The following is a 56,037-nucleotide window of genomic DNA, read 5'->3' on the forward strand; positions in this document are numbered from 1 at the left end:
AAGAACGCGCAGCGCAAGCTGGCCCGTGAGTACGCCGACGGCTGCGCCGAGCGCACCGGCCGCACCATGCTCGCGCAGATGACCACGCCGAACACCGCGCGCGACCTCGACGTCATCCGCGCCGCCCTCGGCGAGAAGAAGCTCAACTACCTGGGCGTCTCCTACGGCACCTACCTCGGCGCCGTCTACGGCACCCTGTTCCCGAGCCACCTCCGCCGCATGATCGTCGACAGCGTCGTCAACCCGGCGCAGGACAACATCTGGTACGAGGCCAACCTGGGTCAGGACGTCGCCTTCGAGGGCCGCTGGAAGGACTGGGAGGACTGGGTCGCCAAGAACGACGCGGCCTTCCACCTCGGCACCACGCGCGCCGCCGTCCAGGCCAAGTGGCTCGAGCTGCGCGCCACCGCCAAGAAGAGCCCGCTCGGCGGGGTCGTCGGTCCGGCCGAGCTGCTCGGCTTCTTCCAGGGCGCCCCGTACTACGACTCCTCGTGGGTGCCGGTCGCCACCGCGTTCAGCAAGTACGTCGCCGGTGACCCCCAGCCGCTGATCGACGCGGCCTCGCCCGATCTGTCGGACACCGCGGGCAACATCTCCTCGGAGAACGGCAACGCCGTCTACACGGCCGTCGAGTGCACCGACGCCAAGTGGCCCACCAGCTGGGCGAAGTGGGACAAGGACAACACGGCGCTCAACAAGAAGTACCCGTTCTTGACCTGGTCCAACGCCTGGATGAACCTGCCGTGCGCCACCTGGCCCGTCAAGCAGCAGTCCCCGGTCAAGGTCAAGACCGGCAAGGGTCTGCCGCCCGTCCTCATCGTGCAGTCGCAGCGCGACGCCGCCACGCCGTACGAGGGCGCGGTCGTCCTGCACAAGAGCTTCAAGGGCTCCCGGCTCATCACCGAGAAGGACGCCGGTTCGCACGGTGTGACCGGTCTGGTCAACCCGTGCATCAACTCCCGTGTCGACGCCTACCTGTTGACCGGCAAGCTCGACAAGGCCGACTTCACGTGCACCCCGCACGCGACGCCGGTGCCGTAAGCGGCACGTCGTAAGCAGCAAGTCGTAGGCGGTAGTTGTACGTGGTGAGGGGCGGCCGGTTCTGAACCGGCCGCCCCTCACTCACATCGACTCAGAGTTCTCGGGGTGTCAACTCAGCGGCAGGCGCGGGAACTTGCGTTCCTTCGCCGCGGCCGCCTCCTCCGCCTTGGCAACGGCCGCGTACTGGTCGACGTACTCCTGCTCGGAGAGCATGAGGATCGCGTACATGATCTCGTCGGTGACGGCGCGCAGGATGGCCTTCTCGTTCTCCATGCCTTCGTAGCGGGAGAAGTCGAGGGGCTTGCCGAAGCGGATCGTCACGGGGTGGATCTTGGGGATGACCTTGCCGGGCGGCTGGGCCTCGAAGGTGCCGATCATCGCGCAGGGGATGACGGGGACCTTGGCCGTCAGGGCCATGACCGCGACGCCGACCTTGCCCTTGTAGAGGCGGCCGTCGTGCGAGCGGGTGCCCTCGGGGTAGATGCCGAGCAGCTCGTCCTTGCTCAGGACGCCGAGGCCCTCGCGGATCGCGGCCTGGCCCGCCTCCTTGCCGGAGCGGTCGACCGGGATCTGGCCCGCGCTGCGGAAGAACGTCGCGGTGAGGCGGCCGCGGATGCCGGGGCCGGTGAAGTACTCGGCCTTGGCGAGGAAGGTGATGCGGCGCTTGAGGACCGCCGGCATCAGGAAGTGGTCGGCGAACGACAGGTGGTTGCCGGCGACGATCGCCGGGCCCTCCTCCGGTATGTGCTCCAGGCCCTCGATCCGGGGGCGGAAGACCAGTCTGAGCAAAGGCCCCAGAATGACGTATTTCAGGAGGTAGTAGAACAAGGGGGGTCGCTCCTCACTCCGGCGGGTCGGCTCGACCGACCTGTTCTCGCAGGTCACCCGGTACCTCGTGAGCTGCCAGTGTAGGGGCAGGTGCCGCTGGGTGGAACCGGTGGCGATCAGGCCGCCGCCGGGTACGACGGAGGGCGGCGAGATCTCCTCGCCGCCCCCCAACGCTCAACGAAACAGGGTCACATGGACGCCGTCACGCCCTGGCGCGCGACCGGCGCCGGTACAGCGCGAACGCGGTGGTCGCGCCGACCGCCGTGACCAGACCGGCTCCTACGGCGACCGGCAGGGCCGTGGAGGACGTCGTACTGCTGTCCGCGACGTTCTGCGCCTTCAGGTCCTGGACGTACGCCGGGTACGGGGCCTTCGTGGCCGTCGACGACGTCTGCGTGTAGTGCGGGATCCGCTTCACCGACTTCACGGAACCGTTCGCGTTCAGCAGCACCTGCTTGTCGTTGGGGTGCCGGAAGTCGAACATGTTGGCCAGGCTGCCCGCCCGCTGGTCGAAGGACGCGTCACCGATCCGGCCCGTGTGCCAGTTGTCCTCGATGAACTGCGTGATCGACGCCTGCTCGGTCGCGGTGTGGTCGATCTTGTCGACCTTGCTGTACGGCGAGATGACCAGCAGCGGCTGCCGGGTACCGGGACCGCAGCGGTCCGCGTAACCGCCCTTCGCGGCCGGACCGGACTGGCAGGCCGGGCTGTCCGTGGCCTTGCTGTTGGAGCCGACGGTCGAGTCCTTGGAGCCGTTCAGCACCTTCGAGGAGACGTGGTCGTACCAGCCGTCGGAGTCGTCGTAGGCGAGCACGACCGCCGTCGACTTCCACTCGGGGGACTTCTGAAGGGCGTTGATCTCCTTGATCAGGAAGTTCTGCTCGTCGGTCGGGTCGGAGTAACCGGCGTGCCCGTCCTGGTACTCGGCCGCCTTCAGGAAGCTCACCGCCGGAAGGTTGTCGGCCTTCAGCGCGGCGTCGAAGTCGGTCAGGTCGTAGTTGTGGTTGGCACGGCCGTTGTGGCCGATCTCGGCGACGGACTTCGGTGCCAGGTGGTGCGGGTTGGACGTCGACTTGTAGTACTCGAACGGCGAGTGGTGCGGGCTGTAGTCCTCGGAGGCCGCGCCGCCGACGTTGGTGTGGGTGGTGCCGGCGCACTTGGCGTAGTCGCCGCTCTTGCCGTCCCACGCGGTGCTCGGCCGGAAGCCGCCCTGGAACCAACCCCAGCTCACGTTCTTGGAGTTGAGCAGATCGCCGATGTTCTTGCCCTGCATCTCCGCGAGCGCGCTGGTCGCGGTGTGGTCCTTGTCCGAGCAGTCGTCGAAGGCCGGGTCGGGGTCGTTGATGACCGTGCCGACACCCTTGGCGTTCGGGGAGACCACTGCGTACGAGTCCGGGGTCGTCGTCTGCTTCGGGTTCTCGGTGCCGGAGGCCGGGTCGACGGAGACCACACCGTGCGTCTGACCCGATATCAGGTTCAGCGCGCCGGGCGTCGAGGGACCGTAATTCGAGCTGAACGAACGGTCGTTGAGGGCGTACTGCTGGGCGTAGTTCCACATGCCCGTGACGGTGTTGCCGTCGTAGTAGTCCATCACCAGGCCGGGCTCACCGAAGAGGCCGGTGCACTTGTTGACCTCGGTGTTCTCGACGTACTTGTCGGCCTTGCCGCCGTCGGCCGCGTACTGCTCGGGGCCGTAGGAGTGGTTCTGGTCGCAGGTCATCACCTGCGAACTGCTCAGCCGTGTGGGCGTGTAGAGGTTCGGGTTCTTCTTCAGCAGCCCGGCGTTGAGCAGGTTGTCGGCCTTCGGCGTGTGCGCGGCGGCCTTGAACTTCGTGCCGTCGGTGTTCGCGGCCTTCGGGTAGGTGGCGAAGTAGTGGTCGAACGAGATGTTCTCGTCGTAGATCACGACCACGTGCTTGATCGGCGTCGACGTGTGCGTGCCGCCCGAGGGCTGGTGGCCGTTCGAGGCCGCCGACGCGGGGACGGCCCCGCCCGCGGTGGCCAGGGCCGCGGCGCCGAGCAGGGCGCCCACGCGCGTCAACCGGCGTCGTGCACCGGGGTTTCTTCCTTTGCCGATCATGCTGTCTCGCCTTCCGGGAGCAGTGGTTCTGCTGCCACACCGTCCATGGCCGTGGCACCTACGGCCGTAGCCTGCGCAATGGTGACGGCGGGGCGGGGGAGCGGCAATGACGTGAGAGCGAACGACGGGTCAGGAAATTCTCATGGTCTGTTGGCCTGTTCTTGACCCGTGCCTCAGACCGGCGGTCTCTCAGGTCAGCAGGGTGCGGCCCAGCCAGTCGGACGCGTCGCGCACACCGGGCAGCGCGAAGAAGTAACCGCCGCCGTACGGCGAGACGTAGTCGACCAGCGGTTCACCGGCCAGCCGTTTCTGCACGGTCTCGAACTGCCGGGCCAGGTCCTGCTGGTAGCAGCAGAACAGCAGGCCCATGTCGAGGTTGCCGTTGCTGTCCATGCCCCGGTCGTAGTTGTAGCCGCGACGCAGGATGCGCTGATCGGCGCTCTGCGTGGTGCGCGGGTTGGCGAGCCGGATGTGGCTGTCGAGGGGGATCACATCGCCCTGCGGGTCCTGCGCGAAGTTGGGCGTGTCCTTCTCGTGGCGCCCGTCCAGCGGGGCGCCGGTGTCCCGGGCGCGGCCGAACATCCGCTCCTGCTCGGTGATGGAGACGCGGTCCCAGAACTCCACCAACATCCTTATCAGGCGGACGACTTGATAGCTGCCGCCGGTCGCCCAGTCCGGTTCGCCGCTGCTACTCCCCACCCACACAAGGTCGTTCATCGCGCGGGCGTCGGTCACCTCCGGGTTGGCGATGCCGTCCTTGAATCCGAGGTGGTTGCGCGGGGTGCCCGAGGGGCGCGGCGGACTGATGAACCCGTCCGTCCGCCACCGCACTTGGAGCCCACCGCGCGTGTGCCGGGTGACATCGCGCAGCGCGTGCAGGACGGTGTCCGCGCTGTCGGCGCAGAACTGCACACTCAGATCGCCGTGACACCAGTCGGCGTTCAGATCGTCGTCCGGGAACGGCGGCATCGCGGTCAGCCGGCGGGGCGCGAGCTTCGCCAGCCCGTAGCGGTCGTCGAAGAGCGAGGCCCCGACGCCGACGGTGACGCTCAGCCGGTCGGCGGGGAGGTCCGGGCCGAGCGTGCCCGAGTCGGCGGGCGGGGCCGTGATGCCCAGGTCCTCCGGGCTGCCGCCGGTGGTGAGGAAGCGGGCCCGGTCGGTCAACGTCCGGAGCAGGTCGGTGAGTTCGGACTTGCTCTCGGCGGTGGTGTCGAAGGAGACGAACGCCGTGGCGCGCTGTGCCGGGGTGACGATCCCGGCCTGATGGACCCCGTGGAAGGGCACGGTCGCGGCCGACGTCCGCACGGCAGCCGCGGCGGCACCACGATCGGCGGCGACAAGACCGCCACCGGCCACGGCCGCCGCACTCGCCAGGAAACCCCGGCGGCCCACCTCGTTCACGCGCTTCACGCGGTCCTCCGTACGTCCGTGAGGGCGGCCACGTCGGCCAGCCGCTCCACCAGTCCACCGAGGTCGGCGTCGACCTTCTCCCTTTGCGGACGGGTGAGTTGAGCGAGGGGCGTCCACTTCCCGGAGTGGTCGAGGCCGTCCAGGGTGTGCTGAGCCCGGTCCATCCAGTCGCCCAGTTCGGCGAACCCCGCGTCCCGGGTCTTCAACAGCGGGCCCAGATAGCCGAGCAGCACGCGGGTGCCGTCGAGGTTGGCGCGGGCGGTGGCGAGATTGGTGCCGCTGCCGTAGTCGGTGCGGCCGGTCAGCTCGAACTGCACGGTGTTCTCCAGGATCTCGTGCGCCCGCAGACCGGTGTCGGCCGGATCCATCCGCTGGGTGGGCCAACTTCCCTCCAACGCGTGGACGTCCTTGCCGAGTTGATCGGCGGGACCACGCAGCCCGCTCGCCGACTCGCCGTGCCACAGCCCGTACTCGACCCGGTGGAACCCGGTGAACCCGGCGTCGTGCACTCCGTCCGCGAGCCCGGCCGTGGTGCCGTTGATCGCCCCGTCGGAGTCGCCGAACGTGCCGTAGGCGGCGCCCATCCGCTCGTAGACGAGATGCGCGGGAAGCCACGCCTTGCGGGCCGCCGCGAGGTCACCTCGGTCGACGGCGGCACGCAACACGTCGGTCTTCCGGGCGAGTTCGACGGTCCGGGCCTGAATCCACTTCTGGTAGGCGAGGGTCGGCGGGATGAGTTCCTGCTGGGTGATGGGCAGGGCGGCCGGTCCGCTCCTCACCTTCGATCCGCTGATCCGCACGGTCGGTCCGGTCACGGCGTCCGCGTCGTCGGGCAGACACTTGAAGGCGTACGAACCGTTCCCGAGGGTCACGCCGAGCGGCCGGACGGTACCCGGCGACAGCCCCTCGACCTCGCCGTAGACCGCACCGGTCTTCGCGTCGGTGAGATACACCTCGGCGGCCGTGCTGGACGTGTTGTGCAGCTCGAAGACTTGGTGCCCCGCCTGCGGATGCGTCCAGCCACTTCCGCACCCGGCGGTCGCGACCACGACGGTGGTGTGCGGTAGCCCGTCGGCGGCAGCGGGGGCTTTTCCGCCCGAGCCGGAGCCGGAGCCGCGGGCCGTGAGTACTCCGGCTCCTACGGCCGCTACGGCGACCAGGGCACCGGCCGCGAGCAGCACGGTGCGGCGGCGGGCGGTACGGGGCTGGTCGGTAGCGGGCTGGTCGGTACGGGGCTCGGGCGTGGGCGAGGTCAGCTCCGTGGCCGGTATCGGAGCCGGCTCGGCTTCGTCTTCGGCGCCGCGCGCGGATTCGGGCACGCCGGGCCTCCAGGGGGAGTCGTACGAAAGGTGGCGGTGCCAGCGATCTTATGAGGGCGGTACGGCCCCCACCGCGTCCCTTGACCCTGTTCTGACCGGAGGGCGGGCGAGAATTCGCCCGGGGTTCACCCGGGGGTCGGTGAGCAACACGGTGCGATGGGTGGGGGTGCACGGTGGGCTACGACTGGGTGGTGTGGGTCGACAGGTATCGACGGGCGGTGCGGGGTTCCGGTGAAGGTGAGAGGAGGCGACGCGGGCGAAGCCTCATCGGCTGCGCCGGGCGCCGGGGCGGTGGGCCAGGCATCGCGATGACCGAGGCTGGTGCTGGTGCGGTAAGGGCGCGGGCATGCGGCTCGCTGGGGTGCCCCTCGCTCCGAAGGCGCCCGGAGTCAGGAACATGGCCGTCGGGACGCGGCAGCGCCCGGAGAAACGGCGGCACGACCGCACCCTGCCCTCCGCCCGGACGGGTGGCGGCGCCGATGCCCGGGAACAACCCGGGCCCGCTCGGCGCTGCTCCTGATACCTCGCCGGGTACTCAGGGAAGGTCGTGGAGGAGATGAATCGGTCAGGGCAGGAGTCGCTCCCGCCGTCAGGTGAAGCACCGTTGGTGACCACCTGCGGCCGACAGGTCGCGGTGAAGCGGCTGTTGCTGGCGATCCCGGAACGGCCGATCAGCCGGGTCACCCTGGACGTGGGCCCCGTCGTGCGCGGCGAGCCCGGCCTCTGGGCCTCCCTCACCGTGTCCGAGGCCCGCGACCTGGCCCGCCGCCTCCTGGCCCAGGCCGCCCTGGCGGACACCGGCACCGGAACAGGCACTCCTGCGGAGCGCAACGCGGTCGGTAAGTAGCCTCTGTCGACCGGGAGTTGCGTGTAGCAGTGCGAGTCTGGCTGGATCGCCTCTCCATGCGTCGATCCAGCCGACTGCCACGGCTCACGTCTCGTGCGTCAGCAGTTCCTGCGGAACGGAGTGCGGCGGGCAAGTAGCCGCTGCCGCAGGGGGAGTTGCGCGTATTCCTGGGCGTCTGGCTGGACCGGCCCCCTTGCGCCGATCCAGCCGTCCACACGCACCTCACGCTTCGTGGGAGTTGCCCGTATCCCCGCGGGCCCAGCTGGACCGGACACCGCCCCCGTCCGCCGATCCAGCCGGCCCCCGCAACTCACGCAGGATTACGCCCCCTGCGTCAGCACCTTCTCCAACGTGCCCACCGCCGACCGGAGTTCATCAGCCGTAATGGTCAGCGGCGGCGCCAGTCGAATCGTCGAGCCATGCGTGTCCTTGGCCAACACGCCCTCCCTCATGAGCCGTTCGCTGATCTCGCGCCCCGTGCCGATCGCCGGGTCGACGTCGACGCCCGCCCAGAGGCCGCGGGCGCGGAAGCCGACGACGCCCCTGCCGACCAGCTCGGTCAGGCCGTCTCGCAGCACCACGCCCAACTCCGTAGCCCTGCGCTGGAATTCGCCGGTCTCCAGCAGTTCGACGACCGCCGTGCCGACCGCCGCGGCGAGCGGGTTGCCGCCGAACGTCGACCCGTGCTCGCCCGGGTGCAGTACCCCCAGCACCTCCCGGCGCGCGACGACCGCAGACACCGGCACGATCCCGCCGCCCAGCGCCTTGCCGAGCAGCAGGACGTCCGGGACGACGGCCTCGTGCTCGACCGCGAGGGTGCGACCGGTGCGACCGAGGCCCGACTGGATCTCGTCCGCGATGAACAAGCAGCCCTTGCGGCGGGTGAGTTCACGCACGCCGGCCAGATAGCCGGCGTCCGGGATGATCACCCCGGCCTCGCCCTGGATGGGCTCGATCAGTACCGCCGCCGTCGTCTCGTCGACCGCCGCCTCCAGCGCGGCGAGGTCGTTGTACGGCACGATCCGGAAGCCGGGAGTGAAGGGACCGAAGCCCGCCCGCGCCGTCTCGTCCGTGGAGAAGCTGACGATCGTCGTCGTACGGCCGTGGAAGTTCTCCGCCGCGACGACGATGGTGGCCTGGTCGGCGGGGACGCCCTTCACGTCGTAGGCCCACTTGCGGGCCACCTTGATGCCGCTCTCGACCGCCTCCGCGCCCGTGTTCATCGGCAGGACCATGTCGAGGCCGGTCAACTCCGCGAGCCGCTCGGCGAATTCGGCGAGCTTGTCGTTGTGGAAGGCGCGGGAGGTGAGCGTCAGCTGGTCGAGCTGGCGGTGGGCGGCCTCGATCAACACCGGGTGGCGGTGGCCGAAGTTGAGGGCGGAGTAGCCCGCGAGCATGTCGAGGTAGCGGCGGCCCTCGACGTCCTCCACCCACGTGCCCTCGGCGCGGGCGACGACCACCGGCAGCGGGTGGTAGTTGTGCGCGAGGACCGGCCCCTCGGCGCGGATGAGGTCGGCGGACGTACGGGCACTGGCGGGTGCGGTCATGAGCGGATCTCCTGGGTGCAGCACTTGATGCCGCCGCCGGCCTTGTGGAACTCCGACAGGTCGACGGGGACGGGGATGTAACCGTGGTCGGCGAGGCGCGCGGCCAGTGCCTCGGCCTGGGGCGCGATGAAGACGTGCAGGCCGTCCGACACGGAGTTGAGGCCGAACGTCATCGCGTCCTCACGGGTCGCGAGCACCGCGTCGGGGAACAGTCGCGCCAGCACCTCGCGGCTGCCCGGCGAGAACGCCTCCGGGTAGTAGCAGACGTTGTCGTCGTCGAGGACGAACAGCGCCGTGTCCAGGTGGTAGAAGTACGGGTCGACCAGCGTCAGGCTGATCACCGGGACGCCGAAGAACTCCTGCACCTCGCGATGGGCCTCGCGGGTCGTACGGAAACCGGTGCCGGCCAGCACATAGCGGCCGGTCGGGATCAGGTCGCCCTCGCCCTCGCTCACCGACTCGGGGCGGTGGACGTCGTAGCCCGCCGCCTTGAACCACGTGTCGTAGTGGTCGGACTCGGGGCGCCGCTCGGGCGCGTGGAAGAGAGAGCCGAAGACGCGGCCGGCGACGACGACCGCCGAGTTCGCGGCGAAGACCATGTCCGGGAGGCCGGGGGCCGGGGGCACGGTGTCCACGGTGTGGCCGTGGGAACGGTACGTGTCGATCAGTGTTCGCCACTGCTCCTGGGCGAGATCGACGTCCACCTGGGTGTCGGGGTGCATCCAGGGGTTGATCGCGTACTGCACGGCGAAGTGTCTGGGTTCGCAGACGAGAAAGCGCCGCCGGCGCCGCACACGGGTGTCGGGCACAGAGGGGTCCCTCCGCTTCCTGTGATGACGACTGGGGTTGACACCACGGTAGGAAACGACCTATACGCGCGACAAGCGATGAGCGCTGCGTGTCTACGCAGGAACGCTGCGTCTTTCCCGCCCTCAACGCACGTCTGATGCGTCTCCCGGCGCCGGGTGGGTGGCGCCCGCTTCCGGGCTTTCCGGGAGGAGGTGGGACAGCACCATCACGCTGATCGTCTTCCGGATGAACGGCTCCTGCCGGATGCGCTCCAGGACCTCCTCGAAATGGTCCACATCGGTGGCCCGTACGTGCAGCAGCGCGTCCGCGCCGCCCGTCACCGTCATCGCCGCGGTGATCTCCGGATGATTGCGCACCACCTCGGCGAGCCGCCTGGGGGGCGCGGCGCCCTCGCAGTAAACCTCCACGTACGCCTCCGTGCGCCAGCCGAGCGCGGACGGCTGCACGGTCGCCGTGAACCCGGTGATCACACCGGTCTCCCGCAGCCGGTCCACGCGCCGCTTCACCGCCGTCGCGGACAGCCCGACCGCCGCGCCGATCTCGGCGAAACTGGTCCTGGCGTTCGCCATCAACGCGGTGATGATCTTCCGGTCGAGATCGTCGAACGGGGTGGTCCTGCTGTTCATGTCGGCACTGTATCCAGCGCGAACGTCCACGCCCGGTACATGTCCAGGCGTACGAATTACTCCTACACTCCACGTTCATGCTGCGCGCCCTCGCCGTCGACGACGAACGCCCCTCCCTGGAGGAGCTGCTCTACCTGCTCAACGCCGATCCACGCATCGGCAGCGCGGAGGGCGCGGGCGACGCGACCGAGGCGCTGCGCCGTATCAACAGGGCCCTGGAATCAGGCCCGGACGGACCGGAAGCGATCGACGTCGTGTTCCTCGACATCCAGATGCCCGGCCTCGACGGCCTCGACATGGCACGGCTGCTGACGGGTTTCGCGCAGCCGCCGCTCGTCGTGTTCGTCACCGCGCACGAGGACTTCGCCGTACAGGCCTTCGATCTCAAGGCAGTCGACTACGTCCTGAAGCCCGTCCGCAAGGAACGGCTCGCGGAGGCGGTGCGCCGGGCCGCCGAACTCGGCGGCTCCGCACCGCGGATACCCGTGCACGAACCCGACCCCGACCACATCGCCGTCGAACTCGGCGGCGTCACCCGCTTCGTGGCCGTCGACGACATCACCCATGTCGAGGCACAGGGCGACTACGCCCGCCTGCACACCGACCGGGGCAGCCACCTCGTCCGCATCCCGGTGTCCACCCTGGAGGACCGCTGGCGCGCCCGCGGCTTCGTCCGCATCCACCGCCGCCACCTCGTCGCCCTGCGCCACATCGGCGAACTCCGCCTGGACGCGGGGACGGTGAGCGTTCTCGTGGGCGGCGAGGAACTCCAGGTCAGCCGCCGCCACACCCGCGAACTGCGGGACCTGCTGATGCGGAGGCCATGACGATGCCCCAAGACCCCACCGAACGCAGGGTCGTCGTCACCGGCCCGCCCCGCCGCACCCGCCGCGCCTCCGGCTACTCCCGCCCGCGCACCGAGATCGACGAACAGACCACCCTCGGCCACACCTACGTCCGTTCCCTCATGCGCACCCAACTCCGCGCCGCCCTCACGGTGTTCGCGATCCTCGTGCTGCTCGTCGGCCCCCTGCCCCTCGTCTTCGCGGCCACCCCGGACTCCCACCGCCTCGAATGGCTGATCCTCGGCTTCTGCCTCTACGCCCCGCTCGTCCTCCTCGCCCTCTGGTACGTGCGCCGCGCCGAACGCAACGAACGCGACTTCGTCCGCCTCGTCGAGGACCGCTGACCCGGTGAACTCCAGCTACGCGGTGCCGGCGGTCGCCCTCGTCGTCGTGGTGACGGTCCTCGTCGGCGCCTTCGGCCTGCGCATCTCCCGCACCACCTCCGACTTCTACGTCGCCTCCCGCACCGTCGGCCCCCGCCTCAACGCGGCCGCCATCAGCGGCGAATACCTCTCCGCCGCCTCCTTCCTGGGCATCGCGGGACTGGTCCTCGTCCAGGGCCCCGACATGCTCTGGTACCCGGTCGGCTACACGGCCGGATACCTGGTGCTGCTGTTGTTCGTCGCCGCCCCACTGCGCCGCTCCGGCGCCTACACCCTCCCCGACTTCGCCGAGGCCCGCCTCGCCTCGCACGCCGTACGACGCCTCGCGGGAGCCTTCGTCGTGGGGGTCGGCTGGCTGTACCTGCTGCCCCAACTCCAGGGCGCCGGGCTCACGTTGACCGTCCTCACCGGGGCGCCCGACTCGCTCGGCGGACTGATTGTCGCGGTCGTCGTGGTCGCCACCGTCGCGGCCGGCGGCATGCGCAGCATCACCTTCGTCCAGGCCTTCCAGTACTGGCTGAAGCTCACCGCACTGCTCGTCCCCGCCCTCTTCCTGATCCTCGCCTGGCACAGCGACGGAGCACCCCGGCACGCCTTCGAAGAGCCCGCGACGTTCCGCGAACAGCGGGCAGTTCGGGTCGACGAGACACTCGACCTCAGGCTCGACCGACCCCTCACGGTCACGGTGACCGGCAAGGTCGACGGCCACACACACGACGCGGAGAAACTCCGACTCCCCGCCGGCACCCACCACATCGAGCGCGGCACCCGCCTCACCTTCGCCAAGGGCGACCCCGTCCCCGTCGCCGACCGCGGCACCAACGGCGGCATGTCGACCTCGCTGGCCGCGAGCCGCGAGGAACGCCCGCTGTACGCGACGTACGGCCTCATCCTCGCGACCTTCCTCGGCACGATGGGCCTGCCGCACGTCGTCGTCCGCTTCTACACCAGCCCGCACGGCGTCGCCGCCCGCCGCACCACGGTCGCCGTCCTCGGCCTGATCGGCGCCTTCTACCTCCTGCCGCCCGTCTACGGCGCCCTCGGCCGCCTGTACACCCCCGAACTCACCCTCACCGGCGACGCCGACGCGTCCGTACTCCTGCTGCCCGACCGCATGATCGGCGGTGTCGGCGGCGATCTGCTCGGCGCGCTGGTCGCGGGCGGTGCCTTCGCCGCGTTCCTGTCCACCGCGTCGGGGCTGACCATGGCCGTCGCGGGAGTCCTCACCCAGGACGTCCTCCCGTCGCGCGGGGTACGGCACTTCAGGCTCGGCACGGTCCTCGCCATGGCCGTACCGCTGGCGGCGAGCGTCCTGGTCGGCGGGCTGCCCGTCGCCGACGCCGTGGGGCTCGCGTTCGCCGTATCGGCGTCCTCCTTCTGCCCGTTGCTGGTCCTCGGCATCTGGTGGACCCGGCTCACCCCGCCGGGCGCGGCGGCCGGGATGCTGGTGGGCGGCGGGTCGGCGTTCGTCGCCGTGGCCGCGACCATGGCGGGCTTCCCGGGCACGGGCCCGCTGCACGCCCTCCTCGCCTGGCCCGCGCTCTGGTCGGTGCCGCTGGGGTTCCTCACGATGGTGCTGGTGTCCTTGGCGACCCCGGGCCGGGTGCCGACGGGAACGGCGGCGATCCTGGCGCGGTTCCATCTGCCGGAGGAGCTGCGGGCGGAGGTGAAGGCGTGACGGAGTCCGGGCGCGGCTTCGGTGCCGCCGTGGGTGGATCGCCCAACTGCCTTGCGGAGGAGGTCATATGAGCGGGTTCCTGGCCGGCCTCTGCGTCGCCGTACTGCCGCTGCTGGCCGCCGGGTTCTGGCTGGGGCGGCGCACCGCGCGGCCCGAGAGCCTCGGTGGGCTCGGCACCCCCGTCGAGCACGCCACCTTCCAGACCCTGCACACCGCCTCCCTCGCCGCGCCCCCGCTGCGCGCCGGTCTCACCGAGGAGACGGCCCGCCGCTCGGCCCGCAGACTGCGCACGCTGCTGGGCACCGACGCGCTGTGCCTGACCGACCAGAAGCAGGTCCTCGCCTGGGAGGGCGTCGGCGACCATCACCGGGCCGAGATCATGGAACGGCTCGCGGGCCCTCTGGAGACCGGCCGCGGCGAGGCGTTCCGGCTCAACTGCGACGCCCCCGACTGCCCGTTGCGCTGGGCGGTGGTCGCCCCGCTCACCGTCGACGACCGGGTCCACGGTGCGCTGGTCGCCTGCGCGCCGCGCGAGTCGGCCGTCCTGGTCCGGGCCGCCGGGGAGGTCGCCCGCTGGGTCTCCGTACAACTGGAGTTGGCGGATCTGGACCAGTCCCGCACCCGGCTGATCGAGGCCGAGATCAAGGCACTTCGGGCCCAGATCTCCCCGCACTTCATCTTCAACTCGCTCGCGGTGATCGCGTCCTTCGTCCGCACGGACCCCGAGCGCGCCCGCGAACTGCTCCTGGAATTCGCCGACTTCACCCGCTACTCGTTCCGCAGGCACGGCGACTTCACCACCCTCGCCGACGAACTCCACGCCATAGACCACTACTTGGCGCTCGTGAGGGCCCGCTTCGGCGAACGGCTCTCCGTCACCCTTCAGATCGCCCCCGAGGTGCTGCCGGTGGCGCTCCCGTTCCTGTGCCTCCAGCCGCTGGTCGAGAACGCCGTCAAGCACGGCCTGGAGGGCAAGGCCGTGACGGCCGCGGGCAGGAGCCGTATCAGCATCACCGCGCAGGACGCGGGCGCCGAGGCACTCGTCGTCATTGAGGACGACGGCGCCGGCATGGACCCCGACCTGCTCCGCCGCATCCTGGCGGGCGAGGTCAGCCCCTCGGGCGGCATCGGCCTGTCCAACGTCGACGACCGGCTCCGCCAGGTCTACGGCGACGACTACGGCCTCGTCATCGAGACCGCCGTAGGAGCGGGCATGAAGATCACCGCCCGGCTGCCGAAGTACCAGCCGGGCGTGCACTCGGCGAGCCGGCGCAGTGGGGAATAGCGCGCGTCAGGTGCTGCGCGTGGCCACCATCCCGAGGGTGATCAGCCCGAGCACGACCCAGCCGAACCACAGCCAGCCGTTACTCCCGAGCGCCACCGTGTAGGCGGTCACCACTACGAGTCCGCCGACGGTGATCACCCCCATGGTCTTCGTGGAACCGGGCATCGCAACACCCTCCTCATGGTTCGTTCCCCTCCATGGTGCCCCCGTTCTGCTTCCGAACGGCGCACACGACGAAATGTGTGCCCGACTTCCATGGACCGTTACTGGTCCAGGAGGCCGCCTCGTACACCGACGGACCGAAGCCGTAGTCGGCCGGCGGCACGTCCCGGGCGCACGCCGCGTCCGACCGCGTACGGGCCTGGGCCAGCGTGACGCCCGCGCCCAACCGGGTGAACCCGACCACTTCCTGGTCGTGCTCGCCGCCGCAGGGGACCAGGCTCGCGGCCCGGTCGGAGGGCACGTCCAGACAGTCCCGCTTCTGCATCGTCGAGGTGTCCGCGAACGCCGACCCGAGGGCGCGATGGCTGCCGAGCGGTCCGTAGACCGGCCCGTGCGCGCCCAGCACCAGACAGGCGGTCCGGTGTCCGGCGGCCTCGAAACCGGCATCGGTCGGTACGACGGCGAGGCCCCGCACGTCCGCGAGCTTCTCCCGCATCTCCTGCGTCCGCTGCGCACACCGGTCCGCCCCGACCTTGCGCGCCTCGCCCGCCGACGCGGTGGACACGAACGCCATCACCTGCCCGTCCGGCACCGAGTTCCGACAAGTGGGGTCGACGGCGAGCCGTGGCGTCCCCTGGAAGCGCTTCCCACCGGGCCAGTCGGCGGTGACACAGTCGCCGTCCTTGAGCGGCGCGGAAAGGCCGATGGCTGCGCCGTACGGCGGGCTGTCCTTCTTCGCGCTCGTGTTGTCGCCGGGCGGCTGGTGGGCCATCGCGTACCAGACGCCGCCCAGGGCGAGGCCGAGCCCGAGCAGGCCCGCGAGGACGGCCTGGCGGAGCCGGCGGCGCGGGCGGCGGCGCCGACCGGTGGGGGAGGACGAGGGAGACGGCCCCGCGGTGAACGGGGCCGGTATCGGCGCCGCCATCGGCTCCGGCACGGCCTGGCCCTCCCACGGCGACTGCGAGCCGAGGTCGGTCTGGGTCCGGGCGTACGCCCCCGCCCCCGGGTCCGTCTGCGGCGTCACGATCCGGGCGAGCGCCGCCTCGGCCTCCGCCGCCGGAATCCGCAGTAGCGGATCCTTCTCCAGCATCGCGTGGAGCACCGGGGCCAGGGCGCCCGCGCGGACCGGGGGGAGTGGGTCCTCCATGACCACCGCGGTGATCTCCGCGAGCGGTGACTCGCGCACGAAGGGGCCGTGGCCCTCGACGGCGTGGTAGAGCGTGCAGCCCAGCGAGAACAGGTCGGCGGCGGCGGTCGGCGGCCCGCCCGTGGCCCGCTCCGGCGCCAGATAACCGGCCGTCCCGACGAGCACGGACGTCAGCGTGTACCGCGTCTCCCCGGCGTCCGGCTGCACCGAGATGCCGTAGTCGGTGAGCAGGACGCGGGCGTACGGCGAACCCGTGCGGTCCGGCGCGAGCAGGATGTTCGCCGGTTTCACGTCCCGGTGCATCACGCCCCGGTGGTGCCCGGCGGTCAGCGCGTCCAGTACGGCTAGCCCGATGCGGGCGCACTCCGCGGGGGCCAGCGAGCCGTACCGGGCGACCATGTCACGCAGGTCCACGGCGTCCGCCACATACTCCATGACGATCCACGGCAGACCCTCGTGCTCCAGCACGTCGTGCACGGTCACCACATGGGGGTGCCCGCGCAGCCCCGCCGCGTTCCGCGCCTCGGCCCGGGCCCGCGCGACCCGGGCCTCCCGCTCGGCGTCGGCGTAGGCCGGGTTGCTGAACACGATCTCCTTGAGCGCGACTTCACAGGCCAGCCTCTGGTCATGTGCGAGCCACACATGTCCCATACCGCCACTGCCCAGCCGGTTCAGCAGCAGATAGCGGCCGGCGATGACCCGGCCCACTCCCGAGGCCGGCGATCCCTGAGGCATGCGGAGTCCTCCTTCCGGGGCCGCGTCACGTCTGGGTTGTCGTGCTGGTGACCGGGGCGCCGCTCGTCACGGAGGTGCCGGTGGTGACGGGCGCGCCGCTGGTCACGGGAGCACTCGTCATCGGGGCGCTGCTGGTGACCGACGCGCTCGTCGAGGGCGAGTGGGTCACCACCGAGGGCGAACCGGTCGTAGGCGAACTGCTCGACGGCGGCGGGCCGGATGACGGTGGCGGCTCGCTCGTGGGCGAGGACGGTGGCGGTGACGAGGACGTCGAGGGCGGTGCCGTGGACGTCGGCGGACGCAGCGTCGGACCGGAGGTCGTCGGACCCGGGGGAGTGGAAGCCGTGCTCCCGCTCGTCCCGCCGGCCACGCTCAGCAGCACGTACTCCCCGAACCGCAGCTCGGTCCCGGCCGGCGGATCGGACGCCGTGACCTGCGCGTCGTCCGCCGGCACCGCACTCCCGCCGTACCCGACGGCCAGACCACCGCTCACCAGCTGCCGCCGCGCCTCCCCGAACGTCGCCCCCGCGAGGTCGGGTACAGCGTGCCGCATCCAGGTGTCGAAGGCGGTGTCACGCTTGCCGGTCGTACCGACCGGACGCTCGATACCGCGGTCGGGATCGTCGACGTCGACGAGAGCGAGCCCCTCCATCTTCCGCGGCGCCGGACGCACGGCCACGACCGAGGACGCGTGATATCCGTTCCACTTCTTGTTGCCGTCCTCGAACTTGACGGAAATCCGGCTCGCGTCGCCCTTGAAGGGCCGCAGCGGATTTCCGCACGAGCACTTCGCGGCGGGTTCTCCCTGCTCGTCGACGAGAATAGCGATTCCTGCCTGGAGAAGGGAGTTGTAGGGCGTGGCCTTTCCCTTTTTGTAGTCGTGGTTCTGTACGAGAGTGTCGTGACGCAGGAGCACGGGTGTGAGCCGATCCAGATAGGCCGGAATCTCGTCCGTGGTGATACCCGGCACGGACGACCAGGCGACCGCCTTCTGACGGTTCGCGGGATCGGTCAGGAACCTCTTGAGCTTCGCCACGTCACAGACGGTCGGCTTCTTGGTGCCTCCGTACAGACCAGGCGTGTCCCCCTGCTGCAAGCTGCCCCGCACCGGCATCGAACGCACCTCGGCGTCGTTGCCCAGTCCCTTTTTCTCGTCGAAGAAAGGCGCGAGCGACGGAACTCCGGCGGCGACCGCCTGCACGGCGAACGTATGTGCGCCCCCGCCGCATCCGCCCAGTCCACTCACGACCAGGACACACACGAGCAGCACGGCGATCCTGCGGATCACCGGAATTCCGGTCCTTTGCACAACAGTGCGAAATTTCATTACCGCTCCCCCCCCGGTGGCGGTTCCCCCATCGCGCTTATGCTACTGAACGAAATTGCCGCCCAGTTGCCGCATGTGTTCAATTGCCTCGTGTGTTCAATGAGGCCAAATAGGCGTTGTACGCCTCGAGTTCCTTGTCGCCGTCCCGGTCGGCGGCCCGGTCCTGGCGCTTGGCTTGCCGCTGTTCCGAGCTGTACCACTGGAACAGCAGGGCGATCAGCACCAGCACGGACGGGACCTCGCTGAACGCCCAGGCGATGCCGCCGGCCGCGTTCTGATCGGAGAGCGCGTCGATGCCGAGCGAGGCGGGCGGGTTCTTGAACGTCTGAACCATCGGCTCCGACGCCATCATCAACGCGATGCCGAAGAACGCGTGGAACGGCATCCCGGCGAACAGCTCCAGCATCCGCATCAGATAGCCCGGCCGGCTCGGCCCCGGGTCCACGCCCATGATCGGCCAGAAGAACACCACACCCACGGCGAGGAAGTGCACCATCATCGCGATGTGCCCGGTCTTCGACCCCATCAGGAAGTCGAAGATCGGCGTGAAGTACAGCGCGTACAGGCTCGCGATGAACAGCGGGATCGTGAACGCGGGATGCGTGATGATCTTCATGTACCGGCTGTGCAGGAACATCAACAGCAGCTCGCGGGGCCCCTTCTTGCCTCTCGCGGCCGGCGGCAGCGCACGCAGCGCCAGGGTGATCGGTGCGCCGAGCAGGAGCAGGATCGGGGACAACATGCTGATGATCATGTGCTGCACCATGTGCACGCTGAACATGACCATGCCGTAGTCGTTGAGCTTGGTGCACATCACCAGCCCGATGGTCAGCACACCGATGACGTAGGAGATCGTCCGCCCCACCGGCCACGAGTCCCCCCGCCGCCGCAACCGCACGACCCCCCACCCGTACAGCCCGAGCCCGACCAGACAGGCGGTGAGAAAGAACGGGTCGGCCGACCACTCAAGCCCGCGCGCGAACGTAAACGGCGGCAGATCCATGGTCATACCGTGCCCGCCGTGATCCATCGAACGGCTCCTGATTCGTGGGGGTGTGCGTCATCTGTCCGCACCAGACTAGAACTGCCCCCGGTCACTTCTACGACCGGGGGCAAGTGGTCCCACTCAGGGGCGCGGGGAACTGCGCGACCAGCCACGACGAACGCGCACCCGACGAATCACCGAGGCACGCTCAGAGCACGCACTCGGCCTCTTCATACCGATCAGCAGGCACCGTCTTCAGCGTCTCCACCGCATCCGCCAACGGCACCATCACGATGTCGGTCCCCTGAAGCGCGGTCATCTTCCCGAACTCCCCCCGATGCGCGGCCTCCACCGCATGCCACCCAAACCGGGTGGCCAGCACCCGGTCGTACGCGGTCGGAGTACCCCCACGCTGCACATGCCCAAGGATCACCGGCCGCGCTTCCTTGCCGAGCCGCTCCTCCAGCTCGATGGACAGCTGCCGCGCGATCCCCGCGAAGCGCTCATGGCCGTAGACATCCTTCTTGCCCTCGTCGAAGTCCATGGACCCCGCACGCGGCTTCGCCCCCTCGGCCGCCACGACAATCGCGAAGCGCTTGCCCGCCTCGAAGCGTTCGCCGACGCGCGCGGCCAACTCCTCGATGTCGAAGGGACGTTCAGGTACGACGATGGCGTGCGCGCCGGCCGCCATGCCGGAGTGGAGCGCGATCCAGCCGGTGTGGCGGCCCATGACCTCCACGACGAGGACGCGCTGGTGGGACTCGGCGGTGGTCTTGAGCCGGTCGAGCGCCTCGGTCGCGACACCGACCGCCGTGTCGAAGCCGAAGGTGACGTCCGTGACCGCGATGTCGTTGTCGATGGTCTTGGGGACGCCGACGATCGGGAGACCGGCGTCGTACATCAACTTGGCCGCCTTGAGCGTGCCTTCGCCGCCGATCGGGATGATCGCGTCCAGGCCGAGCTCCTCGACATGACCTCGGGCCCGCTCCACGCCGTCCCGGAGCTGGGAGGGCTGGACGCGGGAGGAGCCGAGGATGGTGCCGCCGCGAGCAAGGATGCCGCTCACCGCGTCGAGGTCGAGCTTGAGGTAGTCGCACTCCAGGAGGCCCTTCCAGCCGTCCCGGAAGCCGATGACCTCGTCGCCGTGGTCCACGACGGCGCGGTGCACGACGGACCGTATGACGGCGTTCAGGCCGGGGCAGTCGCCGCCGGACGTGAGGACACCAATGCGCATAGCCCGAAGAACCTTCTCAACGTGGGCCGAAACCGGACCACGTTGTCCGGTACGAACCCCGCCACCCTAACGGCAGGAGGGGGCGGGACCGTAGCGTGCGTCCGCCTGCTGGACGACCCCGCTCACCTGCGCGGACGGGACGTCAGACGGGCTGGTTTCCAGTATCCGAACAGGAGCTGGACACCTGGTTCAGGCAGGCTGCTGAGCTGCGCTGATGCGCTCGGTGCGGAGCGCCTCGTACCAGCGGTCGTCGATCGGCGGCAGCGCGTTGACATCGAGGGCCAGCTTCAGCAGCAGGTCCGCGATCAGCGGGTTGCGGGCGAGCACGGGCCCGTGCATGTACGTACCGAACACCGTGTCGTTGTACGCGCCCTCCGTGCCGTCGCCCGTGCCGTTGCCCTTGCCGAGCCGCACCTGCGCGAACGGGCGGGCGGTGGGGCCGAGGTGGGTGACGCCCTGGTGGTTCTCGAAGCCGGTCAGCTGGGGCAGGCCCAGCCGCGCGTCGATGTCGCCGAGGACGTCGCCCACGCACCGCTCGCCCTCGCCGCGTGTCGACACCACGTCGAGCAGGCCGAGGCCGGGCTCGCGCTGGCCGAGGTCGTTGATGAACTCGTGGCCGAGGATCTGGTAGCCGGCGCACACCGAGAAGACGATCGCGCCGTTGCCGACCGCCCGGTGCAGGCCGCCGTCACGGCGCAGCCGCTCCGCCGCGAGCCGCTGCGGACGGTCCTCGCCGCCACCGATCAGATAGATGTCGCCCGAGGTCGGGATGGGCTGGTCGCTGCGCACGTCCAGCCGGGCCACGTCGAGGCCGCGCTGCCGTGCCCGGCGTTCCACGACAAGGGCGTTGCCCTGGTCGCCGTAGGTGCTCAGCAGGTCCGGGTAGATCCACACCAGACGCAGCTGGTTGTCGCTCATGGTCAATTCGTCCTCTGAGTCTCAGTTGCCGACGCGGCGGCGCAGGTCCTGGAACGCGGTGTAGTTCGCGATGACCTCGATGCGGCCGGGCGGGGCCATCTGCACGGCCTGGTCGAGGTTGTCGCAGACCTGGAAGTGCTGGTTGGCCACTTCCAGACGGACCGCGAGGTCCAGCTTGCGGTCGCCCACGACGAAGATGGGGTGGCCGGTCAGTCGGGTGTAGTCGACGTCCCAGAGCCACGAGGTGTCGGTGCCGTCGGCGCCGCGCGCGTTCACCGAGAGGATCACCGGGGTCGGCGGCGGGTCGATCAGGCTGAACGTCTCTAGCCAGCCCGCCGGGTTCTTCGCCAGCAGCAGGCGCAGGTCGCGCTGCATGAACTGGACGACGTCATAGCGCCCGGCGACGGCCTGTACCCGGTACATGCGCTCCAGGGCGACCTGCGGCGGCACCCCGAAGACGGCGGCGACCGCGGCCGAAGAGGCGGCGTTGGCCTTGTTGGCGCGCCCGGGCAGCTGGAGGTGGATGGGCCAGGCGGAACCGTGCGGGTCGAGGACGTGGTCCCCGGACAGCGCCCAACTGGGAGTGGGCCGCCGGAATCCGCACTCGCCGCAGAACCAGTCGTCGCCCGGCCGCTGCATCACGCCACCGCACGAAGGACACGACCAGGCGTCGTCCTTCCACATCTGCCCGGCGGCGACCCAGATCACGTTGGGCGAGGAGGAAGCGGCCCACACGACCAGCGGGTCGTCGGCGTTGGCGACGACGACGGCCTTCGAACCGGCAAGCCCCTCACGCCAGTTCTCCGCGAGCATGCGGGTCTCGGCCGCGCGGTCGAGCTGGTCGCGGGAGAGGTTGAGCAGGGCGATGCACTTGGGGTCGGTGTCGCGGGCGACGCCGGCGAGGTACTTCTCGTCGACCTCGATGACACCGAACTTGGCGTCCGAGCCGCCGGCCAGCGCCGAGGTGATACCGGCGGGCATGTTGGCACCGAGCGCGTTCGACACGACCTCCCCGGCGGCCCCGAGGGCCTCGGCGATCAATCGCGTCGTCGTGGTCTTGCCGTTGGTGGCCGAGACGAGCGTCACGTCCAGGTTCTGTGCGAGCCGGGCGAGCAGGTCGGGGTCGAGTTTGAGTGCCACTCGGCCGCCGATCACCGATCCGCTGCCCCGCCCCGCGGCACGCGATGCCGCCGCGACCGCCTTGCCCGCCGTCACGGCCAGCTTGGCCCGCGGCGTGAGCGGGTCCGAGTTGCCTGCCATCAGTTCTCGATCCTCCTTGCGTACGCGCCGCGCCTCTGCCTCCGGCAACGTGGTGTGGACCTCAGCCTATCGAGATCCTTATCGGTGCCCGAACCGCGGCACCGCGAACCCCTCGTGGCGGGCGTGCGCCGTAGAGAACCGTACCCTTGCGGCCATGCGATACGGCTCCATCCCGGGCGCCCACGGGCGAGTCCGTCCCCTCACCCTGCTCGGCGACCCCTTCCTGCATGCCCCGTGCGAGGAGGTCACGAACTTCGGCCCCGAACTCGCCCGCCTCGTAGAGGACTTGTTCGCGACGATGTACGCGGCCCAGGGGGTGGGCCTCGCCGCGAACCAAGTAGGCGAGTCCTTGCGGGTGTTCGTCTACGACTGCCCCGACGACGAGGAGACCCGCCACCTCGGCCATGTGGTCAACCCACGCCTGGTGGAGACGGACGGTGTGGTGCTGAGGGGCCCGGAGGGATGTCTGTCCCTGCCTGGCCTGGAGGCGGGGACGGAGCGCTACGACCACGCGGTCATCGAGGGATTCACGATGACCGGCGACCCGATCACCGTGCACGGCACGGGTTGGTTCGCAAGGTGCTTGCAGCATGAGTACGACCACGTGGAGGGCCAGGTGTACGCGGACCGCGTGACGGGCTGGCGCCATAAACGCCTGATGCGGCAGGTCGGCCGATCGTCATGGCACCGGTGAGCGAAGCCTTTTAGGGCGGCGAGGCTGTGCCGATGTGCGGCTCTGCCGCGTAGGCGCGACCAGCTCCCAGCGCCGGCGAGCGAAGGTTTTTAGGGGCGCGGGGAACTGCGCGACCAGCCCCCGCCGGACGCGCACCCGAAACACAACCGACTAAAACCCCGGCCCACCTAAAACCCCGGCCCACCAACCTTGTCCCCGGCGGCAGCCAACCGCCCCCACAACAGATCAGCCAGACTCCGCACCAACTCGGCCCGGGAGCAAGGCCGTTCACCCAGCCACCAGTCACCCGCCGCGTGCATCATCCCGACGATCCCATGCCCCCACACCCGAGCCAGCTGCTGACTGTTGGGCCCGAGATCCACCCGCTCCTCGATGACCTGAGCCAACTCCTCGCCCATCCGCCGGAGCAGCGGAACAGAGTGATTCCCCGTGTCGAACCCCTGATCCGCGGTCTGCCCACCCTCCACAGGATGCATAAGGAACCGATACACCTGAGGCAGCGCCTCGATCGCGGCGAGGTACGTGTCGAGCGTCGCCTCAACCCGCTCCCGCCGCTCGGCGGGCGCGTCCAACGCGGCCCGCAGCGAGGACAGCAGGGCATCCGTATGCCGCTTGGCAAGGGCGGCGTAGAGTCCACCCTTGTCCCCGAAGTGCCGATACAGAATCGGCTTCGTAATACCCGCTTCCGCGGCGATCGCGTTCATCGAGGCCTGCGGACCATCACGCAGCACCACTCTGTCCGCGGCCTCCAACAACTCGCGCCGTCGGCGGTCGGCGGACCTCTGCTGATCGGTCCGCTGCGTGGTGTCCATGAGCTCTCCCCACCCGTGCTGAATCGGTGACGCCTGCGCAAACTAACACTCAATGGGCCCAACACCTCGAACGGGCTGCCGAGTGGTCATTGGGAGTTGACTTTTCCTACCCGTCGGTAACAGACTCTGTCGTTACCGCAAGTAACATGCTAGTGCGCTGCTGGAGGAGTCATGGCCGAGTTCACCATGGAACTCAACGACGAACAGAAGGAGGTGCGGGACTGGCTGCACGGCTTCGCCGCCGACGTCATCCGCCCCGCCGCCGCCGAATGGGACGAGCGTGAGGAGACTCCCTGGCCGGTCATCCAGGAGGCCGCGAAGGTCGGCATCTACTCCCTGGACTTCTACGCCCAGCAGTATTTCGACCCCACCGGCCTCGGCATCCCGATGGCCATGGAGGAACTGTTCTGGGGCGACGCGGGCATAGCCCTCTCCATAGTCGGCACCGGTCTCGCCGCGGTGGGCGTCCTCGCCAACGGCACCGAGGAGCAGATCGGCACCTGGATTCCCCAGATGTACGGCGACGCCAACGACGTCAAGGTCGCCGCCTTCTGCTCCTCCGAGCCCGACGCCGGTTCCGACGTGGCCTCCATGCGCACGCGTGCCGTGTACGACGAGGCCAAGGACGAGTGGGTGCTGAACGGCACCAAGACCTGGGCGACCAACGGTGGTATCGCCAACGTCCACGTCGTCGTCGCGGTCGTCGACGCGGACCTCGGCTCCAAGGGGCACGCCTCCTTCATCGTCCCGTCGGGCACGCCGGGCCTGTCCCAGGGGCAGAAGTTCAAGAAGCACGGCATTCGCGCCTCGCACACCGCCGAGGTCGTCCTGGAGGACGTGCGCATCCCCGGTTCCTGCCTCCTCGGCGGCAAGGAGAAGCTGGACGAGCGCCTCGCCCGCGCCCGTGAGCGCGCCAAGGCCGGCGGCGGCGAGCGCGTGAAAAACGCCGCGATGGCCACGTTCGAGGCGTCCCGCCCGGCGGTCGGCGCGATGGCGGTGGGCACGGCCCGCGCGGCGTACGAGGTCGCCCTCGACTACGCGATGACCCGAGAGCAGTTCGGCCGCCCGATCATCGACAACCAGGGTGTCGCCTTCCAGCTCGCCGACATGCGGACGTCCATCGACGCGGCCCGGCTGCTGGTGTGGCGCGCGTCCTGGATGGCGGTCAACGGCAAGCAGTTCACGGCGGCCGAGGGGTCGATGTCGAAGCTGTTCGCCAGCGAGACGGCGAAGAAGGTCACCGGGCAGGCGATTCAGATCCTCGGCGGCAACGGCTACACGCGTGAGTATCCGGTCGAGCGGATGCACCGGGACGCCGCGATCTACACGATTTTCGAGGGCACGAGTGAGATCCAGCGTCTGGTGATTGCGCGGACGTTGTCGGGGATGCCGATTCGTTGAGTTTCGGGTGCGGGCCCGGTGGGGGCTGAGCGCGCCCACGCGGCGGAGCCGCATATCGATACAGCCCCGTGCCCCTCAAAAGCAGGTCCAGTTGCCGGTCTTTTAGGGGCGCGGGGAACTGCGCGACCAGCCCCCACCGGCCGGTGGACGAACAACTACCGGTGTTTCAAGGGCGTCAGCTGCTCGATGTCATATCGCCCCCGCAACTCCTCGATAGCCGCGTGATCCGGCGGCCCCCCACCCCCGAGAATCTCCAACAGCTCCTCGAAATACCGCTCATGATCCGGCGGCGGAGACGCCTGGAAAAACATCTTCGCCGCCGTCTCCGTCGGGTTCGAGAACGCATGCGGACACCCGGGCGGTACGACGATCACCGTCCCCGGCGTCGCCCGTACCACCCGCATGCCCGAACTCGACTCCCACCGCTGCCAGTTGTCCGGCGTACGGATCCTCGGCTCGAAGGCGAGGACGTCCAGCTCGCCTTCGAGCACGTAGAACAACTCCTCGCTACGGGTGTGCACATGGGCCCCGACGTCGAACCCCGGCGGCACCACCACCTCGAAGGTCGACGCGGTCCGGGAGTGCGAGCCGGTCACCTTGAACGTCACGTGCTGCGCGGGTGTCTGTACGACCCGGCCGTGACCGGGCGGCACCAGAAGCCCCTCCGTCGCCGTCACCGGCACCTCACCACGTCACCGGCAGCGCCTCGGGCCCGCGGATCAACGCGCCCTTTTTGAACGGCACTTGATCGGCCGGGACCGCGAGCCGCAGCCCCGGCAGCCGGTCCAGCAGCGCGTCCACCAGCAGCTCGGACTCCAGCCGCGCCAGCATGTTGCCGGGACAGAAGTGCGGGCCGAAGCCGAACGACACATGCGGGTTCGGACTGCGGGAGAAGTCGATCCGGTCCGGGTCCGGGAACACGTCCGGGTCCCGGTTCGCGGCCAGGTACGACACGTACACCGGGTCGCCCGCCCGCATCCGTACGCCGCGGATCTCCACGTCCTCCATGGCGATCCGGGACAGTCCGACCGCGTTGCGGTGCGGGATGTAGCGCAGCAGTTCGTCGATGGCCTGGGGCCGCGACTCCGGTTCGGCGCGCAGCCGTTCGACGAGATCCGGGCGGGTCAGCAGCAGGTAGAAGATCTGCCCGCTGTTGTTGGTGACCGCCTCGCCGCCGATCTGCAGCAGCACCGCGAGCCCGACCGCCTCCTCCAGGGTGATCTCCTCCCGGCCCACGGCGGCACCGAGCAGCGAGGCGACGTCCTCACCGTCGCTGCCCTCCCGCAGACCGATGAGATCGGCGAAGTACGCGCCCATCTCCTCCTTGGCCTTCTCGCTGACCTTGGCGCCGTGCGAGGAGGACAGGATGAGCTGCGTCCAGGTGTGCATGCCGTGCCGGTCGGCGGCCGGGACGCCCATCAGCTCGCAGATCACCGCGATCGGGAAGGGGCTCAGTACCGTCTCGGTGAGATCGGCCGGCGGTCCGTGCTGGAGCAGCTCGTCGATCAACTCGTCGAGCAACAGCCGGGATTGCTCCCGCACCCGCTCCACCCCGCGCGCCGTGAACGCCGGGGCGACCGAGCGCCGTAGCCGGGTGTGGTCCGGCGGATCGAGGAAGCCGACCGCGCCGCGGGCCGGGATGAAGTGCGGGGCGAGCCGGGTCACCGGCTGGTCCATCACGGCCTCGCGGCTGAACCGGGGATCGTTGGTGACCGTCCGCACGTCGTCGTGCCGGGTGACCAGCCACGCCCAGCCCTCGCCGTTGGGCAGCTTGATCCGGTTGACCGGACCCTCCCGCATCAGCTTGGCGAGGACCGGGTCGAAGTCCACCCCGGTCAGATCGAGGGCCGGCCAGGGCCGTACCGGGGGCAGGGTCTCGGTGAGCGTCTCGTCAGTCATGCCGTACTCAAGCCGTCTCTCGGTCGTCGCTGTGCCAGCGGCCCAGGGCCATCTCGGCGGTGATACCGGGTCCGAACCCGGCGAGCAGCCCGCGCGCCCGGTGTTCGGCGCCGCCCTCGTCGAAGAGCCGGCGCAGCGCGTCCAGGACGACGGCGCTGGCGATGTTGCCGTACTCGGTGAGGGTGGCCCGGCTGAACCGGAACGCGTGTGGGTCGACCTGCAGGAACTTGCTCAGGTCATCGAGTATTCGGGGCCCGCCCGCGTGGACTATGTAGAAGTCCAGGTCGGCCGCGTCCCAGCCGTGCAGCCCCGCGAGGTCCTGGAGCGCCGGTGCGAGGGGCTCCATGGTGGCCGGCACCCGCTTGTCCAGGAGGAAGTGGAAGCCGGTGGCCCGGACGTCGTACATGATCCACTCTTCGGTCTTGGGGATCAGGTACGACCCGTTGCGCTCCAGCTGGATGCCCGTGCCGCCGCGCCCCCGCACCACGGCCGCGGCGATGCCGTCGCCGAACAGGCCGTTGGAGAGCAGGGAGCCGATGCCGAGGTCGGTCGGCTGGTAGCACAGCGAGCAGAACTCGCAGGCGACGATGAGCGCGTTGGCCTCCGGGTAGGCCGTGCAGAAGTCGTGTGCCCGGTTGATGGCCGCACCGCCGGCCGCGCAGCCCAGCTGGGCTATGGGGATCTGCCGGGTGGTGGCGTCGAACGCCATCTCGTTGATCAGCCAGGCCGTGAGCGAGGGCATCATGAAGCCCGTGCACGAGACGTAGATGATCACGTCGATGTCGGTGGTGAGGAGCTCCGCCTCGTCGAGCGCGCGCTGCACGACCGCCGGGACCCGGGCCTTCGCCTCGGCCGTGTAGATCCTGTTGCGGTCCTCGAACCCGGGGTGCTTCAGGGTCTCCTCGATGGGCTGCACGATGTGCCGGGTACGCACACCGGTGTTCTCGATCAGCCGGAGGGCCAGCGGCAGGTTGGGGTGGTCCGCGTGACGGGAGCGCGCCAGCTCCAGCGTCTCCTCCATCGTGATCACGTGCTCGGGAACCGACACCGAGGGCTTGCACAAAGTCGCCATGAACCGTCCCTGCTTTCGCCTTCCGGAAGGCCTTCGCCCGCCGGTCAGAAGGTGGTTCACCTCAGAGGGTGGTGCACCCACGATCACCCGGGAGGACGACGATCTCGCGGTGGACTACTCCAATTCAGGGACCCGCCCATAAAGACCGGATCAGTAATTCCTGTGAAAGTGGAGGGGCGAAGCCTTCGAGTACGGCTCAGCCACGTTCCTTAGGGGCGCGGGGCTGTATCGATGTGCGGCTCCGCCGCATGGGCGCGGCCAGCCCCCACCGGCCCGCCACTCAGCAAACTACGACGCGCCCCCACTGCTGTGCGCAATACACGCAACGTCAATCCGGTCGGCCAGCTTCGCCAGCTCAATGGTCAGAGCGGCAACCGTGTCCTCGTCCAGCCCCTCTTCCCCGGCCTCGACAAGATGCAGCCACCGCCCGCCCACGGTCCGCAAAAGCTTGCTGACATCCGCGGCAGCCACCTGCAAGGTCCCGCGGTCGTCGACGATCAGAGGCAGAGTCACTTCGCGGTTCACAGAGGGGATCGTAGCCGCGGAACGCTCACGCTCCGTGCCATACCGTGGTGATGTTGCAGAACTCGCGGATTCCGTGCCCCGACAGCTCCCGCCCGTACCCGGACCGCTTCACCCCGCCGAACGGGAACGCCGGATGCGACGCGGTCATCCCGTTGAAGAACACCCCACCGGCCTCCAGGTCCCGTACGAACCGCTCGACCTCGGCCCCGTCCCGCGTCCACACGCTGGAACTCAGCCCGAACGGCGTGTCGTTGGCGAGGAGCACGGCCTCGTCGAGGTCGGCGACCCGGTACAGCGTGGCGACGGGTCCGAACGCCTCCTCGCGGTGGACGCGCATCTCGCGGGTGATGTCGGTGAGGACGGTCGGCGGGTAGTACCAGCCGTCCCCGTCGGGCCGCTCACCGCCGCACAGCACGGTCGCGCCGCTCTCCACCGCGTCGTCGACGAGTTCCTCCAGATCGCTACGGCCCTGCTCGCTCGCGACGGGTCCGACCTCGGTCTCCTCCTCCAGCGGATCACCGACCGTGAGCGCCTTCATGCCGGCCACGAACCGTTCGGCGAACGCGTCGAAGACGTCCGTGTGCACGATGAACCGCTTCGCGGCGATGCACGACTGCCCGTTGTTCTGCACCCGCGCGGTCACCGCGATCCGCGCGGCCCGCTCGATGTCGGCGGACGGCATGACGACGTACGGATCGCTGCCGCCCAGTTCCAGCACCGTCTTCTTGACCATGTCCCCGGCGACGGACGCGACCGCACGACCGGCGGGTTCGCTGCCGGTGAGGGTGGCCGCCTTGACCCGCTCGTCGCGCAGGATCTCCTCGATCGCGCCGGAACCGACCAGCAGCGTCTGGAAGGCGCCCTCCGGGAAGCCCGCGCGGTGGAAAAGGTCCTCCAGGTAGAGGGCGGTCTGCGGCACGTTCGACGCGTGCTTGAGCAGGCCGACGTTGCCCGCCATCAGCGCGGGCGCGGCGAAGCGGATCACCTGCCACAGCGGGAAGTTCCACGGCATCACCGCGAGGACGGGGCCGAGCGGCCGGTATCGCACCAGGGCCCGTGAACCGCCCGAGTCCTTGACGTCCGCCGCGTCCGGTTCCTCGTCGGCGAGGAGTCCCTCGGCGTGGTCGGCGTACCAGCGCATCGACTTCGCGCACTTGGCGGCCTCCGCGCGGGCCTGCTTGACCGGCTTGCCCATCTCGGTGGTCATGATCCGGCCGATGTCCTGCTGGTCCTCGTCGAGCAGGTCGGCGGCCCGGTGCATGAGCCGGGCGCGCTCGGCGAACGCGGACGTCCGGTAGGTGCGGAACGTGGCCTCCGCGAGCTGGAGCCGGCGCTCGATCTCCTCGTCACCCATGGCCTCGTACGTCTTGAGCGTCTCGCCGTTGGCCGGGTTGACCGTCGCGATGGGCATGGCTGACCTCCTGGAGCGGACTGTGCTTCGACCTTCCCGCGCGGCGCGGGCGACCGCAACGCGTGCGGGGTCGCTCAGTCCGAGTGCTCCGCCAGCCGGTCGAGAAACACGGCCTGTGCTGTGACGATGACGGTCCGCGCGCGTTCGAGGCTCAGCCACTCCACCCGGTCCAGCTCAGGGAACTCCTGGACCTGCCCGGACTTCGGCGGCCACTCCATCCGGAACGTGCCGGGCACCATGGCCGCCGGATCCAGATCCGCCTCGATCGCCCACGCGGTGACGACCTTCCCGTTGCTCTGCCGCACCTCGCCGAGCCCGATCGCCTCGCCCTCGGGCGGGGCAAGCCCCAGCTCCTCCTGGAACTCACGCCGGGCCGCGTCCCAGGCGGTCTCGTCGGGCTCGTACTCACCCTTGGGCACACTCCACGCCCCCGCGTCCCGTCGCGCGAAGAACGGGCCACCCATATGGCCGAGCAACACCTCCAGCCCCCGATCGGTGTGCCGGAACAACAACAGCCCGGCACTCCGCTTCCCCCTCGCGTCCCCACTCACGGCTTCACCTCCGGATGCGCAGCCAACAACGTCTCCACCGAGTCCGCCTCCTCCGCCCGCTTGTCCTCGCGATACCGCACGACCCGAGCGAAGCGCAGGGTGACACCCGCCGGATAGCGGGTCGACTTCTGCAGACCGTCATACGCGATCTCTACGACGAGTTCGGGCCGTACGGTCACCACGTGGCCGTCGCTCTCCACGGCCAGCTCCTGGAGGCGCTCGGTCTGCCAGGTCAGCATGGCGTCGGTCATGCCCTTGAAGGTCTTGCCCAGCATCGCGAAGGAACCGTCCGAACTGCGGGCGCCCAGATGGAGGTTGGAGAGCTTGCCCGTGCGGCGGCCGTGTCCCCACTCGGCGGCCAGGACGACCAGGTCGAGGTTGTGAACGGGCTTCACCTTCAGCCACGAGGCACCCCGGCGGCCCGCGCTGTAGGGGGCGTCGAGGCCTTTGACCACGACCCCCTCGTGACCGCGCTTCAGTGTCTCGGCGAGGAAGGCCTCGGCTGCCGGGACGTCTTCGGGGCCGGAGACGAGAGTCCGCCGGACACGCATCGGTTCGGGCACCAACTGGGCCAGTTCCGTGTGCCGTTCGGCGAACGGCAGGTCGAGCAGGTCGCGGCCGTCGACGGACAGCGCGTCGAAGAACACGGGGGAGACGGGTACCGTCTCGGCGGCCGTGGCCACGTCCACCCGGGAGCCGACCCGGCCCGCCGTCTCCTGGAAGGAACGGGGTCGTCCGTCCGCGTCGAACGAGATGACCTCGCCGTCCAGGATGAACCGTTCGCCTCTCAACTCCAGCGCTGCGGCGGTGAGTTCGGGCAGACGGTCGGTGATGTCGTCGAGGGTGCGGGTGTAGAGCCGTACGACATCGCCGTCGCGGTGGACCTGGACGCGGATGCCGTCGAGCTTCTCCTCGACGGCGCAGGCACCCAGCTTCTCGACCGCCTCCGCGACGGAGGTGGCGCTGTGCGCGAGCATCGGCAGGACCGGGCGGCCCACGGTCAGGTGGAAGCGGTCGAGCGCGGCGGGCCCGTCCGCGAGGAGGGCCTCGGCCACCGTCTGGAGCGAACCGGCCAGCATCACGGCCCGTCGAACGTCCGTGGCGGGCGCGCCCGTTGCCTGGGCCAGGCCTTCCACGGCGACCGCGTCCAGCGCGCCCTGCCGGACCTCGCCGGTGATCAGCCCGAACAGGAAGCGCTGCTCGTCGGCGGTGGCCGCGCCCATCAACTCGCCCACCAAGCGGGCGCGTTCGGCCTGTGAACCGGCGCCCGACACCTTGCCGAGGGCGGTGAGGCGGGCGTCCACCTCCCGCACGGTGAGGGTGGGTTCCGGGGCCGGTTCGACCGCCTGGCTCAGCACCTTCCAGCCGATGCCGAGGCGTCCCTGCGGCAGGCGGCCCGCCAGGTACGGGATGACGATCGGGACGTCGTCGGCCTCCGCGTCCCGGAAGAGCTCCGCGAGCAGGGCGATCTTCCGGGACCGCGCCGAGGTGGCGGCGACCTCCTGGGACACATGCGCGAGCCGGGTCAGCAGCATGCAGCCATCGTGCAACGGCGGCGGGCGGTCTACACCCGGACGGCCGCGTCGAGGTCGGTCATGAGCAGTTCCCCGTTGATCGTGGCGCCGGCCCGGTATCCGGCGGAGGCCGCGTTCACGACCTGCTCCGCGAAGCCCATCGCGTTGCCCACCGCCCACACCCCGGGCACGGTCGTCAGGCCCGTCGGATCGACCACGGGGTAGGCGCCGAACGGGGTCTCCCGCAACTCGGCGCCCAGCTTCTCCAGCAGGCCGGTCTGCGGAATCGCGCGAGGCGCTACGAACAGGGCCTCGCGGGGGTGCGTGACGCCGTCCGTGAGACGGATGCCGGTGAGCCGGTCGTCCTCGACGACCAGGTCCGTGACCTCCCCGGGTACGACGGCGACCCCGGCCGCGGTCAGCCTGCGCAGGTCGTCGTCCGTCAGCTCGGACTCGGCGACCGTGTGCAGGAACAGGGTCACGTCCTTGGACCACTGCGAGACCATCAGCGCCTGGTGCACGCTCATCGCCGTCGTCGCGAGCACACCGAAGGCCTGGTCACGGACCTCCCAGCCGTGGCAGTACGGGCAGTGGATCACGTCCCGCCCGAAGCGCTCGGCGACTCCGGGGACGGCGGGCAGCTCGTCCTTGAGTCCGGTGGCGATGACGAGCCGGCGTGCGTGCACGGTCTCCCCACCGGCAAGCGCCACGGCGAAGCCCGCGCTCCCGCCCTCGCTCTTCGTGACGTCCACCGCGCGGTCCCGGACCAGGTCGACGCCGTAGCGCGCGATCTCCTCGCGGCCCAGGGCGAGGAACTCGGCGGGGGACATGCCGTCCCGGGACAGATAGCCCTGCATGTGCGCGGCGGGCGTATTGCGGGGCTCGCCCGCGTCGATCACGAGGGTGCGGCGCCGGGCCCGGCCCAGGACCAGCGCGGCGGAGAGTCCGGCCGCGCCGCCGCCGATGACGACCACTTCGTAGGTCCCGGTGTGTGTCCCCGTACGTGTCTCGGTCATGGTGACCACCTCCACCCCCGAAGGTCGCCCCATCCCTGCCGTATTGACAAACGTCTTTGCCGAAACTGCAATATCGGTCATGAGCGACGACACGGATGAGGTCCTGGCGGAGGTCGGCCCGAGGCTGCGGCGGATCCGGAAGGAGCGGGGCGCGACACTCGCCGGGCTGTCGGAGACGACCGGCATCTCGGTGAGCACGCTGTCCCGGCTGGAGTCCGGGCTGCGCAAGCCCAGCCTGGAGCTGCTGCTGCCGATCGCGCGGGCTCATCAGGTGCCGCTGGACGAGCTGGTGGGGACGCCGCCGGTGAGCGATCCACGGGTCCGGTCCGAGCCGATCCAGCGGCACGGCCGCACCTACTGGCCCCTCACCCGCCAGCCGGGCGGACTCCAGGCCTTCAAGGTGCTGGTGCCGCAGGGGAAGGAGGAACCCGATCCGCGGACGCACGAGGGCTACGAGTGGCTGTACGTGATGTCCGGCCGGCTGCGGCTCGTGCTCGCGGAACACGACGTGGTGCTCGCGACGGGCGAGGCCGTCGAGTTCGACACCCGGGTGCCGCACTGGTTCGGGTCGACAGGGGAAGGCCCCGCGGAGTTCCTGAGCCTGTTCGGCCCGCAGGGCGAACGAATGCACGTAAGGGCAAGGCCGAAGCGCGGCCAGTGAAAAACGCCGCCCCCTGCAACGCCCCCTTTTAGGGGCGCGGGGAACTGCGCGACCAGCCCCCACCGGCCCGCGGCCAACGAACCACACGCACCCCGCGGACCGTGACGAACCCGACTGTTCCCTCATCGGCAAGCGACCGCTTAGTATGCAATCGACCCCGGTCAGACAGAGCAGTCCCGTGGAGGCCCCGCATGCAGGCATGGCAAGTGCACGAGAACGGCGAGCCGAGTGAGGCGATGCGCCTGGCGGAGGTGGAACGTCCCACGCCGGGCGAGGGCCAGGTCCTGCTGAAGGTGCGCGCCGCGAACATCAACTTCCCGGACGTCCTGATGTGCCGGGGCCACTACCAGGTCAGGCCCCCGCTCCCGTTCACCCCGGGTGTCGAGATCTGCGGCGAGACCGAGGACGGCCGCCGCGTGATCGCCAACCCCGCGCTGCCGTACGGCGGTTTCGCCGAGTACGCGATCGCGGACGCCGCCGGTCTGCTGCCCGCCCCCGAGTCGCTGGACGACGCGGAGACCGCCGCGCTCCACATCGGCTACCAGACGGGCTGGTTCGGCCTGCACCGGCGCGCTCACCTGGAAGCCGGCGAGACCCTGCTCGTGCACGCCGCCGCCGGCGGGGTCGGCAGTGCCGCCGTACAACTCGGCAAGGCGGCCGGGGCCACCGTCATCGGTGTCGTCGGTGGCGCCGAAAAGGCAGCCGTGGCACGGGAGTTGGGCTGCGATGTCGTGATCGACCGGCGTACGGAGGACGTCGTCGCGGCCGTCAAGGCGGCCACCGGCGGGCGCGGGGCCGACGTGATCTACGACCCGGTCGGCGGCGACGCCTACACGCAGTCCACGAAGGTCGTCGCCTTCGAGGGCCGGATCGTGGTCGTGGGCTTCGCGAGCGGGACCATCCCCAGCCCCGGCCTCAACCACGCCCTCGTGAAGAACTACTCGATCCAGGGTCTGCACTGGGGCCTGTACGCCACCAAGAACCCGAAGCTGATCCTCGACTGCCACGAGCGGCTGACCGAACTGGCCGCACGCGGCGCCATCAAGCCCCTGGTGAGCGAGCGCGTGCCGCTGGCCGGCGCTGCCGCCGCCGTGCAGCGGCTCGGCGACGGTGTCACCACCGGCCGGGTCGTCGTCGTACCGTCCTTGGAGAACGGAGCCGCCGTATGAGCGAAGAGACCACGGGAGCGGACTCGGTCGCGGCCGAACTGCGCCGCCGCACCCAGGAGTTGCTGGCCGCGCACCCACCGCTGGAGACCGACCAGCTCGACTTCCTCAAGGCCCGCTTCGACGCGGGGCTCGCGTGGGTGCACTACCCCGAGGGCCTCGGGGGTCTCGGTGCGCCGCGTGCTCTCCAGGCTGTCGTGGACGCCGAGTTGGCGGCCGCGGGCGCCCCCGACAACGACCCGCGCCGGATCGGCATCGGCCTCGGCATGGCCGCCCCGACCGTCCTCCGCTTCGGCACCGAGGAGCAGAAGCAGCGCTTCCTCAGGCCCCTTTGGGTGGGCGAGGAGGTCTGGTGCCAGCTCTTCAGCGAGCCGGGCGCCGGGTCCGACCTGGCCGCGCTCGGCACGCGTGCCGTACGGGAGGGCGACGACTGGATCGTCAACGGGCAGAAGGTGTGGACGTCCAGCGCCCACCTCGCCCGCTGGGCCATCCTCATCGCGCGCACCGACCCGGACGTGCCCAAGCACGCTGGCATCACCTACTTCATCTGCGACATGACCGACCCCGGCGTCGAGGTCAGGCCGCTGCGCCAGATCACCGGCGAGGCCGAGTTCAACGAGGTCTTCCTCACCGACGTCCGTATCCCCGACGCCCATCGCCTCGGTGAGATCGGCGACGGCTGGCGGGTCGCGCAGACCACGCTGATGAACGAGCGCGTCTCCATCGGCGGTATGCGCATCCCGCGCGAGGGCGGCATGATCGGCCCGATCAGCCAAACCTGGCGCGAACGCCCGGAGTTGCGCACGCACGACCTCCACCAACGCCTCCTCAAGCTCTGGGTCGAGGCCGAGGTCGCCCGGCTCTCCGGCGAGCGGCTGCGCCAGCAACTCGTCGCGGGCCAGCCCGGCCACGAAGGCTCCGGCATGAAGCTCTCCTTCGCCCGCCTCAACCAGGAGATCAGCGGCCTGGAGGTCGAACTCCGGGGCGAGGAAGGCCTGTTGTACGACGACTGGACCATGCGGCGCCCGGAACTGGTGGACTTCACCGGCCGCGACGCCGGCTACCGCTACCTCCGCTCCAAGGGCAACAGCATCGAGGGCGGGACCAGCGAGGTCCTGCTGAACATCGTCGCCGAGCGCGTCCTGGGCCTCCCGGCCGAGCCGCGCACCGACAAGGACGTCGCCTGGAAGGACCTCGCGCGATGACGGATCTGCTGTACTCGGAGGAGGAAGAGGCGCTGCGCGCCGCCGTCCGGGACCTGCTCACCGACCACTGCGACGCGGCGAGCGTCATCGCCCGCACCGAGTCGGACGCCCCGCACGACCTGTCGCTGTGGAAGTCCCTCGCCGACGGCATGGGCCTCGCCGGCCTCCTGGTGCCCGAGGCACAGGGCGGCCAGGGCGCCACACATCGCGAAGTCGCTGTCGTCCTTGAGGAGTTGGGCCGCGCGGTCGCTCCCGTTCCGTACCTCACGAGCGCGGTCGTCGCCACCGAGGCACTCCTCGCGTGCGACGCCGAGGATCTCCTCGCCGAGCTGGCGTCCGGGCGGAAGATCGGCGTCCTCGCCGTCTCCCTGAGCGTCGCTCCGGGCGGCGCCCACAAGGCCGTACGGCACGAAAAAGGCTCCCTGTACGGGGAGTTGACCGGGATCGCCGACGCCGCTGCCGCCGATGTGCTGCTGGTGCCGGGCGAGGACGGCGGGCTGTACGCCGTCGACGCGGGCGCCGTGACCGTTGTACCGCAGGTGTCCCTGGACCTGACGCGGCCGTTGGCGCGTGTGGTGTTCGACGGCGCCGCGGGGCGCCGGATCGGGGACGCCGAATCCGCCGTACGGCGTGCGCTGCGGGCCGGGGCCGGGCTGCTCGCTTCCGAGCAACTGGGTCTCGCCGAGTGGACGTTGACGGAGACGGTCCGGTATCTGAAGGAGCGCAAGCAGTTCAACCGGCCCGTCGGCGGGTTCCAGGCGCTCAAGCACCGGCTGGCGCAGCTGTGGTTGGAGGTCGTCAGTCTGCGGGCCGCCGCGCGCAACGCCGCGGACGCCCTCACGACCGGTGACGACATCGACGTGGCGGTCGCCGTCGCGCAGGCCTATTCGGCGTCCGTCGCCGTCCACGCGGCCGAGGAGGCCGTGCAGTTGCACGGCGGCATCGGCATGACGTGGGAGCACCCGGCCCACCTCTACCTGAAGCGGGCCAAGGCCGACTCGATCGCCTACGGCACGGCGGGCGCCCACCGCGAGGCACTGGCGGAACTGGTCGATCTGCGCGCCCCCTGACCTCTGGTCGTCCCGTCGGTGAAGCCCGTCCCACCTGGGGCGGGCTTTTCCGTGCGCCCCCGCCGAAGGAGTGAACAAGCGAGGGCGGTCCGGCCAACTCCTGGCATGTACAGGTTCGTTGGAGTCCCCGCAGCCTCATACTCCCTGTGGTTCGAACCCGCCCCACAGGGAGGAACACCATGGCCCTCATCACCCGCCGCAGAGCCCTCACCGCGCTCGGCGCCACCCTCGCGGCCGTACTCGCCCCGCCCGCGGGCAGCGCCTTCGCCGGTGAACAAGGCCACCGCCCACGTCCGTTGTGGCGCGCCCACGCCCACAACGACTACGAGCACCCGCGCCCGCTCCTCGACGCCCTCGACCACCGCTTCGGCAGCGTCGAGGCCGACATCTTCCTCGTCGGCGACCAACTCCTCATCGGTCACGACGCGTCCGAACTCGACCCGAGCCGCACGCTCGAATCCCTCTACCTCGACCCGCTCTCCGCCCTCGTGAAGGCCAACCACGGCTCGGTGTACCGGGGTTGGCGCCATCCGCTCCAACTCCTGATCGACATCAAGACCGAGGGCTCCTCGACGTACCTCGAACTCGACCGCCATCTCCAGCGCTACAAGCACCTGTTCACGACCTACGCCCACGGACGCGTCCACCCGGGCGCCGTCACCAACGTCATCTCCGGCGACCGCGCGGCCCGCACCCCCATGGAGGCGCAGACCGTACGACGAGCCTTCTACGACGGCCGGCTCACCGACCTCGGCAGCTCGGCGCCGGCCTCCTTCATCTCGCTCATCAGCGACAACTGGCAGACCAACTTCACCTGGCTCGGCACCGGCGCCTTCCCCGACGCCGAACGGCAGAAGCTGCGCTCGATCGTCGCCCAGACACACGCCCACGACCAGACGGTGCGGTTCTGGAACACCCCGGACGTGGCGGGCCCGGCCCGTGACGCGCTGTGGGGCGAACTGTTCGCCGCCGGTGTGGACTTCCTCAACACCGACGACCTGGCCGGACTGGAAGCGTTCCTGGACGCACGCCGCACGGCGTGACACCACATGTGGTGACGGCACACGGACGGTCACCACACGTTCGGGGGACACGTCAGTAGCCCGGACGAACCCTCCGCTACGCCACACTTGCGGCCGAACGCCGCGAACCAGACACGGCGGCGTGGCGGAGGAGGGTGACGATGGCCATTTCCATCTCTGTGGTGCTGCTGCTCCTGATCCTTGCGGTGATCTTCATGCGCAGCGGCGGGCTGAAGGTCTCCCATGCGCTGGTCTGCGCACTGCTCGGGTTCTTCATGGCGAGCACCAGCATGGCGCCCACGATCCACAGTGGCCTCACGGCCACCGCGGATCTGGTGAGCGGCCTGCATCCCTGAGATCAGTTGATCGATCAGTTGATTGATCGATTGGTTGAGAAGACTCCTACACCGTTCGGTACGGGCCGCTCCGCGCCGCCGCTGGGGTGGTTCCGTACCGTGACGGCGCCCGCGCCGGACGCGCGGGTGACCAGGGTCGTCGAGCCGCCGCCGTCCAGGCTGAAGGCGTCGGCCGAGCCCAGCTTCCGCATCTGGGTGGCGACCTCGGCGATCGTGAGACCGCTGCGGTAGGCGACCGCGCCGTCCGTCGCGAACAGCAGCAGACGGTGGCCGTGGTTCGCGATCCCCACGGCAGTGCGGACGGCCGAGGTCGAGTTGTCGAGACCGGCCAGCGGCTGACCGTTGCGCAGGACCGGGTAGCCACCGAGGGCGAAGCGGTACGGGACTCCGGACCTCGACGCCACGAGCCGGTGCTTCACCTGGACCCGCTCGCCTTTGGACAGCTTCCGCAGCCGCTGAGCGCCCGTCTCACGGCCGACGAGGACGGTGGTGCCCGCGGCGATGGCACCGGTGCCAGGGGTGTTGGCCGCAGACACGACGCGGCCCCCGCGCACGGTCACCTCATAGGTGTCCGCACTACAGGCCCCGGCCCGGTTCGTGTCCGTGCCACATGTGGCACGCACCCGGGATGCGCTGCCCCACCGTGTGGTGAACGCACCGATGGAGTTCTCCGGCAGCGCGTACTGATTGAACCCGCCGAGCGTCAGCCTCCCCTGCGGGGTGCCGACCGACCCGCTGAGAGCGAGGCTGTCCAGCCGGGCCACCCGGTCGACACCCACACCGAGCACGTTCCGGGTGTTCGTGCCGGGCGGCAGCTCGGGCCCGAAGCGCTGGCCGTCCGGCACCGCCGCCTTGAGCGCGACACCGCTCGCGATCGCCGGTCCGTCGGTGGAACCGGTGGCCTCGACGCCCGGGTGCTGGGTCTCGGTGATGTTGAAGAAGTCACCGTTGACGCCCGCGACCGCGCCCGCCGCGTCGGCCAGCCGGGAGACGGGCACGCGGGCCGCCACCGCTCCCGGGTACAGCAGGTTGACGCGCACACGGGCGTTGCGCAGGTCCACGACGACCACATGGGCGTGGGTCACACCCTTGGCCGCCGTGATGTCGAACTGCCGGTACGTGACACCTGGCGCGAGCTGTGTGGTGCCCGGTACGGCGCCGGCCGGTGCCGCCCCCACCAGGGCCGCACCGGCCAGCGCGCCGAATGCCGTGAGATGTGTGAGTACGGATCTGCCTGCCCTTAAACGTTTTTGACGGTGCGTCACAGGGTCCCCTGATGTCTCGTCAACTCTCTCAAGTCTCAGGGGAAGTGCAGCAGATGACGATGACCGGCGGGGCCGCTAGGCGCCGACTACACGGGAACGAGTGAGAAAACGCACCCCCTCGGGTGCTTCCAACGAGAAACCGCTGCCGCGCCCTGCTACGACGTCCACGATCAGCCGCGTATGACTCCAGACCTCGTTCTGGCTGCGCGAGATCCAGAACGTCACGGGCTCCGGCACGCCCTCGACCTCCAGCTCGGCGAGCAGCACGTCCGAGCCACCGGTGCGGAACTCGCCCTCCGGGTAGCACATGGGCGCACTGCCGTCGCAGCAGCCGCCGGACTGATGGAACATCAACGGGCCGTGCTGTGCGTGGAGTTGGCGCAGCAGATCGGCTGCGGCGGGAGTGAGTTCGACGCGCGGGGTGGTGTCGTCCATGTCAGCCGTCCCAGGGAGGCGGGTGGGGATGGGGTGCGGTGGCCCAGCGCATCACAGGCAAGGTTGCGAGAGGGTTGCGCGCCGCCCGCGCCGCCCGCGCCGCCCGCGCCGCCCGCGCCGCCCGCGCCGCTATTCGGCCCGGAGCGCGGTCGCCGTACGTACGCGCGCCGCCCAGCCGGCCGGCAGCAGGGAGCCGAGTACGGCGACGGCGACACCGGCGAGGCCGAGCAGGACCAGGTCCTGGGCGTCGTAGACATCGATGACGGAGTGAGGCAGCCGGAGGCCCGCCGCGTGGCCCATCGCCGGGATCACCGCGCCGTGCACGGCCAGGCCCAGCGGCACACCGAGGGCGCCACCGGCCAGTCCGGGCAGCACGACCGAAGAGACGACCATCGTCACGGTCTGCCGGGGTGTCATGCCGAGCGCCTTGTGGATGCCGAGGTCGTGGACGCGCTCGTGGGTGTCGAGGACGACCCCGCCCAGCACACCGAGCCCGGCGACGCACACCAGCATCAGGGTGAGCAGTGCGGTGAGCGAGTCGAGGACGGTGACGGTGTCGCTGCCGTTCGTGTACTTGGCGGTGCTCGCGGTGACCCCCAGGCGCTTCAACTCGGTGTTGAGAGCGGTGACATACGCGTGTGCGTCCGTGCCGGGTTCCAGATCGACGTACTGGGTGGTGGAGTTGAGGTCGGGTGCGGCGGGCCTGAGGGTGGCGATGTCGGTGAGGACGGTCCGGCCGTCGTGGCCGGTGTCGAACACCTCGCCGACGATCCGGACCCCAACTGGCTTGCCCCGCACGGTGAGTGTGACGGTGTCGCCGACCTTCGCTCCGGTGGCGGTGAGGACGGTGCCGGGCACGACGGCCTCGCCGGCCGCGGTGAACCATCGCCCGCTGACCATCGTGAACCCGCCCCAGGAGGCGTCGCCGTCGAACGCGGTCACGGTGACGGGGCCGCTCATCCCCGAGACGGTCGCGTCGAGGGTGGCGCTGCCGTAGTGCGCGCGGGTGTTGGGTCGGGTGGCGATCGCGGCGGTGACCGCGGTGACGGTGGCGGGATCGGCGGCGGTCGGCTGCCCCTGGGGGACCGCCTTGCCGGGCCCGGCAAGCCCGCCTGACATGCCGACGGTGACGTCGGCCGCATTGTGGTTCTTGGACGCGATGACCTGGCCCAACGACGAGGACAACCCAGTGGCGAAGGTGACGGCCGCGACACCGAACAACACCGCGAAAACCATCGCGACGGTACGCGCGGGCCGGGCGAACGGCTGAGCGAGCCCCAGCCCGACCGCCCGCGACACCGGCAGCCGGGAGGCAAGCCGGGCTGCCCGGCGGCCTGGACTCGCGACCGGGGCGCGCTCTGATGTCCGCTGGTCTTCGTCGACTGCCGGGGAACGCCCGGCTTCTCGCCGACCGTCGCTCGCCGCCACGGCACGTCCTGCCGTCCGTCGGCCTCCGCCCGCCGTTGAAGTGCGCCGTGCGGTTCGCTGGTCGTGGTCTGCTGCCGGGATGTGGCTGGTCGTCCGTTGGCTTTGGCCCGCCGTTGAAGTGCGCGGAGGGGTTCGCCGGTCGTGGTCTGCCGCCGGGATGGGTCTGGTCGTTCGTCGGCCTTGGCCCGCTGTTGAGGTATGCCCCGCTGTCCACCGGGGCTGGCCCGCCGCCGGGATACGCCGGGCCGCCCACCACCCTCGCCCCGCCCCCGGCGTCCGGCCGACCGCCAGCGCGTCCACCGTGCGCAGTCGTCCCGCCCGCCAGGCGCTCGCGCACGCGGTCAGGGTGACCAGGCTCAGCACCGCGCCGACCACCGCGGCATCGACCCACAAGTCGACGCCGAGCCCGGCCGTGCCGTAGGCGTCCGCGGTGTCCGAGAGGACAGGGGTGGCGAGCAGGTGGCCGGCGGCCGTGCCGAGGGCCGCCCCGGTCGTCGCCGGGATCAGGGCCTGTCCCGCGCATGCCCAGACGACCTGGCCCGGTGTGCAGCCGACGGCCTTGAGGATGCCGATGCGGCGTCGGCTCGTCGCCACCGCGCCCGCGACCACGTTGCCCACGATCAGTACCGACATGACCAGACCCAGCACGCCGAACGCGACCAGGAACGGTACGAACAGCGCGGTCTCCCGTGTGGCGACCTTCCGCACGCCGAGCCAGGACTGAGCCCCCGTCAGCGACTTCGCGGGTACCACCGCCGTGATCGCCTCGCGGTCCCGGGACAGCCAGGCCGTGGAGTCGGCGTGAGCGAAGCGGTAGAGCATCTGGTAGCCGCCGATCTCGCCCGACGGCGTCAACTCCGCGATCTGTGACGGCAGTACCCATGCGTCCGCGGTACGGCTGACCGAGCGCGCCACCCCGACCACCCGCAGCGTCGGACTGCCGGGCAGGTCCGGGAACTCCAGTTCCTGGCCGAGCCGTCCCTCGGGGCCGGTGTCCGCCGATACGACGATCTCGCCGGGGCGTTGCACCCAACGGCCCCTGGTCATCGACACCTTGTCGATCTCGCCGCCGGGCGTCGAACGGCCCACCACCGAGAGGGGCGTTCCGCTGTGGCCGCCGAACCCCGGTGCGACGGTCGCCGTCGGGAACGGTCCGGACGTCGCCGTGACACCCAAAGCCCGCGCGGAAGCGGCCAGTTGAGCGGCCGTAGCCCTCCTCGCGTCGAACTGCGCCGTCAACTGGGCCCCCTTCTGCCGGGCGAAGGCCTTCTCGAACGGTGCCTCGGACGACACGAGCAGCGCACCGCCGAGCACGGACGCGGTCACGGCCAGCATCGTGGCGAGTCCGATCACCAGCGTCTGCACCCGGCGGCGGGCCATGCCCGAGCGGATCACCCGGCTCAGCGCGCTCATCGGACGGACTCCGGGTCCGTGACGGGGGTGGCGGTGTCGGACGTGATGCGGCCGTCGACGAGCCGGATCGTGCGCCGGGTGCAGGACCGCGCCAGCGCCGTGTCGTGGGTGACCACGACGATCGTCTGACCGTCGGCGTTCAACTCCCTCAGCAGGTCGCTGACTTCCTCGCCGGACGCGGAGTCGAGCGCGCCGGTGGGCTCGTCGGCGAGGAGAAGCGGCGGATGGTTCATCAACGCCCGTGCCACCGCCACCCGTTGACGCTCGCCGCCGGACAGGCGGTTCGGCTGGGCCCCGGCGTGCCGGGCGATGCCGAGTGACTCCAGCAGCTCGGCCGCCCTCTTCTGCGACTCGCGTCGGCCGAGGCCCGCCAGCCGTGCGGGCAGCGCCACGTTGTCGGCGACCGACAGATCGTCCAGCAGATGGAAGAACTGGAAGACCATCCCGATCTTCGCCCGCCGGTAACGCGCAGCCCCGGCCTCGCCCAACCGGTCCACCCGCACCCCGTCCACGGTGACCGTCCCGGAGTCCGGCCGGTCCAGGCCGGCGATGAGGTTCAGCAGCGTCGACTTGCCGCTGCCCGACGGCCCGAGGACCGCGACGGCCTCACCGGCCCGCACGCTCAGCGACGCGTCCTCCAGCGCGGGCGGCCCGCTGCCGTAGCGGCGGCTCACATCGAGGAGCTCGATGAGTGGCAGTGACAGTGGTGGTGGTGTCGTCATCGTCGTGGTGGCCCTTCTCGGATCGGGTGCCACGACGCTACGAAGACGAACGCCCGGGCGCGCCGGTCGTCCGGACCAACTGCCGTACCGCACTGGGACGATGGGCCACGACCTCATCCTTGAGATGTAGCCGACGCATGTACGCGCCCCGTCCGCCGGAGGGATTCCGGGCGCCGTCGGTACCCGAGAGAATGGGCCGGTGACGGTGGGAGAGGAAGTCCCGGCCCGGTCGGTCCCCGCTCGGCCGGTGCCGGCCCGACTGCGCCGGGCGACCGGCCTGTTGCTGCGGCCCGGTGGTCAACTGCCGCGCCCCACAGGGCAACAGTGGCTCCTCGACGCCGCGCTCGCGCTCGTCCTCACCTTCGCGTCGGTGCAGTACGCGTGGGGCGACGGCTACGAGGAGGCCCACCGCTACCACATGACCGAGCTGGTCGTTCTGGTGTTCCTCGCCTCGGCCTCGCTCGCGTGGCGGCGCCGCTACCCCCTCGCCGTCCTGTGGATCGTGACCGTCGCGACGGCACTGACCCCGGACGACGTCGCCCGGCTCACCTTCTACGCCTGCGTCATCGCCGCCTACAGCGCGGCGGCGTACAGCCCCCACCGCCCGATGACCCTGGTGAGCCTCGCCGTGGCGGTCGCGGTCATCAGCGGATCGGGCCAAGTCGGCCCGCCCGACCCGTACTTGTACGTCGCCCCGACCGTGCCCACCCAGTACGTTCCGCTGTTCATCTCGGTGCCGATCGTCGTGGCCGCCATCGGACTGCGCACCTGGAAACTCCGGGCCGCCGAGACCCGCACCCGGCTCACCGCGGTGGAGAGCGCCCGGGCCGAGGAGTTGCGTCGCGCCGTGGGACACGAACGGGCCCGGATGGCCCGGGAGTTGCACGACGTGGTCACGCACAACGTCAGCGTGATGGTCATCCAGGCCGGTGCCGCCCGCACGATCATGGACAAGTCCCCGGAACGGGCGCGCGAGGCCCTCCTCGCCGTCGAGGAGGGCGGCCGGGTGGCGATGGGGGAGCTGCGCGACGTGATGGGCCTGCTCACCATGGAACTGGGCGAGGAATCCGCCGAGTCGGAGAACCTGGACCCGCAACCGGGCCTGGACCGGCTGGAGGCGCTGATCGGCCGCATGCGCGGCGTCGGCGTGCCGGTCGAACTGACCGTCTCCGGAGCGCCCCGTCCCCTCCCCGCCGGTATCGAACTCGCCGCCTACCGCGTGGTTCAGGAGGCCCTGACCAACACCGTCAAACACGCCTCCGGAGCGGACGCGAGCGTCCAACTGTCGTACGGTGACGGCGAACTCCACGTCGAGGTCACCGACACCGGCGGCAGGCCCGGCCCCGCCGCGGCCACCGGCAACGGCCGCGGCCTCATCGGCCTTCGCGAACGCCTCGCCGTCCACGGCGGCACTCTGCGCACCGGTCCCCGCCCGCTCGGCGGATACCGCGTGCGCGCCCTGATCCCCCTGGAGGACCTGTGAACCGCGCCCCGCGCGTCGTGGTCGCCGACGACCAGGCCCTCGTACGGACCGGGTTCGGGTTGATCCTCGACGCCCACGGCATCGAGGTGGTCGCCGAGGCGGCCGACGGCGCCGAAGCCGTCGACGCGGTCCGGCGCACCCGGCCCGACGTGGTGCTGATGGACATCCGCATGCCGGACATGGACGGCCTGGAGTCGACGCGGCGCATTCTCAACGGTGTCGGCGTCGTGGACGCGCCGCGCGTGGTCATGCTGACGACGTTCGATCTCGACCACTACGTCTACGCGGCGCTGGCCGCCGGAGCCAGCGGTTTCCTCCTCAAGGACGTCACGCCGGAACACCTCGTCGCCGCCGTCCGTACGGTCCGCGCCGGTGACGCGTTGCTCGCCCCCGCGATCACGCGCCGGCTGGTCGAGCGGTTCGCGTGCCGGGCCCCGGAAACGGCCTCCCTCCACCGCGACCTGGCCGCTCTCACACCCCGCGAACTGGACGTCCTGCGCCTGCTCGCCCAGGGCCTGAGCAACGCCCAACTGGCCACCGGGCTCCATCTCTCCGAGGCCACGGTGAAGACCCACGTGTCCCACGTCCTCGCGAAACTCTCCCTGCGCGACCGGGCCCAGGCGGTCGTCGTCGCGTACGAGACGGGGCTGGTGACTCCCGGGGGCCCAGCGGTCGCCGGTCGCTGATCACCGCCGTCAAGCCCGCTGGTGACAGCCCGAGGTCAGCCTGCCCACCCGGAAACGCCGCGGGCCCCGGGGACGAATCACCGTCTCCGGGGCCCGCGTATCAAATTGCGCTGTTCCTGCGGCCGGCTCAGCCCTCGACGACGCCCGACGCGGCGATCTCGATCTTGGCCTTGGTGGCGCCCGACTGCGAGCCCAGGGACTCGATCTTGTCGATGATCTCCGTGCCCTCGACGGCCTCGCCGAAGACGACGTGCTTGCCGTCGAGCCACGAGGTGACGATGGTGGTGACGAAGAACTGCGAGCCGTTGGTGTTGCGGCCGGCGTTCGCCATCGACAGCAGGTACGGGCGGTCGTGCTTCAGGGTGAAGTTCTCGTCCGCGAACTTCTCGCCGTAGATGCTCTTGCCACCGGTGCCGTTGTGGTTGGTGAAGTCACCGCCCTGCAGCATGAACTGCGGGATGACGCGGTGGAAGCCGGAACCCGCGTAGCCGAAACCGTTCTGCCCGGTGGCCAGCTCGCGGAAGTTGCGGGCGGTCTTCGGGACGACATCGTCGAAGAGGTTGAAGACGATGCGGCCGGCGGGGGCGCCGTCGATGGTGATGTCGAAGTAGACGTTGCTCATGGTCAATTCTGTCACTTTCGGTGTATTGCACCCTCTGCCTGGTGTGGCCGTGTGCCGAACACCAGGCCGTTACGTCAAAGGGCTCTGATCGGAGTCCAGTCCGTCGAACTCTATCCACAGAGCAGAGCTCCTGCGTCGGCGCGGGCTTGCGGCGGCGGGGCGCCGGACGCTGCCCTACGGCCCTGTCGGGCGGGAACGTGCGTGGTAGCGTCGGTATACAAACTGTATGCGATGTCTGGGGGTTGCCGTGGCGTCCGGTCGGGAGAAGGCCTACACGTATCTCAAGGACACGGTGCTGACGGACCCCGGGATGCAGGGGGCCTTCCTGTCGGAGCAGGAGCTCGCCGATCGTATCGGTGTCTCCCGCACCCCCATCCGCGAGGCGCTGCTGATGCTAGCCGCGGAGGACCTGGTCGAACTCGTCCCCAAGCGCGGTGCCCGGGTGGCGCCGCTGACGGGGCGCGAGGTCCGGGAGCTGATGGAGCTGCGCGGCCTGGTCGAGCGGTACGCGGCCGAGCGGCTGGTCGCGGCCGGGCGGGTGCCCCTGGAGGAGCTGCGCTCCCTGCTGGACCAGCAGCGCGCGCTCACCGGCGCCGAGGAGACCCGGGAGTTCATCGCCGTGGACCACCGCTTCCACGCGTCCCTGGTGTCGGCCGTAGGGAACACCCTTCTGGACCGGCACTACGACGGTCTGCGCAGCCGCCAGGTCCGCGCCGGAGTGGTCGCCGTCTTCAACCAGCAGGGCCGGCAGAAGGCGGTGCTCGACGAGCACGAGGCCATCGTGGACGCCCTCGCCGCCGGTGACGCACAGGCCGCGTGCGCGGCCATCGACCACCATCTGCAGTCGACCCTCAGGGTGCTCCTCGACGGCTGATGCCACTCCGCAGGAGTCAGGGATACGTGATCACGAGCATCGTCACGCCGTCCGCCGAGGTCCACGGCCCGTGCGGCATGCCCGGAGGACGGCAGGCGTACATGCCCGCCGCGAAGGTGCGGTCCAGCGTCAGATCGTGCATCGCTCCCTCGACGAGATAGACCTCCTCCCATACGTCGTGCAGGGCCACGCCCGCGGCCGAGGAGTCCGTGCCCGGCGCCCACCGGACGAGCGCGGTGCGCCGCCCGCTCTCGGGGTCCTCGGCCAGCACGCACTCCTCGACGCCGGGTCCCGCGCCGACTGGGGTGGTCCAGGGCCCGTCAGGTCGGTGGAACTCCAGCTCGGGCCCGCTCATCGCCACACCTCCGGCCGCCGGTTCGCCAGTACGGACGTCTTCTCGCGGACCGCGCCGACCTCGTCGACGTCCAGGTCCGTCACCAGCAACTCGGGATCCGCGCCGAGGGACGCCCGTACGGTCCCGTCGGGGCCGACCACCAGGCTGTGCCCGATGCCGGTCGGCACCGGGCCCGGACCGGTACCGGGATCGGCCTGGCCGACGGCGGCGACCCAGACCGTGGCGTCCAACGCGCGGGCCCGCACCAGCAGTTGCCACTGGTCGAGCTTGCCGGGACCGGCACCCCAGGAGGCCGCCAGCAGGGTGCCCACCGCCCCGGCGTCGGCATGCGCCCGGAACAGCTCCGGGAAGCGGACGTCGTAGCAGGTCGCCAGGCCCAGCCGGACACCGTCCACCTCGATCACGGCGGGACGGGAACCCGGAGCCACGGTCTCGGACTCGCGGAAGCCGAAGGCGTCGTAGAGATGGATCTTGTCGTACGACTCCTCGACGCCGGGTCCTGTGGCCAGCAGGGTGTTGGTCACCCGGCCCTCGTCGGCCGGGGTGAACATGCCGGTCACGATGACGGTGCCGGTCGTGCGGGCGATCTCGCGGACACCGTCGGCCCACGGGCCGTCGAGGGGCTCGGCGAGCGGGGTCAGCGGGGTGCCGAAGCAGGCCATCGTCGCCTCCGGGAAGACGACGACGCGGGCTCCGGCGTCCGCGGCGCGGCGCGTCCACTCCTCGACGAGGCGCAGGTTCTTCTCGGGGTCGGGGCCGGTGGTGAGCTGGCCGAGGGCGATCCGCATGGGCGGTGCCTCCTTGTCTGGGACGGGATCTGGGTCGGGTTGGTGTGGCCGTTGTCAGTGGGGGAGCGGGAGGTCCGCCGGGGCCGGGGTCTTCGGGGCCGCGAGCTGTTCGTCCTCGTCGACGGCGGCCTCGGGGTTGCGGCCCAGGAGGACGCCCACCAGGGAGATCGCGGAGGCGAGGGCGATGTAGACGGCCAGCGGCACCCAGCTGTCGTAGGCGCTCAGCAGGGTGGTGAACAGGAGCGGGGCGATGGCGCCGCCGATGAGGCCGGCCAGGGTGTACGCCAGCGAGGAGCCGGTGTAACGCAGCCGGGGTGAGAACTGTTCGGCGATGAAAGCGGCCTGCGGGCCGTAGAGGCAGCAGTGGATCACCAGGGCGACCAGGACTCCGGCGGCGAGCGGCAGCCAGGAGCCGCCGGCCGCCATCGGGAAGAACACGAACGGCCACACCGCGGCGGCGATCGCCGAAACGCCGTACAGCAGACGGCGGTTGACCCGGTCGGAGAGGGCGCCGGCCAGGGGCATCAGGAAGACCTGGACCGAGGAGCCGATGAGGACGGCCGCGAGGGCGGAGCCGCGTGACATGTCGAGTTCCTGGGTGGCGTACGTCAGCACGAAGACGGTGAACATGGCGTACAGCACGTCGGGGCCGACGCGGCACAGGATCGCGGCGGTCAGGGCGCGGGGCTGGGTGGTGAAGACCTCGCGGATGGGGGTCTGGGGGCGGGGCTGTTCCGCTTCCATCGCCTTGAAGACGGGGGTCTCCTCCAGTTTGGCCCGGATCCAGAGGCCGAAGCCGACCAGTACGCCGGAGAGCAGGAACGCGACCCGCCAGCCCCACGACTCGAACTGCGCCTCGGTCAGCAGGGCGCCGAGGGCGGCGAGGACGCCGTTGGCGAGCAGGTTGCCCGCGGGCGGGCCCACCTGCGCGGCGGAGGCGTAGAAGCCTCGTCGGCGGGAGTCGCCGAACTCGCTGGACAGCAGGACCGCGCCGCCCCACTCGCCGCCCACGCCGACGCCCTGGGCGAAGCGCAGCACGACCAGGGCGATCGGCGCGGCCACGCCGATCGTGCCGTAGGCGGGCAGCAGGCCGATCAGGAAGGTGGCCACGCCGATCAGGACGAGGGTCGCGATCAGCACCTTCTTGCGGCCGATCACATCGCCGAGCCGGCCGAAGACGAAGCCGCCGAGGGGGCGGGAGAGGTAGCCGACCGCGTAGGTGGAGAACGCGAGGAGTGTGCCGGTGAGCGGGTCCTCGGAGGGGAAGAACAGATCGCCGAAGACGAGGGCGGCCGCGGCGGAGTAGACCGCGAAGTCGTACCACTCCAGGGCCGTGCCGGTGAGGCTCGCGACGAAGGCGCGGCGGACGCCGGAGCGCTTCGCCGCGGTGTCGCTTCGCGCGGCATCGGTCTTGCTCCGTGCGGCGTCGGTGTCGCTCCGCGGGGCGACGGCGTCGCTCTTCGGGGTGTCGTGCATGGGGCCCATCCTTGCTCGGGGACATCGACCTTCCGGCATACTTCTTGTATACAGGTCGTATGCGCAAGCCCTGCGCCGGAAGTTAACCGCGGAGAAATCAGGTTCCGTGGCCCGTCCGCTGTTCCCCGATCCCTGGGAGTGCCCTCATGTCCGTGCTGACCTTCGAACTGCCCGACGGATCGACGCGCGAGGTCGATGTCGTGCAGGTCCTCAACGCCGGGTACGCCGGGCGGAGCCAGGACGATGTCGCGGCGCACGTCGCGGAACTCGCCGAGCTGGGTGTGCCGGGCCCGTCCGTGACGCCGGCGCTCTACCCCGTCTCCCCGTACCTCGCCCAGCAGACCGAGCGGGTCGCGGTCCAGCACGGCCGCACGTCCGGCGAGGCGGAGTGGGCGCTGGTCGTGGCGGAGGGCGGGGAGCTGCTGCTGACCGCCGCGTGCGATCACACCGACCGCGACCTGGAGGTGCACGGGGTGGCGTGGAGCAAGAACGCCGGCCCCGACGTCCTCGCCCGTCGCGCCTGGCGGCTGGCCGACGTGGAGTCCCGTATCGACGAGATCACGTTGCGCGCCTGGGTCAGCCACGCGGGCACGGAGACCGAGATCCAGACCGGCACGCTCGCCGAACTCCTCACCCCGGCCTACTGGGTTGACGTCCTGCGCTCCCGCGGCGAGCTGATCCCCGGGACCGTCCTGATCTCCGGGACCATTCCGATGGCTCCGGATGTCGACCAGTTCGCGGACGGCTGGCGCGTCGAACTGGGGGACGCGGCGGGCGGGGACGCGATCAGCCTTGCCTACGACGTGCGGCCGATGCCGGAGCCGATCGGCTGAGGTGGTTGAGGTGGCTGGCGCGGCTGAAGGGGGCCCGGGGTCGTTCCCAGGCCCTTGTTCGGCCAACTGCGGATAGCGCTAGGGGAGTTGCGGGAAGTACTGCGGGCAGCACTAGGGGAAATACAGTGCGGCCTTCTCCAGGACGTGCCCCGTGAACATCCCGCCGTACATGCTCCCGCCCCGGTACATGGTGACCCGGGTGACTCCCGATCCCGACGTCTCCACGGTGATGGGCCGCCCGATCAAGGACGTTCCGAGGACCCGGGCGTCCTGGGCGGCCCAAGTCCGCGCGGCCGGCTGGGCGTTGCCGGTGACCAGTGCGGGCAGTATCAGCGCGGCGTTGCGGGCGCCGGCGAGCCCGCCCCGCAGGTTCTTCGCGTAGTCCAGGGCCCACCCGGTGTACTCGGTCAGCAGGGCCTGGTCGACCTCGGGGACCGAGGCGGCGAAGACGAACAGCTCCGCCTTGGTACCGAACCATCTCGCCTTGCGGTCCGCCCGGCTGCCGATCGTCACCGGGCGGTCGCGAAAGGCGGTCGCGGTCACCAACGACCCGTCGGCGGCGAGCCGTTCACGGAGTCCCGCCAGGTAGGCGTCGGCCGCGCCGGTCGTCGACGCCGGGTCGTTCTGATGTTGAGTCATACGGGGATCTTCCGTCACATCAAGGCCGGGGGACAGGGGATTCCTCGATTTTGGATGCGGGGCTCGTGGTTGCCGGGCTGGGGTGCGGTGCGTATGCGGGGAGTGGTTCGGCGGGGCCAACGCGGCGCGGGGACAGGGGTGTTGAGGCCCGTGCGCGTGTCGTTTCGACAAGGGCACGGGCCGGGCTGGCCGGAACGGCGGTGCGGGAAGCGCCGCCCAAGTGGGCGGCTGTCGTGCTCCATGTGGTCAGCCGACGCTCGTCCAGCGGGAGAAGTCCGCGGCGCTGCGCTCGACGGCCCGCATGACGTACTGCACCTGAAGGCCGTCGGCGAACGACGGGCGCGGATCGCTCCCGTCCTTCGCCACCGCCGTCAGGAAGTCGTGGACCTGGTGGACGAACGCGTGCTCGTAGCCCAGGCCGTGACCGGGCGGCCACCAGGCACCCAGGTAGGGGTGGGCGGGCTCGGTGACCAGGATCCGGCGGAATCCCGCCTCCTTCTCCGGGTCGGCGGCGTCGTACAGCAGAAGCTCGTTCATCGACTCGAAGTCGAAGGCGACCGACCCGCGTGAGCCGTTCACCTCGATCCGCATCGCGTTCTTGCGTCCCGTGGCGAAGCGCGTCGCTTCGACCACGACGAGGGCGCCCCCTTCGAGCCGGCCGGTGAACGCGGTCGCGTCGTCGACGGTCACTGGTCCGCGCTGTTCCCCGGCGCGGGCCGCGAGCCCACTGGATTCCGTGGGCAGGGGGCGCTCCGTGACGAACGTGGCCTGGGTCGCCGACACTCCGGTGAGCCGCTCGTCGGTCAGGTGCTGGAGCAGGTCGATGACGTGCGAGCCGAGGTCCCCGAGCGCGCCGGACCCGGCCCGGTCCTTGCGCAGCCGCCACACCAGGGGGAACTCGGGGTCGACGAGCCAGTCCTGGAGGTACTGGGCCCTGACGTGCCGCACCTCACCGATCCGGCCCTCGGCGATCAGCCGCGCCGCGTGTGCCAAGGCGGGCACGCGCCGGTAGTTGAAGCCGACCATCGACCGGACGCCGGCCTCTGCGGCGACCTGCGCGGCGGCGGCCATGCGCTCGGCCTCCTCGACCGTGTTGGCGAGGGGCTTCTCGCACAGCACGTGTTTGCCGGCGGCCAGCGCGGCGATCGCGATGTGGGCGTGGGAGTCCCCGGGTGTGCAGATGTCCACGACGTCCACGTCGTCGCGGCGGACCAGCTCCCGCCAGTCGGCCGCCGAGTCGCCCCACCCCAGCCGCTCGGCGGCCCGTGCCGCGCCCTTCGGGTCACGGCCGCAGACGACGGTCATGTCGACGTCGAAGGGCAGGTCGAACACTCGGGGCGCGGTGCGCCAGGCCTGGGAGTGCACGGCTCCCATGAACGAGTGGCCGATCATCGCCACCCCGAGACGGGGGCGGCCGGAAACGGGGGCGGGCGAAGGGCGGGGCACGGGATCTCCGTATCGGTAGGGCGTCAGGAGGACGCGGCGGCGGGCGGTGCCTGGTGCGGGGCGAGGGCGCCGCGGACCGACGGCCAACTGGACAGGGCGGCACGTACGTTGGGGCGTTTCTCGTCGCGCAGGGCCGTCGTGTACGCCTGGTCGAGGACGTCGTCGACGAGCACGCGTTGCCCGGTCCTGGCCGACTCCACCGCTGCCTCGACCATCGCCAGGCTCATGGTGTTCTCGTGCACCTCGCCCATGGGCACGCTGCCGGTCCGCAGCGACTCGACGAAGACCCGCAGCGCTCCGGCGATGTCGGAGTACGGGGAGCGGGGCCGCTCGGCGGGCTGTACGTCGGCGGCGAGCACGGGCTCGTTGTCGCCGTCCCACAGCGCCGAGCCCTTCTCGCCGCTCGCCCGCCACACTCCGTTCCACGAGGTCTCGGCGCCCGGACTGCACCAACTGCCGTTGTAGGCATAGCGTGTTCCGCCCTCCATCTCGAAGACGGCGCTTGCCGCCGCGTCGCCGTCGTACCAGCTCCACGGCGGGTTGTACGCCTGGCAGTAGGCGGAGACCGGGTCCGCGCCGAGCAGGAAACGGGCCGAGTCGAAGGCGTGGATCGCCATGTCGATCAGCAGCGGGTACGCCATCTCCTCACGGAAACCGCCCATGTGAGGCGCCTTGAAGAACTCGGTCGTCAGCGTGCCGATCGCGCCAAGGTCCCCCAACATGCCGCGCAGGGCGAAGAGTTGAGGGTTCCAGCGCCGTGACTGGCTCACCATGAACAGCTCGCCGCTCACCTCGGCCGCGGCGGCGAGGGACAGGGCGTGGGCCAGGGTGTCGGCGATCGGCTTCTCGCCGAGGACGGGCAGCCCGGCGAACAACGCGGCGGTGGTGACGGGGTGGTGGGCCACCGGGACCGTCACGTTGATGATCGCCTGGGCGCCGGTGTCGGCCGCGAGCGCGACCGCGTCGGAGCCGACCGGAAGGTCCGGCAGGCCCAGACCGGCCGCGGACCGCCGGGCCGCGTCCAGGTCGAGGTCGACGATGCCGGCAAGTGCGGTCTCGGGCGCGGCGGTTACGGTGGTCAGCCACTGCTGTCCCATGGAGCCGGCCCCGACCACCAGCACGCGCAGGGGGTCGTCGGGCCCGCAGGGGATGGTCCGGTGGGTCATCGAAGCGGCCCCGAGTAGTCCACGCCGTTGAAGAAGTCGTCGGTGTCGTAGCGCAGCAGCACCGGGTGGCTGCGCTCGGGCCGGTCCGTGCGCGCCCACTGGACGCCGTTGGCGATCACCCGGCGGATGTCCTTGTTGTGGTAGACGGGGTAGTCCTGGTCGCCGGGGCTGAAGTAGAAGATCCGGCCGTGGCCGCGACGGAACGTGCAGCCGCTGCGGATCACCTCGCCGCCGGTGAACGAGCTGACGAACACCAGCTCGTCCGGGACGGGGATGTCGAAGAACTCCCCGTACATCTCGTCCTCCTCGACGACGAGCGGATGCGGAACTCCCTTGGCGATGGGATGCGTTGGGTTCACCGTCCACACCAGCTCGCGGTCGTGCTCGTTGCGCCAGCGCAGGGTGCAGCTGGTGCCCATGAGCTTGACGAAGATCTTCGACCAGTGGCCGGAGTGCAGGACCACGAGGCCCATGCCCGACAGCACGTGCCGGTGCACCCGTTCCACGACCTCGTCGGACACCTCGGCGTGGGCCGCGTGTCCCCACCAGGTGAGGACGTCGGTCGAGGCCAACACCTCTTCCGTCAGGCCGTGTTCGGGATCGTCCAGAGTCGCGGTGCGTACGGTGCAGGTGTCGCCGAGGTTCTCCTTGATGCCCTCGGCGATCGTGCTGTGCATGCCCTGCGGGTAGATCTTGGCCACGTGCTCCTCGATCTTCTCGTGGCGGTTCTCCCCCCACACGGTCACGCGGATCGGGGCCGGGGCCGGGGGTGGTGCGGAAGACGTGGTCACAGGGGTGTTCTGCCTTTCTCCGAAGTCGCCCTGGGGGCGGGTCATTTGACGGCTCCGCCGGTGGCGATGTGGCGCTGTGCCACCAGCAGCAGCACGAGAGCCGGTACCGAGGCGAGGGTCGCGGTGGCCATCACCGCGTTCCAGTCGCTGACGTGGGCGCCGAGGTACTGGTAGAGGCCGAGGGTGACGGGGCGGACGTCCTCGGTCGTCGTCAGGGTCAGCGCGAAGAGGAAGTCGCTCCAGGTGAACAGGAACGTGAACAGCCCAGCCGTAATAAGGGCGTTCCTGCTCATGGGCAGGACGATCGAGGCGAACGCCCGCACCCTGCCCGCCCCGTCCACCCGGGCCGCCTCGATCACCGAGGCGGGGATGTTGCCCATGAAGGCCCGCAGGATCAGGATCGCGAAGGGGATACCGGCGGTGGAGTCGGCCAGGATCAGGCCGGGGATCGAGTTGAGCAGTCCGAGGTCGTTGTACGCGCTGTAGAGGGCGTTGGCCACGACGATCCCGGGGACCATCTGGCTGATCAGGATCCCGAACAGCACCGGACCGACCCAGCGCGCGTTGACGTGCGCGAGCGCGTACGCGGCCGGGCTCGCGATGATCAGGCTGAACACCACGCTCCCCACCGCGACGACCAGGCTGGTCAGGAGATTTGGCCCCTGCTGGCTCAACGCGGTGGCGTAGCCGTCGAAGTTCAGGTGGGTCGGGAACCAGGGCGTGCTCACGGCGGTGTTGGCCTGCTGGAGGGAGACGTTGACCATCCAGTAGAC

Annotated in this window: 54 protein-coding genes (2 of these 54 cut by a window edge); 18 read left to right on the forward strand and 36 right to left on the reverse strand. The window is 70.4% G+C overall.

Features of this window, described 5'->3' with window-relative positions; all coding sequences use genetic code 11:
• Window positions 1-1,041, forward strand: the 3' portion of a protein-coding gene (locus OG714_RS43090; RefSeq protein WP_406132143.1) for an alpha/beta hydrolase. The gene continues 540 nt to the left of window position 1, outside the view; the window shows 1,041 of its 1,581 coding nt (coding positions 541-1,581); the start codon falls outside the window, past its left edge; it ends in the stop codon at window positions 1,039-1,041.
• A gap of 108 nt (window positions 1,042-1,149) precedes the next feature.
• On the opposite strand, the gene OG714_RS43095 is transcribed toward OG714_RS43090, so the two are convergent.
• The 4 genes from OG714_RS43095 to OG714_RS43110 form a co-directional block, all read right to left on the reverse strand.
• Window positions 1,150-1,869 (reverse strand): lysophospholipid acyltransferase family protein, encoded by a 720-nt coding sequence (locus OG714_RS43095; protein WP_406129349.1) that lies wholly within the window; start codon window positions 1,867-1,869, stop codon window positions 1,150-1,152.
• A gap of 202 nt (window positions 1,870-2,071) precedes the next feature.
• Window positions 2,072-3,949, reverse strand: a complete 1,878-nt coding sequence (locus tag OG714_RS43100) for a phospholipase C (RefSeq protein WP_406129351.1) — start codon at window positions 3,947-3,949, stop codon at window positions 2,072-2,074.
• A gap of 189 nt (window positions 3,950-4,138) precedes the next feature.
• A complete protein-coding gene (gene efeB, locus OG714_RS43105; RefSeq protein ID WP_406129352.1) occupies window positions 4,139-5,359 on the reverse strand; it encodes an iron uptake transporter deferrochelatase/peroxidase subunit in 1,221 nt (406 codons plus the stop codon).
• The gene (locus OG714_RS43110; protein ID WP_406129354.1) at window positions 5,356-6,678 is read right to left on the reverse strand and encodes an EfeM/EfeO family lipoprotein; all 1,323 of its coding nucleotides are present in this window, start codon (window positions 6,676-6,678) and stop codon (window positions 5,356-5,358) included. The genes efeB and OG714_RS43110 overlap by 4 nt, the downstream gene beginning before the upstream one ends.
• A gap of 607 nt (window positions 6,679-7,285) precedes the next feature.
• Here OG714_RS43110 and OG714_RS43115 point away from each other — a divergent pair.
• The gene (locus OG714_RS43115) at window positions 7,286-7,525 is read left to right on the forward strand and encodes a hypothetical protein (RefSeq protein ID WP_406129355.1); all 240 of its coding nucleotides are present in this window, start codon (window positions 7,286-7,288) and stop codon (window positions 7,523-7,525) included.
• Between the two features lie 320 nt (window positions 7,526-7,845).
• Here the strand turns inward: OG714_RS43115 and rocD are convergent, their stop codons facing one another.
• The 3 genes from rocD to OG714_RS43130 all read right to left on the reverse strand — a co-directional run bounded on the left by rocD (window position 7,846) and on the right by OG714_RS43130 (window position 10,508).
• Window positions 7,846-9,072 carry an ornithine--oxo-acid transaminase gene (rocD, locus tag OG714_RS43120; protein ID WP_406129357.1) on the reverse strand — a complete coding sequence of 409 codons (1,227 nt, stop codon included), beginning with the start codon at window positions 9,070-9,072 and terminating at the stop codon, window positions 7,846-7,848.
• Window positions 9,069-9,881 carry a dimethylargininase gene (gene ddaH / locus OG714_RS43125; protein WP_406129359.1) on the reverse strand — a complete coding sequence of 271 codons (813 nt, stop codon included), beginning with the start codon at window positions 9,879-9,881 and terminating at the stop codon, window positions 9,069-9,071. Before ddaH ends, rocD begins: the two co-directional genes overlap by 4 nt.
• 123 nt (window positions 9,882-10,004) lie before the next feature.
• Window positions 10,005-10,508 carry an Lrp/AsnC family transcriptional regulator gene (locus OG714_RS43130; RefSeq protein WP_406129361.1) on the reverse strand — a complete coding sequence of 168 codons (504 nt, stop codon included), beginning with the start codon at window positions 10,506-10,508 and terminating at the stop codon, window positions 10,005-10,007.
• A 77-nt stretch (window positions 10,509-10,585) separates the two neighbouring features.
• Here OG714_RS43130 and OG714_RS43135 point away from each other — a divergent pair, with 77 nt between their 5' ends.
• From OG714_RS43135 to OG714_RS43150, 4 genes are all read left to right on the forward strand, one after another.
• On the forward strand, window positions 10,586-11,335 hold the full coding sequence (locus OG714_RS43135) for a LytR/AlgR family response regulator transcription factor (protein ID WP_406129363.1): 750 nt from the start codon (window positions 10,586-10,588) through the stop codon (window positions 11,333-11,335).
• A gap of 2 nt (window positions 11,336-11,337) precedes the next feature.
• Window positions 11,338-11,697, forward strand: a complete 360-nt coding sequence (locus tag OG714_RS43140) for a hypothetical protein (RefSeq protein WP_406132145.1) — start codon at window positions 11,338-11,340, stop codon at window positions 11,695-11,697.
• Between the two features lie 4 nt (window positions 11,698-11,701).
• A complete protein-coding gene (locus OG714_RS43145; RefSeq protein ID WP_406129364.1) occupies window positions 11,702-13,414 on the forward strand; it encodes a cation acetate symporter in 1,713 nt (570 codons plus the stop codon).
• A gap of 67 nt (window positions 13,415-13,481) precedes the next feature.
• Window positions 13,482-14,699 carry a sensor histidine kinase gene (locus OG714_RS43150; protein WP_406129366.1) on the forward strand — a complete coding sequence of 406 codons (1,218 nt, stop codon included), beginning with the start codon at window positions 13,482-13,484 and terminating at the stop codon, window positions 14,697-14,699.
• Between the two features lie 6 nt (window positions 14,700-14,705).
• On the opposite strand, the gene OG714_RS43155 is transcribed toward OG714_RS43150, so the two are convergent.
• From OG714_RS43155 to OG714_RS43185, 7 genes are all read right to left on the reverse strand, one after another.
• Complete coding sequence (locus OG714_RS43155; protein WP_019070924.1) at window positions 14,706-14,864, reverse strand: hypothetical protein; 159 nt, start codon at window positions 14,862-14,864, stop codon at window positions 14,706-14,708.
• Window positions 14,865-14,877: 13 nt separating this feature from the next.
• A complete protein-coding gene (locus tag OG714_RS43160; RefSeq protein ID WP_406129368.1) occupies window positions 14,878-16,743 on the reverse strand; it encodes a protein kinase domain-containing protein in 1,866 nt (621 codons plus the stop codon).
• A 25-nt stretch (window positions 16,744-16,768) separates the two neighbouring features.
• Window positions 16,769-18,031 (reverse strand): DUF6777 domain-containing protein, encoded by a 1,263-nt coding sequence (locus tag OG714_RS43165; RefSeq protein ID WP_406129370.1) that lies wholly within the window; start codon window positions 18,029-18,031, stop codon window positions 16,769-16,771.
• A 118-nt stretch (window positions 18,032-18,149) separates the two neighbouring features.
• Entirely contained in the window at window positions 18,150-19,100 is a 951-nt protein-coding gene (locus OG714_RS43170; protein WP_406129371.1) for a cytochrome c oxidase assembly protein, read from the reverse strand.
• A gap of 163 nt (window positions 19,101-19,263) precedes the next feature.
• Window positions 19,264-20,289: a 6-phosphofructokinase gene (locus OG714_RS43175; RefSeq protein WP_406129373.1), complete on the reverse strand. Its 1,026-nt coding sequence runs from the start codon at window positions 20,287-20,289 to the stop codon at window positions 19,264-19,266.
• A gap of 189 nt (window positions 20,290-20,478) precedes the next feature.
• Window positions 20,479-21,207, reverse strand: coding sequence for a type 1 glutamine amidotransferase (locus tag OG714_RS43180; protein WP_406129375.1), 729 nt, complete (start codon window positions 21,205-21,207; stop codon window positions 20,479-20,481).
• Window positions 21,208-21,228: 21 nt separating this feature from the next.
• Entirely contained in the window at window positions 21,229-22,467 is a 1,239-nt protein-coding gene (locus OG714_RS43185) for a MurT ligase domain-containing protein (RefSeq protein ID WP_405994828.1), read from the reverse strand.
• 154 nt (window positions 22,468-22,621) lie between these two features.
• On the opposite strand from OG714_RS43185, the gene def reads away from it, so the two are divergent.
• Window positions 22,622-23,161 carry a peptide deformylase gene (def, locus tag OG714_RS43190; protein WP_406129377.1) on the forward strand — a complete coding sequence of 180 codons (540 nt, stop codon included), beginning with the start codon at window positions 22,622-22,624 and terminating at the stop codon, window positions 23,159-23,161.
• 167 nt (window positions 23,162-23,328) lie between these two features.
• On the opposite strand, the gene OG714_RS43195 is transcribed toward def, so the two are convergent.
• Window positions 23,329-23,973: a TetR family transcriptional regulator gene (locus OG714_RS43195; RefSeq protein ID WP_019070916.1), complete on the reverse strand. Its 645-nt coding sequence runs from the start codon at window positions 23,971-23,973 to the stop codon at window positions 23,329-23,331.
• A gap of 171 nt (window positions 23,974-24,144) precedes the next feature.
• On the opposite strand from OG714_RS43195, the gene OG714_RS43200 reads away from it, so the two are divergent.
• Complete coding sequence (locus tag OG714_RS43200; RefSeq protein ID WP_033278259.1) at window positions 24,145-25,374, forward strand: acyl-CoA dehydrogenase family protein; 1,230 nt, start codon at window positions 24,145-24,147, stop codon at window positions 25,372-25,374.
• 155 nt (window positions 25,375-25,529) lie between these two features.
• On the opposite strand, the gene OG714_RS43205 is transcribed toward OG714_RS43200, so the two are convergent.
• The 8 genes from OG714_RS43205 to OG714_RS43240 all read right to left on the reverse strand — a co-directional run bounded on the left by OG714_RS43205 (window position 25,530) and on the right by OG714_RS43240 (window position 33,362).
• Window positions 25,530-26,051, reverse strand: coding sequence for a cupin domain-containing protein (locus OG714_RS43205; protein WP_406129379.1), 522 nt, complete (start codon window positions 26,049-26,051; stop codon window positions 25,530-25,532).
• 7 nt (window positions 26,052-26,058) lie between these two features.
• Window positions 26,059-27,273 (reverse strand): cytochrome P450, encoded by a 1,215-nt coding sequence (locus OG714_RS43210; RefSeq protein ID WP_406129381.1) that lies wholly within the window; start codon window positions 27,271-27,273, stop codon window positions 26,059-26,061.
• A 7-nt stretch (window positions 27,274-27,280) separates the two neighbouring features.
• A complete protein-coding gene (locus OG714_RS43215) occupies window positions 27,281-28,345 on the reverse strand; it encodes a type III polyketide synthase (protein WP_406129383.1) in 1,065 nt (354 codons plus the stop codon).
• A gap of 288 nt (window positions 28,346-28,633) precedes the next feature.
• A complete protein-coding gene (locus tag OG714_RS43220) occupies window positions 28,634-28,870 on the reverse strand; it encodes a DUF6213 family protein (protein WP_059198358.1) in 237 nt (78 codons plus the stop codon).
• Between the two features lie 25 nt (window positions 28,871-28,895).
• Window positions 28,896-30,281, reverse strand: a complete 1,386-nt coding sequence (locus OG714_RS43225) for an NADP-dependent succinic semialdehyde dehydrogenase (RefSeq protein WP_406129385.1) — start codon at window positions 30,279-30,281, stop codon at window positions 28,896-28,898.
• Between the two features lie 74 nt (window positions 30,282-30,355).
• Window positions 30,356-30,832, reverse strand: a complete 477-nt coding sequence (locus OG714_RS43230) for an NUDIX domain-containing protein (RefSeq protein WP_406129386.1) — start codon at window positions 30,830-30,832, stop codon at window positions 30,356-30,358.
• The gene (locus OG714_RS43235) at window positions 30,829-32,367 is read right to left on the reverse strand and encodes an ATP-dependent DNA ligase (RefSeq protein ID WP_406129388.1); all 1,539 of its coding nucleotides are present in this window, start codon (window positions 32,365-32,367) and stop codon (window positions 30,829-30,831) included. Before OG714_RS43235 ends, OG714_RS43230 begins: the two co-directional genes overlap by 4 nt.
• Window positions 32,368-32,396: 29 nt before the next feature.
• Entirely contained in the window at window positions 32,397-33,362 is a 966-nt protein-coding gene (locus OG714_RS43240; RefSeq protein WP_406129390.1) for an NAD(P)/FAD-dependent oxidoreductase, read from the reverse strand.
• Between the two features lie 79 nt (window positions 33,363-33,441).
• On the opposite strand from OG714_RS43240, the gene OG714_RS43245 reads away from it, so the two are divergent.
• The 6 genes from OG714_RS43245 (at window position 33,442) to OG714_RS43270 (ending at window position 38,842) form a co-directional block, all read left to right on the forward strand.
• Window positions 33,442-34,023, forward strand: coding sequence for a helix-turn-helix domain-containing protein (locus tag OG714_RS43245; protein ID WP_406129391.1), 582 nt, complete (start codon window positions 33,442-33,444; stop codon window positions 34,021-34,023).
• Between the two features lie 191 nt (window positions 34,024-34,214).
• A complete protein-coding gene (locus OG714_RS43250) occupies window positions 34,215-35,192 on the forward strand; it encodes an NADPH:quinone oxidoreductase family protein (protein WP_406129393.1) in 978 nt (325 codons plus the stop codon).
• Window positions 35,189-36,394: an acyl-CoA dehydrogenase family protein gene (locus OG714_RS43255; protein ID WP_406129394.1), complete on the forward strand. Its 1,206-nt coding sequence runs from the start codon at window positions 35,189-35,191 to the stop codon at window positions 36,392-36,394. Before OG714_RS43250 ends, OG714_RS43255 begins: the two co-directional genes overlap by 4 nt.
• Window positions 36,391-37,464: an acyl-CoA dehydrogenase family protein gene (locus tag OG714_RS43260; protein WP_406129396.1), complete on the forward strand. Its 1,074-nt coding sequence runs from the start codon at window positions 36,391-36,393 to the stop codon at window positions 37,462-37,464. The genes OG714_RS43255 and OG714_RS43260 overlap by 4 nt, the downstream gene beginning before the upstream one ends.
• Window positions 37,465-37,643: 179 nt before the next feature.
• The gene (locus OG714_RS43265) at window positions 37,644-38,507 is read left to right on the forward strand and encodes a phosphatidylinositol-specific phospholipase C/glycerophosphodiester phosphodiesterase family protein (RefSeq protein WP_406129398.1); all 864 of its coding nucleotides are present in this window, start codon (window positions 37,644-37,646) and stop codon (window positions 38,505-38,507) included.
• A 140-nt stretch (window positions 38,508-38,647) separates the two neighbouring features.
• Window positions 38,648-38,842 carry a hypothetical protein gene (locus tag OG714_RS43270; RefSeq protein WP_019070900.1) on the forward strand — a complete coding sequence of 65 codons (195 nt, stop codon included), beginning with the start codon at window positions 38,648-38,650 and terminating at the stop codon, window positions 38,840-38,842.
• Window positions 38,843-38,856: 14 nt separating this feature from the next.
• On the opposite strand, the gene OG714_RS43275 is transcribed toward OG714_RS43270, so the two are convergent.
• From OG714_RS43275 to OG714_RS43290, 4 genes are all read right to left on the reverse strand, one after another.
• Window positions 38,857-40,020, reverse strand: coding sequence for a phosphodiester glycosidase family protein (locus tag OG714_RS43275; RefSeq protein WP_406129400.1), 1,164 nt, complete (start codon window positions 40,018-40,020; stop codon window positions 38,857-38,859).
• Between the two features lie 162 nt (window positions 40,021-40,182).
• Window positions 40,183-40,542, reverse strand: coding sequence for a DUF779 domain-containing protein (locus tag OG714_RS43280; RefSeq protein ID WP_398851951.1), 360 nt, complete (start codon window positions 40,540-40,542; stop codon window positions 40,183-40,185).
• 129 nt (window positions 40,543-40,671) lie between these two features.
• Window positions 40,672-43,383 carry an FtsX-like permease family protein gene (locus tag OG714_RS43285; protein WP_406129402.1) on the reverse strand — a complete coding sequence of 904 codons (2,712 nt, stop codon included), beginning with the start codon at window positions 43,381-43,383 and terminating at the stop codon, window positions 40,672-40,674.
• Complete coding sequence (locus tag OG714_RS43290) at window positions 43,380-44,087, reverse strand: ABC transporter ATP-binding protein (RefSeq protein WP_406132146.1); 708 nt, start codon at window positions 44,085-44,087, stop codon at window positions 43,380-43,382. The genes OG714_RS43285 and OG714_RS43290 overlap by 4 nt, the downstream gene beginning before the upstream one ends.
• Window positions 44,088-44,304: 217 nt before the next feature.
• Here OG714_RS43290 and OG714_RS43295 point away from each other — a divergent pair, with 217 nt between their 5' ends.
• The gene (locus tag OG714_RS43295) at window positions 44,305-45,588 is read left to right on the forward strand and encodes a sensor histidine kinase (protein ID WP_406129403.1); all 1,284 of its coding nucleotides are present in this window, start codon (window positions 44,305-44,307) and stop codon (window positions 45,586-45,588) included.
• Window positions 45,585-46,274: a response regulator gene (locus OG714_RS43300; RefSeq protein ID WP_406129404.1), complete on the forward strand. Its 690-nt coding sequence runs from the start codon at window positions 45,585-45,587 to the stop codon at window positions 46,272-46,274. The genes OG714_RS43295 and OG714_RS43300 overlap by 4 nt, the downstream gene beginning before the upstream one ends.
• A 127-nt stretch (window positions 46,275-46,401) precedes the next feature.
• Here the strand turns inward: OG714_RS43300 and OG714_RS43305 are convergent, their stop codons facing one another.
• Window positions 46,402-46,896, reverse strand: coding sequence for a peptidylprolyl isomerase (locus OG714_RS43305; RefSeq protein ID WP_406129406.1), 495 nt, complete (start codon window positions 46,894-46,896; stop codon window positions 46,402-46,404).
• 247 nt (window positions 46,897-47,143) lie between these two features.
• Here OG714_RS43305 and OG714_RS43310 point away from each other — a divergent pair, with 247 nt between their 5' ends.
• Window positions 47,144-47,770 (forward strand): GntR family transcriptional regulator, encoded by a 627-nt coding sequence (locus OG714_RS43310; RefSeq protein WP_406129408.1) that lies wholly within the window; start codon window positions 47,144-47,146, stop codon window positions 47,768-47,770.
• Between the two features lie 16 nt (window positions 47,771-47,786).
• Here the strand turns inward: OG714_RS43310 and OG714_RS43315 are convergent, their stop codons facing one another.
• The 3 genes from OG714_RS43315 to OG714_RS43325 are packed head-to-tail and all read right to left on the reverse strand — an operon-like array spanning window position 47,787 to window position 50,389.
• Window positions 47,787-48,125, reverse strand: a complete 339-nt coding sequence (locus tag OG714_RS43315) for a cupin domain-containing protein (RefSeq protein ID WP_406129409.1) — start codon at window positions 48,123-48,125, stop codon at window positions 47,787-47,789.
• Window positions 48,122-48,913: a carbon-nitrogen hydrolase family protein gene (locus tag OG714_RS43320; RefSeq protein WP_406129411.1), complete on the reverse strand. Its 792-nt coding sequence runs from the start codon at window positions 48,911-48,913 to the stop codon at window positions 48,122-48,124. Before OG714_RS43320 ends, OG714_RS43315 begins: the two co-directional genes overlap by 4 nt.
• 54 nt (window positions 48,914-48,967) lie before the next feature.
• Complete coding sequence (locus tag OG714_RS43325) at window positions 48,968-50,389, reverse strand: MFS transporter (RefSeq protein WP_406129413.1); 1,422 nt, start codon at window positions 50,387-50,389, stop codon at window positions 48,968-48,970.
• Between the two features lie 146 nt (window positions 50,390-50,535).
• On the opposite strand from OG714_RS43325, the gene OG714_RS43330 reads away from it, so the two are divergent.
• Complete coding sequence (locus OG714_RS43330; RefSeq protein ID WP_406129415.1) at window positions 50,536-51,222, forward strand: DUF2848 domain-containing protein; 687 nt, start codon at window positions 50,536-50,538, stop codon at window positions 51,220-51,222.
• 111 nt (window positions 51,223-51,333) lie between these two features.
• On the opposite strand, the gene OG714_RS43335 is transcribed toward OG714_RS43330, so the two are convergent.
• From OG714_RS43335 to OG714_RS43355, 5 genes are all read right to left on the reverse strand, one after another.
• The gene (locus OG714_RS43335; RefSeq protein ID WP_406129417.1) at window positions 51,334-51,861 is read right to left on the reverse strand and encodes a hypothetical protein; all 528 of its coding nucleotides are present in this window, start codon (window positions 51,859-51,861) and stop codon (window positions 51,334-51,336) included.
• 246 nt (window positions 51,862-52,107) lie between these two features.
• Complete coding sequence (locus tag OG714_RS43340; RefSeq protein WP_406132147.1) at window positions 52,108-53,253, reverse strand: Gfo/Idh/MocA family protein; 1,146 nt, start codon at window positions 53,251-53,253, stop codon at window positions 52,108-52,110.
• 77 nt (window positions 53,254-53,330) lie between these two features.
• The gene (locus OG714_RS43345; protein WP_406129419.1) at window positions 53,331-54,473 is read right to left on the reverse strand and encodes a Gfo/Idh/MocA family protein; all 1,143 of its coding nucleotides are present in this window, start codon (window positions 54,471-54,473) and stop codon (window positions 53,331-53,333) included.
• Window positions 54,470-55,309: a ThuA domain-containing protein gene (locus tag OG714_RS43350; RefSeq protein ID WP_406129420.1), complete on the reverse strand. Its 840-nt coding sequence runs from the start codon at window positions 55,307-55,309 to the stop codon at window positions 54,470-54,472. Before OG714_RS43350 ends, OG714_RS43345 begins: the two co-directional genes overlap by 4 nt.
• A protein-coding gene (locus OG714_RS43355) for a carbohydrate ABC transporter permease (RefSeq protein WP_406129422.1) crosses the window boundary here: on the reverse strand, window positions 55,306-56,037 show its 3' portion. Its footprint extends 126 nt past the window's final position; only the last 732 of its 858 coding nucleotides appear in the window; its start codon lies off the right edge, out of view; it ends in the stop codon at window positions 55,306-55,308. The genes OG714_RS43350 and OG714_RS43355 overlap by 4 nt, the downstream gene beginning before the upstream one ends.

The sequence above is a fragment of the Streptomyces sp. NBC_00989 genome (genome assembly GCF_045162655.1).
GTDB lineage: Bacteria > Actinomycetota > Actinomycetes > Streptomycetales > Streptomycetaceae > Streptomyces.

What these genes read in the sequence shown, in the direction of transcription:
- OG714_RS43260 (WP_406129396.1), top strand. Translation starts at nt 36,391, where the DNA reads ATGACGGATCTGCTGTACTCGGAGGAGGAAGAGGCGCTGCGCGCCGCC.
- OG714_RS43255 (WP_406129394.1), top strand. Translation starts at nt 35,189, where the DNA reads ATGAGCGAAGAGACCACGGGAGCGGACTCGGTCGCGGCCGAACTGCGC.
- OG714_RS43200 (WP_033278259.1), top strand. Translation starts at nt 24,145, where the DNA reads ATGGCCGAGTTCACCATGGAACTCAACGACGAACAGAAGGAGGTGCGG.
- OG714_RS43240 (WP_406129390.1), bottom strand. Translation starts at nt 33,362, where the DNA reads ATGACCGAGACACGTACGGGGACACACACCGGGACCTACGAAGTGGTC.
- OG714_RS43210 (WP_406129381.1), bottom strand. Translation starts at nt 27,273, where the DNA reads ATGACTGACGAGACGCTCACCGAGACCCTGCCCCCGGTACGGCCCTGG.
- OG714_RS43270 (WP_019070900.1), top strand. Translation starts at nt 38,648, where the DNA reads ATGGCCATTTCCATCTCTGTGGTGCTGCTGCTCCTGATCCTTGCGGTG.
- OG714_RS43305 (WP_406129406.1), bottom strand. Translation starts at nt 46,896, where the DNA reads ATGAGCAACGTCTACTTCGACATCACCATCGACGGCGCCCCCGCCGGC.
- OG714_RS43315 (WP_406129409.1), bottom strand. Translation starts at nt 48,125, where the DNA reads ATGAGCGGGCCCGAGCTGGAGTTCCACCGACCTGACGGGCCCTGGACC.
- OG714_RS43330 (WP_406129415.1), top strand. Translation starts at nt 50,536, where the DNA reads ATGTCCGTGCTGACCTTCGAACTGCCCGACGGATCGACGCGCGAGGTC.
- OG714_RS43320 (WP_406129411.1), bottom strand. Translation starts at nt 48,913, where the DNA reads ATGCGGATCGCCCTCGGCCAGCTCACCACCGGCCCCGACCCCGAGAAG.
- OG714_RS43170 (WP_406129371.1), bottom strand. Translation starts at nt 19,100, where the DNA reads ATGGATCACGGCGGGCACGGTATGACCATGGATCTGCCGCCGTTTACG.
- OG714_RS43325 (WP_406129413.1), bottom strand. Translation starts at nt 50,389, where the DNA reads ATGCACGACACCCCGAAGAGCGACGCCGTCGCCCCGCGGAGCGACACC.
- OG714_RS43345 (WP_406129419.1), bottom strand. Translation starts at nt 54,473, where the DNA reads ATGACCCACCGGACCATCCCCTGCGGGCCCGACGACCCCCTGCGCGTG.
- OG714_RS43250 (WP_406129393.1), top strand. Translation starts at nt 34,215, where the DNA reads ATGCAGGCATGGCAAGTGCACGAGAACGGCGAGCCGAGTGAGGCGATG.
- OG714_RS43285 (WP_406129402.1), bottom strand. Translation starts at nt 43,383, where the DNA reads ATGAGCGCGCTGAGCCGGGTGATCCGCTCGGGCATGGCCCGCCGCCGG.
- OG714_RS43235 (WP_406129388.1), bottom strand. Translation starts at nt 32,367, where the DNA reads ATGCTGCTGACCCGGCTCGCGCATGTGTCCCAGGAGGTCGCCGCCACC.
- OG714_RS43180 (WP_406129375.1), bottom strand. Translation starts at nt 21,207, where the DNA reads ATGAGCGACAACCAGCTGCGTCTGGTGTGGATCTACCCGGACCTGCTG.
- def (WP_406129377.1), top strand. Translation starts at nt 22,622, where the DNA reads ATGCGATACGGCTCCATCCCGGGCGCCCACGGGCGAGTCCGTCCCCTC.
- OG714_RS43130 (WP_406129361.1), bottom strand. Translation starts at nt 10,508, where the DNA reads ATGAACAGCAGGACCACCCCGTTCGACGATCTCGACCGGAAGATCATC.
- OG714_RS43135 (WP_406129363.1), top strand. Translation starts at nt 10,586, where the DNA reads ATGCTGCGCGCCCTCGCCGTCGACGACGAACGCCCCTCCCTGGAGGAG.
- OG714_RS43350 (WP_406129420.1), bottom strand. Translation starts at nt 55,309, where the DNA reads ATGACCCGCCCCCAGGGCGACTTCGGAGAAAGGCAGAACACCCCTGTG.
- OG714_RS43160 (WP_406129368.1), bottom strand. Translation starts at nt 16,743, where the DNA reads ATGCCTCAGGGATCGCCGGCCTCGGGAGTGGGCCGGGTCATCGCCGGC.
- OG714_RS43225 (WP_406129385.1), bottom strand. Translation starts at nt 30,281, where the DNA reads ATGCCCATCGCGACGGTCAACCCGGCCAACGGCGAGACGCTCAAGACG.
- OG714_RS43150 (WP_406129366.1), top strand. Translation starts at nt 13,482, where the DNA reads ATGAGCGGGTTCCTGGCCGGCCTCTGCGTCGCCGTACTGCCGCTGCTG.
- OG714_RS43175 (WP_406129373.1), bottom strand. Translation starts at nt 20,289, where the DNA reads ATGCGCATTGGTGTCCTCACGTCCGGCGGCGACTGCCCCGGCCTGAAC.
- OG714_RS43155 (WP_019070924.1), bottom strand. Translation starts at nt 14,864, where the DNA reads ATGCCCGGTTCCACGAAGACCATGGGGGTGATCACCGTCGGCGGACTC.
- OG714_RS43195 (WP_019070916.1), bottom strand. Translation starts at nt 23,973, where the DNA reads ATGGACACCACGCAGCGGACCGATCAGCAGAGGTCCGCCGACCGCCGA.
- OG714_RS43215 (WP_406129383.1), bottom strand. Translation starts at nt 28,345, where the DNA reads ATGGCGACTTTGTGCAAGCCCTCGGTGTCGGTTCCCGAGCACGTGATC.
- OG714_RS43140 (WP_406132145.1), top strand. Translation starts at nt 11,338, where the DNA reads ATGCCCCAAGACCCCACCGAACGCAGGGTCGTCGTCACCGGCCCGCCC.
- OG714_RS43280 (WP_398851951.1), bottom strand. Translation starts at nt 40,542, where the DNA reads ATGGACGACACCACCCCGCGCGTCGAACTCACTCCCGCCGCAGCCGAT.
- OG714_RS43245 (WP_406129391.1), top strand. Translation starts at nt 33,442, where the DNA reads ATGAGCGACGACACGGATGAGGTCCTGGCGGAGGTCGGCCCGAGGCTG.
- OG714_RS43265 (WP_406129398.1), top strand. Translation starts at nt 37,644, where the DNA reads ATGGCCCTCATCACCCGCCGCAGAGCCCTCACCGCGCTCGGCGCCACC.
- rocD (WP_406129357.1), bottom strand. Translation starts at nt 9,072, where the DNA reads ATGACCGCACCCGCCAGTGCCCGTACGTCCGCCGACCTCATCCGCGCC.
- OG714_RS43340 (WP_406132147.1), bottom strand. Translation starts at nt 53,253, where the DNA reads ATGATCGGCCACTCGTTCATGGGAGCCGTGCACTCCCAGGCCTGGCGC.
- OG714_RS43185 (WP_405994828.1), bottom strand. Translation starts at nt 22,467, where the DNA reads ATGGCAGGCAACTCGGACCCGCTCACGCCGCGGGCCAAGCTGGCCGTG.
- OG714_RS43335 (WP_406129417.1), bottom strand. Translation starts at nt 51,861, where the DNA reads ATGACTCAACATCAGAACGACCCGGCGTCGACGACCGGCGCGGCCGAC.
- OG714_RS43100 (WP_406129351.1), bottom strand. Translation starts at nt 3,949, where the DNA reads ATGATCGGCAAAGGAAGAAACCCCGGTGCACGACGCCGGTTGACGCGC.